Origin of the sequence: Brevibacillus fluminis, assembly GCF_003710825.1 — a bacterium.
GTDB lineage: Bacteria > Bacillota > Bacilli > Brevibacillales > Brevibacillaceae > Brevibacillus_D > Brevibacillus_D fluminis.
Window position 1 is genome coordinate 1 of the sequence record NZ_RHHQ01000011.1, and the last position, 57,671, is coordinate 57,671.

The 57,671-nt window shown below is 46.3% G+C and carries 53 protein-coding genes, 5 tRNA genes, 1 other RNA gene and 1 riboswitch (1 of these 60 running past the window's edge); of the genes, 51 read left to right on the top strand and 8 right to left on the bottom strand.

Annotated elements, in window-relative coordinates; all coding sequences use genetic code 11:
• Nucleotides 1–84 precede the first annotated feature (84 nt).
• The 11 genes from EDM56_RS13580 (at nucleotide 85) to EDM56_RS13630 (ending at nucleotide 7,092) form a co-directional block, all read left to right on the top strand.
• A tRNA-Asp gene (locus EDM56_RS13580) sits at nucleotides 85–161 on the top strand.
• A gap of 25 nt (nucleotides 162–186) precedes the next feature.
• Nucleotides 187–262 (top strand) — tRNA-Phe (locus tag EDM56_RS13585).
• 6 nt (nucleotides 263–268) lie between these two features.
• Nucleotides 269–344: transfer RNA gene (locus EDM56_RS13590), tRNA-Lys, on the top strand.
• Nucleotides 345–352: 8 nt separating this feature from the next.
• Nucleotides 353–428: transfer RNA gene (locus EDM56_RS13595), tRNA-Gly, on the top strand.
• Between the two features lie 112 nt (nucleotides 429–540).
• Complete coding sequence (locus tag EDM56_RS13600; RefSeq protein WP_122918453.1) at nucleotides 541–2,214, top strand: tetratricopeptide repeat protein; 1,674 nt, start codon at nucleotides 541–543, stop codon at nucleotides 2,212–2,214.
• Nucleotides 2,215–2,271: 57 nt separating this feature from the next.
• Nucleotides 2,272–3,231 carry a thioredoxin-disulfide reductase gene (gene trxB / locus EDM56_RS13605; RefSeq protein WP_122918454.1) on the top strand — a complete coding sequence of 320 codons (960 nt, stop codon included), beginning with the start codon at nucleotides 2,272–2,274 and terminating at the stop codon, nucleotides 3,229–3,231.
• 287 nt (nucleotides 3,232–3,518) lie between these two features.
• Nucleotides 3,519–4,409 carry an RNase adapter RapZ gene (gene rapZ / locus EDM56_RS13610; protein ID WP_122918455.1) on the top strand — a complete coding sequence of 297 codons (891 nt, stop codon included), beginning with the start codon at nucleotides 3,519–3,521 and terminating at the stop codon, nucleotides 4,407–4,409.
• Nucleotides 4,410–4,503: 94 nt separating this feature from the next.
• Entirely contained in the window at nucleotides 4,504–5,478 is a 975-nt protein-coding gene (locus tag EDM56_RS13615) for a gluconeogenesis factor YvcK family protein (protein ID WP_246009379.1), read from the top strand.
• A 6-nt stretch (nucleotides 5,479–5,484) separates the two neighbouring features.
• Nucleotides 5,485–6,435 (top strand): DNA-binding protein WhiA, encoded by a 951-nt coding sequence (whiA, locus tag EDM56_RS13620; RefSeq protein WP_122918457.1) that lies wholly within the window; start codon nucleotides 5,485–5,487, stop codon nucleotides 6,433–6,435.
• 53 nt (nucleotides 6,436–6,488) lie between these two features.
• Nucleotides 6,489–6,746: an HPr family phosphocarrier protein gene (locus tag EDM56_RS13625; protein WP_122918458.1), complete on the top strand. Its 258-nt coding sequence runs from the start codon at nucleotides 6,489–6,491 to the stop codon at nucleotides 6,744–6,746.
• 166 nt (nucleotides 6,747–6,912) lie between these two features.
• Nucleotides 6,913–7,092: a hypothetical protein gene (locus EDM56_RS13630; RefSeq protein WP_342772391.1), complete on the top strand. Its 180-nt coding sequence runs from the start codon at nucleotides 6,913–6,915 to the stop codon at nucleotides 7,090–7,092.
• Between the two features lie 186 nt (nucleotides 7,093–7,278).
• Here EDM56_RS13630 and clpP read toward each other — a convergent pair whose 3' ends face one another.
• Nucleotides 7,279–7,881 carry an ATP-dependent Clp endopeptidase proteolytic subunit ClpP gene (clpP, locus tag EDM56_RS13635; RefSeq protein WP_122918460.1) on the bottom strand — a complete coding sequence of 201 codons (603 nt, stop codon included), beginning with the start codon at nucleotides 7,879–7,881 and terminating at the stop codon, nucleotides 7,279–7,281.
• Nucleotides 7,882–8,180: 299 nt separating this feature from the next.
• On the opposite strand from clpP, the gene EDM56_RS13640 reads away from it, so the two are divergent.
• Nucleotides 8,181–8,657, top strand: coding sequence for a copper amine oxidase N-terminal domain-containing protein (locus tag EDM56_RS13640; protein WP_122918461.1), 477 nt, complete (start codon nucleotides 8,181–8,183; stop codon nucleotides 8,655–8,657).
• A 114-nt stretch (nucleotides 8,658–8,771) separates the two neighbouring features.
• Here the strand turns inward: EDM56_RS13640 and EDM56_RS13645 are convergent.
• Nucleotides 8,772–8,846: transfer RNA gene (locus EDM56_RS13645), tRNA-Arg, on the bottom strand.
• A 467-nt stretch (nucleotides 8,847–9,313) separates the two neighbouring features.
• Here EDM56_RS13645 and rpoN point away from each other — a divergent pair.
• From rpoN to EDM56_RS13705, 12 genes are all read left to right on the top strand, one after another.
• Nucleotides 9,314–10,696 carry an RNA polymerase factor sigma-54 gene (gene rpoN, locus EDM56_RS13650; protein WP_122918462.1) on the top strand — a complete coding sequence of 461 codons (1,383 nt, stop codon included), beginning with the start codon at nucleotides 9,314–9,316 and terminating at the stop codon, nucleotides 10,694–10,696.
• A 6-nt stretch (nucleotides 10,697–10,702) separates the two neighbouring features.
• Nucleotides 10,703–10,981, top strand: a complete 279-nt coding sequence (locus tag EDM56_RS13655; protein WP_122918463.1) for a glutaredoxin family protein — start codon at nucleotides 10,703–10,705, stop codon at nucleotides 10,979–10,981.
• Between the two features lie 116 nt (nucleotides 10,982–11,097).
• Nucleotides 11,098–11,667, top strand: a complete 570-nt coding sequence (locus tag EDM56_RS13660) for an FAD-dependent oxidoreductase (protein WP_122918464.1) — start codon at nucleotides 11,098–11,100, stop codon at nucleotides 11,665–11,667.
• A gap of 162 nt (nucleotides 11,668–11,829) precedes the next feature.
• The gene (locus tag EDM56_RS13665; RefSeq protein WP_122918465.1) at nucleotides 11,830–12,459 is read left to right on the top strand and encodes a nitroreductase family protein; all 630 of its coding nucleotides are present in this window, start codon (nucleotides 11,830–11,832) and stop codon (nucleotides 12,457–12,459) included.
• Between the two features lie 202 nt (nucleotides 12,460–12,661).
• Nucleotides 12,662–13,687 carry a sugar-binding transcriptional regulator gene (locus tag EDM56_RS13670; protein WP_122918466.1) on the top strand — a complete coding sequence of 342 codons (1,026 nt, stop codon included), beginning with the start codon at nucleotides 12,662–12,664 and terminating at the stop codon, nucleotides 13,685–13,687.
• Nucleotides 13,688–13,719: 32 nt separating this feature from the next.
• Entirely contained in the window at nucleotides 13,720–15,090 is a 1,371-nt protein-coding gene (locus EDM56_RS13675) for a Na+/H+ antiporter NhaC family protein (RefSeq protein ID WP_122918467.1), read from the top strand.
• A 23-nt stretch (nucleotides 15,091–15,113) separates the two neighbouring features.
• Nucleotides 15,114–16,121: a type I glyceraldehyde-3-phosphate dehydrogenase gene (gene gap / locus EDM56_RS13680; RefSeq protein ID WP_246009380.1), complete on the top strand. Its 1,008-nt coding sequence runs from the start codon at nucleotides 15,114–15,116 to the stop codon at nucleotides 16,119–16,121.
• Between the two features lie 109 nt (nucleotides 16,122–16,230).
• Nucleotides 16,231–17,412 (top strand): phosphoglycerate kinase, encoded by a 1,182-nt coding sequence (locus tag EDM56_RS13685; protein ID WP_122918469.1) that lies wholly within the window; start codon nucleotides 16,231–16,233, stop codon nucleotides 17,410–17,412.
• A gap of 15 nt (nucleotides 17,413–17,427) precedes the next feature.
• Nucleotides 17,428–18,192 (top strand): triose-phosphate isomerase, encoded by a 765-nt coding sequence (tpiA, locus tag EDM56_RS13690; protein ID WP_122918470.1) that lies wholly within the window; start codon nucleotides 17,428–17,430, stop codon nucleotides 18,190–18,192.
• A 6-nt stretch (nucleotides 18,193–18,198) separates the two neighbouring features.
• Entirely contained in the window at nucleotides 18,199–19,743 is a 1,545-nt protein-coding gene (gene gpmI, locus EDM56_RS13695; RefSeq protein ID WP_122918471.1) for a 2,3-bisphosphoglycerate-independent phosphoglycerate mutase, read from the top strand.
• A 22-nt stretch (nucleotides 19,744–19,765) separates the two neighbouring features.
• Nucleotides 19,766–21,052 carry a phosphopyruvate hydratase gene (gene eno / locus EDM56_RS13700; protein ID WP_122918472.1) on the top strand — a complete coding sequence of 429 codons (1,287 nt, stop codon included), beginning with the start codon at nucleotides 19,766–19,768 and terminating at the stop codon, nucleotides 21,050–21,052.
• 237 nt (nucleotides 21,053–21,289) lie between these two features.
• Nucleotides 21,290–21,670, top strand: coding sequence for a VOC family protein (locus EDM56_RS13705; RefSeq protein ID WP_122918473.1), 381 nt, complete (start codon nucleotides 21,290–21,292; stop codon nucleotides 21,668–21,670).
• 54 nt (nucleotides 21,671–21,724) lie between these two features.
• Here the strand turns inward: EDM56_RS13705 and EDM56_RS13710 are convergent, their stop codons facing one another.
• The 3 genes from EDM56_RS13710 to EDM56_RS13720 are packed head-to-tail and all read right to left on the bottom strand — an operon-like array spanning nucleotide 21,725 to nucleotide 24,640.
• A complete protein-coding gene (locus tag EDM56_RS13710) occupies nucleotides 21,725–22,561 on the bottom strand; it encodes an ABC transporter ATP-binding protein (protein WP_122918474.1) in 837 nt (278 codons plus the stop codon).
• A gap of 37 nt (nucleotides 22,562–22,598) precedes the next feature.
• Entirely contained in the window at nucleotides 22,599–23,633 is a 1,035-nt protein-coding gene (locus EDM56_RS13715) for a FecCD family ABC transporter permease (RefSeq protein ID WP_183192428.1), read from the bottom strand.
• Nucleotides 23,630–24,640, bottom strand: a complete 1,011-nt coding sequence (locus EDM56_RS13720) for a FecCD family ABC transporter permease (RefSeq protein WP_122918475.1) — start codon at nucleotides 24,638–24,640, stop codon at nucleotides 23,630–23,632. Before EDM56_RS13720 ends, EDM56_RS13715 begins: the two co-directional genes overlap by 4 nt.
• A gap of 194 nt (nucleotides 24,641–24,834) precedes the next feature.
• Between EDM56_RS13720 and EDM56_RS13725 the strand changes: the two genes are divergently transcribed.
• Nucleotides 24,835–25,839 carry an ABC transporter substrate-binding protein gene (locus EDM56_RS13725; protein ID WP_122918476.1) on the top strand — a complete coding sequence of 335 codons (1,005 nt, stop codon included), beginning with the start codon at nucleotides 24,835–24,837 and terminating at the stop codon, nucleotides 25,837–25,839.
• A 177-nt stretch (nucleotides 25,840–26,016) separates the two neighbouring features.
• Here EDM56_RS13725 and EDM56_RS13730 read toward each other — a convergent pair whose 3' ends face one another.
• A complete protein-coding gene (locus EDM56_RS13730) occupies nucleotides 26,017–26,415 on the bottom strand; it encodes a YqzM family protein (protein WP_122918477.1) in 399 nt (132 codons plus the stop codon).
• Nucleotides 26,416–26,616: 201 nt separating this feature from the next.
• Here EDM56_RS13730 and secG point away from each other — a divergent pair, with 201 nt between their 5' ends.
• The 4 genes from secG to ssrA all read left to right on the top strand — a co-directional run bounded on the left by secG (nucleotide 26,617) and on the right by ssrA (nucleotide 30,746).
• Nucleotides 26,617–26,856 (top strand): preprotein translocase subunit SecG, encoded by a 240-nt coding sequence (gene secG, locus EDM56_RS13735; protein ID WP_122918478.1) that lies wholly within the window; start codon nucleotides 26,617–26,619, stop codon nucleotides 26,854–26,856.
• Between the two features lie 209 nt (nucleotides 26,857–27,065).
• A complete protein-coding gene (gene rnr, locus EDM56_RS13740; RefSeq protein WP_122918479.1) occupies nucleotides 27,066–29,528 on the top strand; it encodes a ribonuclease R in 2,463 nt (820 codons plus the stop codon).
• Nucleotides 29,529–29,665: 137 nt separating this feature from the next.
• Nucleotides 29,666–30,133, top strand: coding sequence for an SsrA-binding protein SmpB (gene smpB, locus EDM56_RS13745; RefSeq protein WP_122918480.1), 468 nt, complete (start codon nucleotides 29,666–29,668; stop codon nucleotides 30,131–30,133).
• 258 nt (nucleotides 30,134–30,391) lie between these two features.
• Nucleotides 30,392–30,746, top strand: a transfer-messenger RNA (tmRNA) gene (gene ssrA, locus EDM56_RS13750).
• Between the two features lie 406 nt (nucleotides 30,747–31,152).
• Here the strand turns inward: ssrA and EDM56_RS13755 are convergent.
• Nucleotides 31,153–31,575 carry a permease prefix domain 1-containing protein gene (locus tag EDM56_RS13755; protein ID WP_122918481.1) on the bottom strand — a complete coding sequence of 141 codons (423 nt, stop codon included), beginning with the start codon at nucleotides 31,573–31,575 and terminating at the stop codon, nucleotides 31,153–31,155.
• 347 nt (nucleotides 31,576–31,922) lie between these two features.
• Here EDM56_RS13755 and EDM56_RS13760 point away from each other — a divergent pair, with 347 nt between their 5' ends.
• From EDM56_RS13760 to mmuM, 20 genes are all read left to right on the top strand, one after another.
• A complete protein-coding gene (locus tag EDM56_RS13760; protein ID WP_122918482.1) occupies nucleotides 31,923–32,783 on the top strand; it encodes a 3-hydroxyacyl-CoA dehydrogenase NAD-binding domain-containing protein in 861 nt (286 codons plus the stop codon).
• A 119-nt stretch (nucleotides 32,784–32,902) separates the two neighbouring features.
• Nucleotides 32,903–34,021, top strand: coding sequence for an acyl-CoA dehydrogenase family protein (locus EDM56_RS13765; RefSeq protein ID WP_425456311.1), 1,119 nt, complete (start codon nucleotides 32,903–32,905; stop codon nucleotides 34,019–34,021).
• 25 nt (nucleotides 34,022–34,046) lie between these two features.
• Nucleotides 34,047–34,847, top strand: coding sequence for an enoyl-CoA hydratase-related protein (locus EDM56_RS13770; RefSeq protein WP_122918484.1), 801 nt, complete (start codon nucleotides 34,047–34,049; stop codon nucleotides 34,845–34,847).
• A gap of 28 nt (nucleotides 34,848–34,875) precedes the next feature.
• Entirely contained in the window at nucleotides 34,876–36,237 is a 1,362-nt protein-coding gene (locus EDM56_RS13775; protein ID WP_122918485.1) for a phenylacetate--CoA ligase family protein, read from the top strand.
• Nucleotides 36,238–36,270: 33 nt separating this feature from the next.
• Nucleotides 36,271–36,690 (top strand): MaoC/PaaZ C-terminal domain-containing protein, encoded by a 420-nt coding sequence (locus tag EDM56_RS13780; protein WP_122918486.1) that lies wholly within the window; start codon nucleotides 36,271–36,273, stop codon nucleotides 36,688–36,690.
• Nucleotides 36,691–36,704: 14 nt separating this feature from the next.
• Nucleotides 36,705–38,096 carry a sigma-54 interaction domain-containing protein gene (locus tag EDM56_RS13785; RefSeq protein WP_122918487.1) on the top strand — a complete coding sequence of 464 codons (1,392 nt, stop codon included), beginning with the start codon at nucleotides 36,705–36,707 and terminating at the stop codon, nucleotides 38,094–38,096.
• 21 nt (nucleotides 38,097–38,117) lie between these two features.
• On the top strand, nucleotides 38,118–39,482 hold the full coding sequence (locus EDM56_RS13790) for an aspartate aminotransferase family protein (protein WP_122918488.1): 1,365 nt from the start codon (nucleotides 38,118–38,120) through the stop codon (nucleotides 39,480–39,482).
• A gap of 51 nt (nucleotides 39,483–39,533) precedes the next feature.
• On the top strand, nucleotides 39,534–40,298 hold the full coding sequence (locus tag EDM56_RS13795; RefSeq protein WP_122918489.1) for an electron transfer flavoprotein subunit beta/FixA family protein: 765 nt from the start codon (nucleotides 39,534–39,536) through the stop codon (nucleotides 40,296–40,298).
• A gap of 23 nt (nucleotides 40,299–40,321) precedes the next feature.
• Nucleotides 40,322–41,305, top strand: a complete 984-nt coding sequence (locus tag EDM56_RS13800; RefSeq protein WP_122918490.1) for an electron transfer flavoprotein subunit alpha/FixB family protein — start codon at nucleotides 40,322–40,324, stop codon at nucleotides 41,303–41,305.
• Between the two features lie 102 nt (nucleotides 41,306–41,407).
• Nucleotides 41,408–42,592, top strand: coding sequence for a thiolase family protein (locus EDM56_RS13805; RefSeq protein ID WP_122918491.1), 1,185 nt, complete (start codon nucleotides 41,408–41,410; stop codon nucleotides 42,590–42,592).
• Between the two features lie 61 nt (nucleotides 42,593–42,653).
• Nucleotides 42,654–44,732: a (Fe-S)-binding protein gene (locus EDM56_RS13810; RefSeq protein WP_122918492.1), complete on the top strand. Its 2,079-nt coding sequence runs from the start codon at nucleotides 42,654–42,656 to the stop codon at nucleotides 44,730–44,732.
• Nucleotides 44,733–44,812: 80 nt separating this feature from the next.
• Nucleotides 44,813–45,598 (top strand): enoyl-CoA hydratase-related protein, encoded by a 786-nt coding sequence (locus tag EDM56_RS13815; RefSeq protein ID WP_122918493.1) that lies wholly within the window; start codon nucleotides 44,813–44,815, stop codon nucleotides 45,596–45,598.
• A 319-nt stretch (nucleotides 45,599–45,917) separates the two neighbouring features.
• Nucleotides 45,918–47,234, top strand: coding sequence for an ArgE/DapE family deacylase (locus tag EDM56_RS13820; RefSeq protein ID WP_122918494.1), 1,317 nt, complete (start codon nucleotides 45,918–45,920; stop codon nucleotides 47,232–47,234).
• Nucleotides 47,235–47,325: 91 nt separating this feature from the next.
• Nucleotides 47,326–48,711: an amino acid permease gene (locus tag EDM56_RS13825; RefSeq protein ID WP_122918495.1), complete on the top strand. Its 1,386-nt coding sequence runs from the start codon at nucleotides 47,326–47,328 to the stop codon at nucleotides 48,709–48,711.
• A gap of 10 nt (nucleotides 48,712–48,721) precedes the next feature.
• Complete coding sequence (locus EDM56_RS13830) at nucleotides 48,722–48,922, top strand: DUF3311 domain-containing protein (protein WP_122918496.1); 201 nt, start codon at nucleotides 48,722–48,724, stop codon at nucleotides 48,920–48,922.
• Entirely contained in the window at nucleotides 48,919–50,385 is a 1,467-nt protein-coding gene (locus EDM56_RS13835) for a sodium:solute symporter family protein (protein ID WP_122918497.1), read from the top strand. The genes EDM56_RS13830 and EDM56_RS13835 overlap by 4 nt, the downstream gene beginning before the upstream one ends.
• A 624-nt stretch (nucleotides 50,386–51,009) precedes the next feature.
• Entirely contained in the window at nucleotides 51,010–51,315 is a 306-nt protein-coding gene (locus tag EDM56_RS13840) for a helix-turn-helix domain-containing protein (RefSeq protein ID WP_122918498.1), read from the top strand.
• A gap of 775 nt (nucleotides 51,316–52,090) precedes the next feature.
• Nucleotides 52,091–52,720: a DEAD/DEAH box helicase family protein gene (locus tag EDM56_RS13845; RefSeq protein ID WP_122918499.1), complete on the top strand. Its 630-nt coding sequence runs from the start codon at nucleotides 52,091–52,093 to the stop codon at nucleotides 52,718–52,720.
• 329 nt (nucleotides 52,721–53,049) lie between these two features.
• Nucleotides 53,050–53,155, top strand: a riboswitch (SAM riboswitch).
• A gap of 89 nt (nucleotides 53,156–53,244) precedes the next feature.
• A complete protein-coding gene (gene mmuP, locus EDM56_RS13855; protein ID WP_122918500.1) occupies nucleotides 53,245–54,654 on the top strand; it encodes an S-methylmethionine permease in 1,410 nt (469 codons plus the stop codon).
• Complete coding sequence (gene mmuM / locus EDM56_RS13860; RefSeq protein ID WP_122918501.1) at nucleotides 54,629–55,591, top strand: homocysteine S-methyltransferase; 963 nt, start codon at nucleotides 54,629–54,631, stop codon at nucleotides 55,589–55,591. The genes mmuP and mmuM overlap by 26 nt, the downstream gene beginning before the upstream one ends.
• Nucleotides 55,592–55,949: 358 nt before the next feature.
• On the opposite strand, the gene EDM56_RS13865 is transcribed toward mmuM, so the two are convergent.
• Nucleotides 55,950–56,396: a hypothetical protein gene (locus EDM56_RS13865; RefSeq protein ID WP_148040388.1), complete on the bottom strand. Its 447-nt coding sequence runs from the start codon at nucleotides 56,394–56,396 to the stop codon at nucleotides 55,950–55,952.
• Nucleotides 56,397–56,610: 214 nt separating this feature from the next.
• Between EDM56_RS13865 and EDM56_RS13870 the strand changes: the two genes are divergently transcribed.
• Nucleotides 56,611–57,132 carry a TetR/AcrR family transcriptional regulator gene (locus EDM56_RS13870; RefSeq protein WP_122918503.1) on the top strand — a complete coding sequence of 174 codons (522 nt, stop codon included), beginning with the start codon at nucleotides 56,611–56,613 and terminating at the stop codon, nucleotides 57,130–57,132.
• Between the two features lie 145 nt (nucleotides 57,133–57,277).
• Nucleotides 57,278–57,671 carry the 5' end (the start) of an SDR family NAD(P)-dependent oxidoreductase gene (locus tag EDM56_RS13875; RefSeq protein WP_246009381.1) on the top strand. The gene runs 569 nt beyond the window's last position, so only the first 394 of its 963 coding nucleotides appear in the window; it begins with the start codon at nucleotides 57,278–57,280; its stop codon lies off the right edge, out of view.

A 57,671-nucleotide genomic window follows, 5' to 3' on the forward strand; every position in this document is an offset into this window, starting at 1 on the left:
TCGGTCGAGGGCTTATCCACAATTAATCCACAATTACTTGCGTATTCAGTTTTCAGGGAACAAAAATCTACATGAACTATCTATGGAGCTGTGGTGAAGTTGGAGTTCACGCCGGTCTGTCACACCGGAGGTCGCGGGTTCGAGTCCCGTCAGCTCCGCCATTTATGGCGAATTGTTTTTACGTAAGGCTCGGTAGCTCAGTCGGTAGAGCAGAGGACTGAAAATCCTCGTGTCGGCGGTTCGATTCCGTCCCGAGCCACCATAGCGTGAGCCATTAGCTCAGTTGGTAGAGCATCTGACTTTTAATCAGAGGGTCGAAGGTTCGAGTCCTTCATGGCTCACCATGTTTTTTGCGGACGTAGCTCAATTGGTAGAGCGTCGCCTTGCCAAGGCGAAGGTCGAGGGTTCGAGACCCTTCGTCCGCTCCATAACATATTCAATAAGCAATTGTATCGATAACAAGTACATGTTCACACCACTTGCTTCATGGCAAGTGGTGTTTCCATGTTTCAATACGTATTTTTTAGTAATGGAGGGTGTATGAACAGCAGAAGCAAGAAAGAGACGAAAAAAGCAGCGGTTCTGCCGTACATGTGTGAAGCCGGTTTTTTTGTCGATAGAGGCATGCGTTTTTTGCACCGAAGCGACTATGATCGGGCACTCCGATGTTTTCGACGTGCAGTAGAATTGGAGCCGTCCAACCCCGAAAACTTGTGCCATTTAGCTGGTGTGTTGGCTGAGACAGGGCAATTTGAGTCGTCAAACGAGCTGTTGTTTCAAGTGGTAAACGAGATTGCGCCAGAAAAATCGGAAGTCTTGTTTTACCTCGCCAATAACTTTGCCAATATGGAGCAATATGAAAAAGCAGAGGAAATGGCGCTCCGCTACCTGCAGGAATCCGATCAGGTGGAGTATCAGGAAGAAGCGCACGATCTCTTAGAATACATTTATTTTGAAATGGGTGTATCTCCGCGCCGCTATTTTGGCACACCGCTGGAATCGTTGTATATTAAGCATGATGCTGCCCGTAAAAGCCTAGAGGAAGGTAAGTTCTTTGAGGCGATCCGGACATTGGAGGAAATCGTGGAAGAGAAGCCTGATTTCATCCCTGCCTGCAACAACCTGGCGCTGGCTTACTATTATACAGGAAGCATCGACAAAGCGATGAGCATGATTGATCAGACGTTGGAGTACGAGCCGGGGAATCTGCACGCGCTTTGCAATCTGGCGATTTTGCTGGCGCACTGCAACCGGATGACCGAGTTATTCCCGCTATTGGATGATCTGAAGAAAGTGGTTCCGTTCCATCCCGAATATGCTTATAAGCTGGCGACAACAATGGGCGTGCTTGGACAGCACGAAGAGGCGTATCATCTGTTTGTCCGCTTGTTCCGCCGTTCGTTTCCACAGGAAGCGAGCGCATTGCACTTCGCCGCTATTTCAGCTTATTCGACCAATCGGATCCAGCAGGCAATTCGCTGGTGGCAAAAAGCCAAGCAAATGGATCCGACTGCCGGCATCGCGGATTATTACCTGCAGCTCGCCCAAGAGCGATTGCTCGGCAAGCACGACGAGGAAAAAGGACGCAAGCCGATCCCGTACTATTACCACCAGCCGATGGAACCTTTGCCGGAAGAAATGAAGTGGAATTCCGTAGAAGAGGTGAAGGACGATTCGATGATTCGTTCCTCTCTCCTGTGGGCACTCCAGTACGGCAAGGAAGAAGTGCAGGAAATGGTGATTCAAACGCTCGGCATGATCGGCGACGAGGAAGCCCGCTCGACATTGGAAAGCTTCAGCGAAACGACGAACAATGCCAAATTGAAGCAAAAAGCACGCATCGCGTTAAAACAACTCAAAGCCAAGCATGCATCTGACAATGCGGCGAATGAAACCAAGGCAGACTTGCCCGCACAAGCGGACATCTCGAACGATGAGGTGAGCGCGAGCATCAAAGCGAGCTTTTCCGCGGATGTAGACAAGCCTTTGCGCGAATGGGCGCTCATGCGTTGGGCGGAATATCTTGAAAAAACAGCACATCCACTGCATGTGCGCAAGCCGGTTGCGTGGGCAGCGGCGCTGGAATACTTGTATCAAAAAAGCAATGGCCAAAAAGTAACGCAGGCAGCAGTAGCCCAAAAATTCGATACTTCAACGGCAACTTTGGCAAAGTGCGTAAAAGAACTTTCTATGCTTGATTTAAATCTATTCTAACTTTATAATAAGTATAAATAAGAGATAATCCAGGCAATGCGATAGGAGGTTTTTTGCATGAGTGAGCAAAAAGTATACGACGTAATTATCGTGGGTGCCGGCCCTGCAGGGATGACGGCTGCTGTATATACTTCCCGGGCGAACATGTCCACATTGATGATCGAACGGGGGATTCCGGGCGGTCAAATGGCGAACACGGAAGAGATCGAGAACTATCCAGGCTTTGCTTCCATCTTGGGACCGGACCTGTCAACCAAAATGTTCGAGCATGCGCAGAGCTTCGGTGCTGAGTATGCTTATGGCGATATTAAAGAAGTGCGTGACGGCCACCCTTACAAAACAGTGGTTGCTGGCGACAAGGAATACCTGGGCAAATCCGTGATCATTGCGTCCGGTGCGGAACACCGCCTGCTGGGTGCACCTGGGGAAAAAGAACTGTCCGGCCGCGGCGTTTCCTACTGCGCAGTATGTGACGGTGCTTTCTTCCGCAACAAAGAGCTCGTCGTTGTAGGTGGCGGAGACTCCGCTGTTGAGGAAGCGGTCTTCTTGACTCGCTTTGCTACAAAAGTGACGATCATCCACCGCCGCGACTCGTTCCGCGCACAAGCAATTCTCCAAAAACGTGCGATGGAAAATGAGAAAATCGAGGTCATCTGGAATTCCGTGGTGAAAGAGATCCGCGGTGAAAACGTGGTGAGTAGCGTACTGATCCAAGACACCGTGACAGGAGAAGAGCGCGAATATCCGACAAACGGAGCATTCATCTATGTGGGTATGGACCCGCTGTCTTCCAGCGTCGCAGGTTTGGGTATCACCAATGAGGCTGGCTATATCCTGACCGATGAAAAAATGAAAACGGTAGTGCCAGGCATCTTTGCTGCCGGAGACGTACGCGATAAAATGCTGCGTCAGGTAGTAACTGCAACGGGAGACGGTTCCATTGCTGCACAATCGGCTCAGCATTACGTAGAAAACTTGAATGAACAGCTAAAAGAACAGAATGTCACAATCTCTTAACCTTTTTGTAACATAGCTGAAACAATACTACGATATGATGACTATGATGAATTGACCCCCTTATCTTATACGTTGGATGCGTGGCTGGATTAGCAGCCACGTCTTTTTTTTGCCCGATCGGGAAATAAGGGGTCACATATTGCATAAGTGGAACTAAGGCTTCTTTTCCTTGAGGTACGACATGCTTGTGACGCTGCTCGACCAAGTTTTTCATTCATAAATCAGAGTATACGTTTCGACCGATCAATGTGGTATTCTTATGACAGGCTCAACAGGAGGCGAGATTGGTGACTGAACAAGGAAAAGAGAGAGCGATTAACCTACTGATTATTACCGGAATGTCGGGAGCAGGAAAAACGGTTGCCGTTCAAAGCCTCGAGGATCTTGGCTTTTTTTGTGTCGACAATCTGCCGTCCATTCTGATCCCTAAGTTTGCAGAGTTAATCAAGCAAACCAAGCAGAGCGGTGGAGGGATTGAGCGCGTAGCTTTGGTTATTGACCTGAGGAGCCGCGAGTTTTTCGAGAGTCTGTCTGATGCAATTCAAACGCTGAATGAAATGGATGGAATATCCTATCATATACTGTATTTAGAAGCGAATGACCAGACGCTTGTTTCCCGCTATAAAGAAACGCGCCGTCGTCATCCGCTTTCCCCGAACGGCTCACCTTTGGAAGGGATAACAGCAGAGCGCCGAATGCTGCAGGAGATGAAGGGGCTGGCACATCAAATCATCGATACCAGCCAATTGAAACCGGCACAGCTGCGCGAAACGATCGTCAACCAATACAGCCTGCAAGGCTCGCCATTGTCCATTAACGTGCTTTCTTTCGGATTCAAGTATGGGATTCCGATCGATGCGGACTTGGTGTTTGACGTGCGTTTCCTGCCCAACCCCCATTATGTGGACCACCTCCGCCCGAAAACCGGGTGTGACGCAGAAGTCTCCGAGTACGTATTAAAATGGAGTGAGACAAAGGAATTTTTGGTAAAATTGCTTGATTTGCTCAGCTTCACTTTGCCTTATTATCAGCGCGAGGGAAAAAGCCAGCTCGTGATCGGTATCGGCTGCACAGGCGGAAAGCACCGCTCGGTCGCGATCGCGGAGCATATCGGAGAAGTGTTTGGCAAAGAGTACACAGTACGAGTGACACATAGGGACAAGGACAAAAACAAATAAGCAAATGGTGGCCGCTCAAGGTCACATCGACCATTCTGAAAAGCGTGCAGACGTTTTTCATTAAAAAAGAAGGTGACATATGTCCGCAGGGAGAATGAGAACACACGAGCCGGAGCTGCAGCGTGTTGTTGTAATTGGCGGGGGGACGGGTCTCTCTGTTATTTTGCGGGGATTGAAGCAAGAGCACCTGCATATTACAGCGATTGTCACGGTAGCCGATGATGGCGGTAGCTCCGGAAGATTGAGGGAAGAGATGGATATGCTGCCTCCGGGCGATATCCGCAACGTCCTGACTGCACTGGCCGATACGGAGCCATTGATGGAGAGGCTGATGCAGCACCGTTTCACGACGGGGACCGGATTAGCTGGGCATAATTTGGGAAATCTATTGATTGCCGCCATGAATGAGATCACGGGAGATTTCGTAACCGCTGTCAAAAAACTGAGCCGCGTACTCGCTGTGCGTGGCGATGTGCTGCCGGCTTCCAACCAATCGATTTTGCTCAAAGCCGAGATGGAGGATGGGTCGATCGTTGTCGGCGAATCACAAATCCCTTTGGCGGGTAAACCGATTAAGCGAGTCTTTCTCGATCCGGCAGATGCAGTGCCCCTCAATGACGCATTGACCGCAATCAGCGAGGCCGATATCATTGTTCTCGGTCCTGGCAGTTTATATACGAGCATTGTGCCCAATTTGTTGGTTCACGGGCTTTTTGAGGAGATCCAACGAGCAAGTGCGCAGAAGCTGTACATCTGCAACGTGATGACACAGCCAGGGGAAACCGACGGGTACACAGCTGCGGATCACGTGGAAGCCATGTACCGGCATGTCAGCGTCCCATTTCTGGACACGATCATGGTTAATTCAGCAGAGATTCCTCCACATATTCAAGAAAAGTATGCCGAAAAAGGAGCGACACCGGTTGATAGCGACATCGAGCGATTGAAGCAGATGGGTCTGTCGATCATTGCAGAACCGATGGTGACATTCGGCGACGGTTATTTGCGCCATGATGCCACGTCGGTAAGCAAGCAGGTGGTTGCCTTGATGAACCGAAGAAAGGAGTGATCCCTTATGTCTTTCGCCGCACACACCAAAAAGGAACTGACGATGCTGACAAACGATACCTGCTGCAACCGTTCTGAATTGGCTGCGTTGATTCGAATGAACGGGAGCATCCAATTTGGGGCAGGCCGCTTTGTCCTCGACGTCACGACCGAAAATGCGGCGATAGCTCGGCGAATTTATAGTCTGATTAAACAAGTGTTTCAGGCTCACGCAGAGCTTCTCGTGCGAAAGAAAATGCGCTTGAAAAAGAACAATGTCTACATCGTGCGCATTCCACATCGTGCGAAAGAAATTCTGCAGGATTTGCGGATCATGGATGACACGCTCAATTTTTACCCGGGCATTTCCCCTGATTTAATCAAAAAGTCCTGCTGCCGTGCCGCCTATTTACGTGGAGCATTTTTGGCTGGCGGATCGGTCAACCATCCGGAGGCTTCCAGCTACCACTTGGAGATCTTCTCGGCTTATCAAGATTTTTGTGAGGCGTTGACTAGTTTGGCCAACAGGTACCGGCTTAATGCAAAATGCATCGAGCGTAAAAAAGGCTATGTGATGTATATTAAAGAAGGGGAGCGCATTACGGAGTTTCTGAGCTTGATCGGTGCCCATCAGGCACTGCTCTATTTCGAGGACGTACGGATCGTAAAAGACATGCGCAACTCGGTCAACCGGTTACACAACTGCGAAATCGCAAATATTAACAAGACGGTGAATGCAGCTACCCGACAGATGGAAAATATCCAGATGATCCAGCGTGAGATCGGCTTGGAGAATTTGCCGGTTCGGCTGCGGGAAGTAGCGGAATTGCGACTGCTTCATCCGGACATCAACCTGAAGGAGCTCGGTGAAATGATTCCGAGCGGCCCGGTGAGCAAGTCCGGAATCAACCACAGACTTAGGAAAATTAACGAAATCGCCGATAAATTAAAAGAAAAACAAAATATATCTTTAGGTTAACATGATATACTTTTATAATATACTAAAGGACTAGGAATTAGGGAGGTATTGGCATGGTTCAGCAGCAGGTTTTAGTAAAATTAAAAACTGGCCTGCAAGCGCGCCCGGCTGCTTTCTTTGTGCAAGAAGCCAACCGCTTTGCATCGGAAGTTTTTGTAGAAAAAGAAAATAAAAAAGTAAACGCGAAAAGCATCATGGGCATCATGAGCTTGGCCATCAGTTCGGGTACGGAGATTACGATTTCGGCAGAGGGCCCAGATGCTTCCCAAGCGGTAACCAATCTCGCAACATTGGTAAGCAAAGAGGAATAGGATAAACGAACAAAACCATCGCCTGTTGATATGGTCAGCATGAGATGGTTTTTTTGTTGTGCAACCGCGGCTCTGCCAAAAAGCAGGGGTAGCCAAGTTTTGGAGAACAGGATGTTTTTGTCGAAATGGGGTATCCCTAATGGAGTAAACCAAAGGAGGGATGTTTGTGAACGGGAACGACAAGCACGAGAAAAACGATTCGCTGAATGAAGGGCGAGACAGCTGTTTCATGGACATTGATCGCATGGTGAACGAAGGACTAGGCGGCGGAGTAGTCTGTGACCAAAATGGGCTGATTGAAGAGACGACCACCGATACAATGAGACAAGCATGTTTTAATGATTAACTGCGCAGTGCAGGCGGTGCGAATGTAAAGCGGGGGAATTGTCTTCGGTTTTCTCCAGGATGCGATCGCCTGATCAATACGTAACGTGTATAACTTGTGAATAACCTCAATAAAAGGAGAGTTATCCACAGAAAAAGGGAGCGGGTTTTCGAGATGAAAACCGCTCCCTTTTTGCTGTATCAATAGTTACTTGGCGGGTGTAGGCGTCGAGGTGATAACCTCGTCGATTAATCCGTATTCTTTTGCTTCTTTTGCAGACAGGAAGTTGTCGCGGTCCGTATCGCGTTGGATGCGTTCCAGCGGCTGGCCTGTGCGCTCGGAAAGAATTTGGTTCAAGTGTTCACGCATTTTGATGATGCGTTTAGCTGCGATTTCGATGTCGCTCGCTTGACCTTGTGCACCACCCAGCGGCTGGTGAATCATGACCTCGCTGTTTGGAAGGGCAAAGCGCTTCCCTTTTGCACCGGAAGCCAGCAAGAATGCGCCCATGGATGCAGCCATGCCGATGCAGATTGTGGATACATCCGGCTTGATGTGGTGCATCGTATCGAAGATGGCCATCCCTGCCGTAATGGAGCCGCCTGGGCTGTTGATATAAAGACTGATGTCTTTTTCAGGGTCTTCCGCTTGAAGGAACAGCAATTGGGCAACGATACTGTTCGCGACCACGTCGTTGATCGGTGTGCCCAAGAAGATGATCCGATCTTTCAGAAGGCGAGAGTAAATATCATAAGCGCGCTCACCGCGATTCGTTTGTTCAATGACGGTTGGAATCAAATTCATATGCATGTTTATTCCTCCTCTCTATCATACTCAATATCATACACAATTGGTCAATGAAGGTCAAACGCGAAGATTGTCGTTTACACTTCAGTAATTCCCAAAAAGCATGCTTCTAAACCTTGTCCCCAAAATCGAGAGTTATCCACAGAGTTATGCACAAATCCACTAACAGGAACACACGTTTCGTGGATAACTTTAAAAATAGTAAAAAAGAAAGGCATTTTTTGTTAAAAAGAAGGAGTTTATTACCATATTGTAGAAAGGGAACGGTTATTTTCACAAATTCATAAAAGGGTGTGTACAAAATGTTGAAAAAGGTATCAGGTCTTATGCTTGCGACAACTTTGGTTATGGGCAGTGCGGCTGGGGCAGCCTTCGCTGCGCCGAAAGCTACGGTTGCACCGGTGAAGACCGCTACCCAAACCTATACTCTAAAGGTTGATGGCAAAGAGATCGTGTTCAAAGTAGCGCCTGCAGTCGAAGATAAAACCATCTTGGTGCCTGCAAGCGAGCTGCTTGAAGCGATGGGCGGTACCGCTGCATGGGATAGCATGACGAAATCGGTCCTGCTCGCCAAAGATAAAACGTCCGTACGCCTGTATGCAGATAGCTCCACAGGCTACAAAGCGGGCAAAAAGATCAAAGCTCCAGCGAAATCTAAAGCCGTCACAGGCGCTATTTTGGTGCCAATGACATTTGTGGTTCAAGAGCTGGGCGGTAAAATCACTTGGGATGGCAAAACATCCACCTTCACGGTGACAATGCCGCAAGTGAAAAAGTAAGCGGCTCAAACGCCAAAAAAAGCCCCCACTGAAGTAAGCGGTGGGGGCTTTTCATTTTGTGAATGAATGCAAATAAAAAAAGACCAGTAACAACTAGTCCTTAGTACGCTTTTATGGTACGCCCGAAGGGAATCGAACCCCCGCACGTGGTTCCGGAGACCACTGCTCTATCCACTGAGCTACGGGCGTATAATAAGGGTTTAATGAAGTTTAACCCAAGGCAACTCCACCTAAATTATTATAGTTGATTAGAGGGGATTTTGCAAGCGTTACCGAATGGGAACGTTTATGTTTTGCAGGTTATTACAACGGAAAATTTCCATGAAGTTAAATAATTTGTTGATTTTTACAGTTAAATGCCGTACGATGAGGATTTTTTGCATTTATCTAGCGAATCATGACGATATTTGCTAGAATCTAGTATGATTTCCTGCGATTCGTAGTAACCATTTCTGCTCAAAGTGATTACAATAGTATATATGAAGTTGTGAATGCGCTTATAGAATCAGTATATTTGAAGTAGTGAAAAAATAAAAATAACACAAATTCTTTTTGGCAGGAAAATTGCATAATCATGTCGAATAAAGATGTAAAGAGAGATGCGACGAAATAAGCCGCTGCTAGTGTAGTCAGATGTAAAGGGGGCAGCAAAGAAAATGAACATGGGATTTGGGCTTTACCAAGAACAGACGCTTAAACTGGTCATGACACCTGAGTTGAGGCAAGCGATTACCATTCTTCAATATTCAGCAGTTGATTTGCTTGGGTATCTGCAAGAGCAGGCGACGGAAAACCCAGTGATCGAACTGCAGGAAGTCAGTGCAACGTACGACTTTCCGAAAAAAGAAGAGGAAAAGCCGATTGCACAGGTCGATTGGAAGGAAATTGTAGGAAACCGCGCGACAGGCGAATATTCAGCAAGTAAAAATGAAAGCACTTTCAACCCGCTCGATCATGTGCACGGTCCGGACTCAACCTTGTTCGAGCATTTGGAGACACAATTAGGCTATGTCAAAGGCTTATCGCCTACACAGCGAAAGCTCGGCATGTATTTGATCGGAAATTTGGACGAAAAAGGCTATTTGGAAATCAGCTTGGAGGAAATCAGCGATAAGCTTGCCGTGTCGGTCGAAGAAGTGGAGGATGTGCTGACTGTCATCCAGCACTTTGATCCGGTCGGCGTCGGGGCGCGCAACCTCGAGGAATGCTTACTCCTTCAGCTACAGCATAATGGCATGGATGATGAGCCAATCGTGAACCTGGTGCAGCATCACCTGCTTGATTTGGCAAATAACCGTTACCAGCGCATCGCCGATTCGTTGAAGGTGACGATCAGCGAGGTTCAGCAGATGGCTGATTTGGTGCGCACCTTGAATCCGCGCCCAGGAGCGGCATTCTATCATGGCGAAACGAAATTCGTCATTCCCGATGTGACCGTAGAAAAAGTCGGGAAGGATTACGTCGTGCTCGTCAATGACGCATCCGCACCAAGGCTGACGATCAACAGCTTTTATGAGAAGCTGCTAAAACGGGAAAATACGCAGGATGAAGCGCAAAAATTCATTCATGAGAAGCTGAATGCCGCATTGTGGCTGGCGAAAAGCTTGGAGCAGCGCAGGCTGACGCTGATGCGCGTCACACAGGCCATCGTCGATTTGCAGCGCGACTTTTTCGAGCACGGGGTACACTACTTGAAGCCGATGACGCAAAAGGAAATTGCCGAGCGAGTCAGCTTACATGAATCCACGATCAGCCGCGCCACGAACGGCAAATATGTGCAGACGCCGCGCGGTGTGTTCGAACTAAAATATTTCTTTACGTCTGCTTTATCGACAGCAAGCGGTGACGCGGCTTCCTCTGAAAGTGTGAAACGGCGGATCAAGCTGCTGATCGAGCAGGAGGATCGCAAACAGCCGCATTCCGACCAGAAGCTGGCGGAAATGCTGCTGAAAGAAGGGATCGAGATTTCGCGCCGCACCGTTGCCAAATACCGTGAGGAAATGATGATCGCTTCCTCGGCTAAAAGAAAGAGGTTTTAAAACCAGATGGGCGATACAGCAATGGACATTACCCTGTACGGTCGTGCCGGCTGCCATCTTTGCGATGATTTGGAGAGGAGCATCCGGCGGATCGGCAGGGAGATCCCGCTCACGCTGCACGTAGTCGACATACACTCTGATCCGGCATTGCTGGAAGCGTACATGTTTACGATTCCGGTTGTGGCGATCAATGGTGAACAAGTTTTTGCATCCATTGATTCTGTCCTGACGGAATGGGAGCTGCGGGAAGAATTGGAGAAGCGTGTGAATGGGACCCGGTCGTAACCGGGTTTTTATTTTTTAAGTCTTAATAAACATATGTATTGAATTAGTGTATTATTAGAGCTATAATAAAAATGGTCAAATGTGGAAAATATTATGCGAAAAGGAGCTGAATGAACATGTACGATATCGCAATCATCGGAGCAGGTCCAGCAGGAGCAAGCGCAGCATTGTTTGCCGCAAAAGCAGGAAAAAAGACGCTGCTCGTGGACAATGACAAGAGCATGACAAAGCGGGCATGGATTGAAAATCATTATGGCGTGGCAGAAATCACAGGTCCAGATATGGTTGACATCGGGAAAAAGCAGGCGACCAAATTCGGAGCGGAATTGGTTACAGCAACCGTGACGAACGTGGTGAAAAAAGAGCAAGGCTTTACGGTGGAAACGGAAGAGCAAGGCTCCTTTGAAGCAGCGCATGTGATTTTGGCGACAGGGGCATTGACCGCATTGGCAGAAGCGATTGGCGTTGCCACTACGGAAGGGAAAGAGCCGCGGATCAAAACCGTGTTCCAGACGGATGCGAGCGGAAAGACCACAATTCCAGGCATCTGGGCTGCGGGTACTTGCGCAGGTGTCAGCGTGCATTCGATCATTACAGCTGGCGATGGTGCCAAAGTAGCGATCAACGTAATTAGCGAGATCAATGGCGAGCGTTATGTCGACCATGATGTGTTGAAAACCAACTAATCGAAAATAGAGGAAGGCAGCCGTTCATCCTATAAACGGTTGCCTTTTTTTGTGTGTTTACTGCAGTATTGTAGTAGAAGGGAAATTTTTCATATCACCTATTTACTTACAAAAGGTTAGTTGATATGATGATTTGGTTATTACATAAAAGGAGCGAGTTCAATGAGCGATTTTACTAACCTTGTCAAAGCTAGACGTTCGGCAACGAAATTTTTTGAAGGTACAGAAATCGCTGACAGCGAGTTGGAAGAGATTTTTCAATTGGCGAAATTCGCACCATCGACTTTTAATTTGCAGCACACGCATTACCTTGTAGTCAAAGATCAGGAACGCAAGGAGCTCGTCTATGAAGCAGCGAATCGTCAATACAAAGTGAAAACCGCATCGGCGGCCATCGTGGTATTGGGCGATCTGGAAGCATATAAGCAGGTGGACAAGCTGAACGAAGGCTTTCTGCATCTGGGCATTATGAACAAACAAGAATATGATCAAACTGTGGAGTTCGTGAATGGCTTCTATGAGCGGCAAGGGGATGTGTTCAAGCGGGAAGAGGCGATTCGCAATGCCAGCCTCTCTGCCATGCTCCTGATGCTGATTGCCAAGGAAAAAGGCTGGGATACTTGTCCGATGAACGGGTTCGATCCGCAAAAGCTGTCCCAATCGCTAAACATACCATCTCGTTATGTACCTGTCCTGCTGATTACCATCGGCAAAGAAGATACTTCTAGCCAGCGCCCGCGCGGATATCGTAAGCCGACAGGTGAGTTCGTTCATTATAACACCATTAGTTAATCCACATAGGCTTGGCAATCGCAATCCTGCTCTTATGCTTCGGGCGAAGAGCAGGTTGCCTTGCAGAACGCAGATGAATATGCTAAAGTAAAAGAGAAAAAAAGAGCTGTACAGTTCGCTTATTTTTTTGGTTTAAGCGGGACGCAAAAAGTATATAGCGGGACATTTAAAGTCCCTTAATTAAAGGTAAAGGATGGGAATGATGCGGGAAATTATTGAGTTGCACACCAAGTTGGTTCCCGATTTGGTTGAAGTGTTGCGCAAGCGTTACCTGCTATTAAAGTCGATTTCCCACATGCAGCCGATCGGTCGGCGCGCTCTTGCTGAAGAAATGCAGACGACAGAGCGTATTTTGCGGGCCGAATTGGATGTTTTAAGAGAAGCGGGCGTGATTTTCGCCACTGCCGTCGGCATGAGCTGTACCGAGGAAGGAAACCGCCTGTTAGAACAGCTTGAACCAATGGCTGGCGAATTATTCGGCCTCACCGATCTGGCGGAGCGCTTGAAGCAAAAGCTGAAGATCCCCGAGGTCATCGTCATTAATGGCGATTCTGACCTGTCGGAATGGGTGAAGCAGGAGCTTGGGCGAATCGGTGCGAGAGTGCTCAGACAGCAGGTGAAGGAAGGCGACGTGGTCGCAGTCACAGGCGGTACAACCATTGCCAACGTCGCGTCACACCTTCAGCCGTCACCACAGTTTCGCTCGGTACAATTTGTGCCGGCACGCGGGGGATTGGGCGAGAATGCCGAGATTCAAGCCAACACGCTCGTATCGGTCATGGCGGCGAAAAGCGGTGGGCAGTACCGGATGCTACATGCGCCCGATCGGGTAAGCCCGGAAGCCCTCCAAACCTTGCTGGCGGACCAGCAGGTGGCGGAAGTGCTAGAGCTGCTGCGTTCGGCCCGGGTCATCATTCACGGCATCGGTGACGCCCTGACGATGGCCAAACGCCGAAAGTACGATGAAGGCGGGTTGGGTGAATTAGCCCAAGCAGGAGCCGTCGGAGAAGCATTTGGGTATTACTTTAATGAAGCTGGCGAGATCGTGGAACGGGTTTCCACGCTTGGGCTTCAGCTTGAGGATGTGCGTTCGGCCGAAATGGTGATATCCGTTGCGGGCGGTGCGAGCAAGGCGAAAGCGATTCTTTCCTTTGCCCAACAGTCGTGTCAAAATGTACTTATCACTGACGAGGGGGCTGCTCGGGCGATTTTATCGACAGTCCAATAGTCGGGAGTAAACCGTGAAGGGATACGTACACGATGACATTCCGAGGCTATTTGCCCGTACTTTCGCTGATTGCCGGCATCATTATCTGTCTGTTGTTCAATCTTTCCCTCGCTTTTGGTCTTTTGGCTGCGGTGCTAGTCACCCTCTGGTCCGTGCGTGGCCTCGGATTTAGCTATCGGGAGCAGTTTGCTTTCGGTTGGGGCGGATTCACGCAGACCAAACCAGTACTGATGATTCTCGGCTTAGTTGGACTCATGATCCCGATTTTGATGATGGCTGGCACCATCCCGGCAATCATTTATTACGGATTGTCCATCGTTAATGTGCACTACTTGTTGATTCTCTCGTTTTTGCTGACAGCCGGGGTTTCGTATTTGCTCGGCACATCGGTGGGCACGCTCAGCACGATTGGCCTTTCCCTGTTGGGAATCGCCCATGCGGTACAGCTACCGCTGCCGATGATTGCAGGTGCGTTGATCTCCGGCGCGATGGTGGGGGAGCGCTTTTCACCTTTGTCGAGCAGCCGGCTGCTGGTGCTAAGCAGCATCGGCGGCGACGAGCAGGTTACGCGCTTTGCCAAGGCGACGGGACTTTTGGCGATGGGGATTACCGCTGTTTTGTTCCTCGCGCTTGATTTGACGCGCGACAGCGTATCAGCAGCGGGTGTGATTGGGTCTTTTCAGCAGCTGATGGAGCAATACTTCCAAATTTCGCTGCTGAAGCTGATACCGCTTTTGGTACTAGTCGGATCGTTCGCTTTTCGGGTCAAAGCGGTGCCAGCCCTCTTTTACGGACTGGTAAGCGGTGTGGTCTTGCTGCTGTTCTCCCATCCGCCGCAAATCGGCGAATTTTTCCGCTCGATGCTGTATGGATTCGATCTGAATTCACAGACTAAGCTGGATGAAATGGTACACGGCGGCGGGATGATCGCGATTTTGAAGGTGCTGGTCGTCATCAGCTTGGCTGGGTTCATGAACGGTATCTTGAACAAAGCCAACTTGCTTTCGCCCATCATCAACCGTTTGATGGGAGAGACCGGCAATCCTGTCGTGCTGGTGATCAAAAGCGTGCTGCTTTCGCTCTTGGTGATCATCATCAGCTGCAATCAGACGATTCCAATTCTGGTTTTAGGCGCGACGCTGCCGGAACGATTCCAGCGCCTCGCAGGCGGCAAGCAGCTGCTCGGCCGCACGATGCTGGATGCTACGCTTGTGATGCCTCCGCTGGTTCCGTGGAACGGGCTGGCGATGGTGATCAGCGTTACGCTGGGCGTACCTACGCTTCAATCGCTGCCGTATTCATTGTTCTTGCTGTTTTTGCCGCTCATTACGATATTGTTTACTCGGTTTGCCCAGCCTAAGCGGATGGAAGCATCGCAAAGGCAGGTGAACCATGCTGGATAGATAACGATACTCAGGAGGAATGAATGATGTTGAAAATTGGGATTAATGGTTTTGGACGTATTGGTCGTAACGTTTTCCGCGCAGCGCTGAAACATGACAATATCGAGATCGTAGCGATCAATGACCTGACTGATGCGAAAACGCTGGCTCACTTGCTGAAATATGACTCCGTGCATGGTGTGCTCGATCTCCCTGTAGAAGCGGGAGAAGGCACATTGATCGTAAATGGCAAAGAGATCAAAGTATTGGCTGAGCGCGAACCAGCTAAGCTGCCTTGGGGCGAATATGGTGTAGAAATCGTAATCGAATCGACCGGCCGTTTCACAAAACGCGAAGATGCAGCAAAACACCTGGAAGGCGGAGCGAAAAAAGTTATCATTTCCGCACCTGCTACTAACGAGGATATCACCATCGTTATGGGTGTAAATGAAGACAAATATGATCCAGCGCAGCATACCGTCATCTCCAACGCTTCCTGCACAACCAACTGTCTGGCTCCATTCGCGAAAGTGTTGAACGACAAGTTCGGTATTGTCCGCGGTCTGATGACAACGGTTCACTCTTACACCAATGACCAGCAAATCCTTGACTTGCCGCACAAAGACTTGCGTCGCGCACGCGCAGCGGCAACCAACATCATTCCTACCTCCACAGGTGCGGCGAAAGCAGTTGCATTGGTACTGCCAGAGCTGAAAGGCAAATTGAACGGCTTCTCGATGCGCGTGCCTACGCCAAACGTATCCGTTGTCGACCTGGTGGCTGAATTGAAAACAGATGTAACCGTAGAAGAGCTGAACAGCGTGCTGAAAGAAGCGGCAGAAGGTCCGCTGAAAGGCATCCTGGCTTACTCCGAAGAGCCGCTTGTATCGAGCGACTACAACGGCAACCCAGCTTCTTCGACAATCGATGCGCTCTCTACGATGGTGCTCGAGGGCAATATGGTGAAGGTCGTTTCTTGGTATGACAACGAGTGGGGTTATTCCAACCGTGTCATCGATCTGTGTCAGTATGTTGCACAGCGTGGCTTGTAAAACGTACAATAGAAATGTTGTGGAAAAGGGAGAGCAGTTAAATCAGCATCTCCCTTTTCCCTATGAACAAAAGTCTATGATACGTTTGTGTCATAAGGAGGTTTTGTACGTGAACAAAAAGTCGATCCGTGATATCGAGTTGGCTGGTGCGCGCGTTTTTTGCCGTGTAGATTTCAACGTTCCGATGGCAGAGGGGACCATTACCGATGATACCCGTATCCGTGCGGCACTTCCGACCATTTCCCACCTGATCGAATCAGGGGCGAAGGTGATTTTGGCAAGCCATTTCGGTCGTCCAAAAGGTGCTGTCGTTGAGGACATGCGTTTGACCGCAGTAGGCGAGCATTTGGCTAAGCTGCTGGGCAAACCGGTGAAAAAGCTGGATGAATCGACAGGAGAAGCGGTTGAGCAGGCGGTAGCTGCCATGCAAAACGGCGATGTGTTGCTGCTCGAAAACGTCCGTTTCCACGCAGGAGAAGAGAAGAACGATCCGGAACTGGCGAAACAGTTTGCCAAGTTGGCCGATTTCTTTGTCAATGATGCTTTCGGGGCGGCGCACCGCGCACATGCCTCCACAGCTGGAATCGCGCAATACATACCGGCTGTTGCCGGATTTTTGATGGAAAAGGAAATTCAATTCCTTGGCGGCGCACTGTCCAAACCAGAGCGTCCGTTTACCGCAATTGTCGGCGGTGCCAAGGTAAAAGATAAAATCGCCGTGATCGAGAATTTGCTGACGAAGGTAGATACATTGATCATCGGTGGCGGAATGGCCAATACCTTTATTAAGGCGCAGGGATACAGCGTCGGCGCTTCTCTGTGTGAAGAAGACAAGCTGGATCTGGCTCGCACCCTGATGAAGCAGGCGGCAGATCGCGGTGTATCACTTTTGATGCCGGTTGATGTGGTCGTCGCAGACAAATTCGCGGCAGACGCAGCTACGAAAACCGTATCTATCGATGAAATTCCTGAAGGCTGGATGGCACTCGACATCGGACCGAAATCGGCTGAGGAGTTCCGCAAGGCGGTGGAGTCGTCCAAAACCGTCATTTGGAATGGGCCGATGGGCGTATTCGAAATGGACGCTTTTGCAAAAGGAACGATGGCGGTCGCAGAAGCGATGGCAGCTTGCACAGGCACGACCATCATCGGTGGCGGTGACTCCGTGGCAGCTGTTGAAAAGGCTGGCGTAGTTGAAAAAATGACGCACATTTCCACGGGCGGCGGCGCTTCGCTGGAATTCATGGAAGGCAAGGAGCTGCCTGGCGTAACCGTGTTACAAGACAAATAAAGGGTGGGTGCGAACGTGAGAACACCGATTATCGCAGGAAACTGGAAGATGTTTAAAACCATTGCGGAGGCAACCGATTTCGCCAAGCAATTGACAGCGACGAAAGCGATTGAGGGCGTCGAGCAGGTGATCTGCGCCCCATTTACCACCCTGTCGGCTTTGGCTGGCATTCTCCAAGGAACGCCTTATGCGCTCGGCGCGCAAAACGTGCATTTTGCTGACCAAGGAGCATTCACCGGGGAGATCAGTCCGTTGATGCTAAAGGAAATCGGCGTAAAATACGTGATTATTGGTCATTCGGAGCGTCGCCAATATTTCAACGAAACCGACGAGACGGTGAACAAAAAAGTGATCGCTGCGCTTAGCCATGGCTTGCTGCCGATCGTTTGCGTGGGTGAGTCGCTTGCCGAGTTTGAAAGCGGCAGCACCGAGCAGGTTGTGCGTACGCAAACGGAAGCGGCATTGAACGGTTTGACCAGCGATCAGGTGAAACAGGTCGTCATCGCATACGAACCGATCTGGGCGATCGGCACAGGCAAGTCTTCGACGGCGGAAGACGCGAACAAAACCATCGGTTACATTCGTGGCTGCGTTGAGCGAGCATTCGGAGCGGAAGCGGCAGCTGCGATTCGCATCCAATACGGCGGAAGCGTGAAGCCAGACAATATTGAAGGATACTTGCGTCAGTCGGATATCGACGGCGCATTGGTTGGAGGAGCCAGCCTCACCGTTGACGGGTTTGTGCAATTGGTGGCAGGTGCCTCAGCAGCGAGGGGGTAAACAGACGTGACACAACGACCAAAACCAGTAGCATTGCTTATCATTGACGGCTTTGCCCTGCGTGGGGAAACGTACGGGAACGCCGTTGCACAGGCGAAGAAGCCTAACTTTGAACGATTCTGGTCTCAGTTCCCGCACGCGACGCTGGAAGCGAGCGGATTGGCGGTAGGTTTGCCGGAAGGGCAAATGGGGAACTCAGAGGTGGGCCACTTGAATATCGGCGCAGGACGCGTCGTTTATCAAGATTTGACACGGATTACTAAGGATATCAAAGAAGGCGGCTTTTTTGAAAATGACACGCTGCGCGATGCGATCGTGCATGCCAAGACGAACAACAAGAAGCTGCACCTGTTCGGGTTGCTTTCCGATGGCGGCGTTCACAGCCATATCCGCCACCTGTTCGCTTTGCTGGAGATGGCGAAAAAGAATGATTTTGCCGATGTGAACATCCATGCCTTCCTCGATGGACGTGACGTAGCGCCGGACAGCGCTGTCGGTTATATTGAGGAGCTGCAGGCTAAGATCGATGAGCTGGGCGTAGGGAAAATTGCAACGGTGCAAGGCCGTTATTATGCAATGGACCGCGACAAGCGCTGGGAACGGGTCGAAAAGGCGTACCGCGCGATGGTTTATGGCGACGCGCCGCACTATCAGGATCCGATCAAAGCGGTGAAGGAGTCCTACGAGAAATCGATCATGGATGAATTCGTCATGCCGACGGTGATCGTCGATGAGGCGGACCAGCCGATCGGCAAAATCGAAAGCGGCGACTCAATCATTTTCTTCAACTTCCGTCCGGACCGTGCGATCCAAATCTCGCAGGCGTTCACGAATGAAGACTTCCGCGGATTTGACCGCGGTGCAGATCACCCGCGCAACCTGCACTATGTTTGCTTGACCCATTTCAGCGAGACGGTGGATGGTTATGTGGCGTACAAGCCAGCCAATCTGGACAATACGCTTGGCGAGGTATTGGCGCAAAACGGCCTGACACAGCTGCGGATTGCCGAAACCGAAAAATATCCGCATGTCACTTTCTTCTTCAGTGGCGGACGTGAAGCGGAATTCCCAGGGGAGAAACGGATCCTGATCCCGTCCCCGAAAGTTGCGACGTACGATCTCCAGCCGGAGATGAGCGCGCCTGAACTGACAGATGCGGTGGTTGCGGAGATCGAAGCTGAGAATTTCGACGCGATCATCCTCAATTTCGCCAACTGCGACATGGTGGGGCACTCCGGCATGATGGAGCCTACTATTAAAGCGGTAGAAACCGTCGATGCGTGCTTGGGCCGCGTCGTCGATGCGATTTTGGCCAAAGGCGGCGTCGCGATCATCACGGCAGACCATGGGAATGCCGATCTGATGCTGGACCCGACAGGCCGTCCGATCACTTCACACAGCACATATCCAGTTCCGGTGATCGTCACGAAGGAAGGAGTCACGCTTCGTGAAGACGGGATTCTTGCCGACTTGTCCCCGACAATGGTAGAGTTATTAGGTGTGCCACAACCAAAAGAGATGACAGGTCATTCTCTTTTGGATAAAGACTAAACAGGATAGGGGCTGGGTTGAGATGACAATGATTACTGATGTGTATGCACGTGAGGTTATGGACTCCCGCGGTAACCCGACGGTAGAAGTGGAAGTCTATTTGGAAGACGGTTCTTTGGGCCGCGCTGCGGTTCCATCCGGCGCATCTACAGGTGCGTATGAAGCGGTTGAGCTGCGTGATGGCGACAAAAACCGTTACCTCGGCAAAGGCGTACTGCAAGCTGTAAAAAACGTAAATGACATCATCGCCGAAGAAATCATCGGCATGGACGTATTTGACCAAGTCGGCATCGATATGACGATGCTGCAACTGGATGGCACGCCAAACAAAGCGAAGCTGGGCGCAAACGCGATCCTCGGCGTATCGATGGCAGTAGCACGCGCAGCAGCAACATCGCTGGGTATTCCGCTTTACAACTACCTGGGCGGTTTCAATGCGAAAACATTGCCAGTGCCAATGATGAACATCTTGAATGGCGGTAAGCATGCGGATAACACCGTAGACATCCAGGAATTCATGGTGATGCCTGTAGGTGCTGAAACGTTTGCAGAAGCACTGCGTACAGGTGCGGAAATTTTCCACTCCCTGAAAAAAGTGTTGAGCAGCAAAGGCTTGAACACAGCGGTAGGCGATGAGGGCGGTTTTGCTCCAAACCTGAAATCCAATGAAGAAGCGATCACCACGATTTTGGAAGCAATCAAAGCTGCTGGCTACGAAGCAGGCAAAGACGTATTCCTCGCGCTCGACGTAGCAGCTACTGAAATGTATAAAGACGGAAGCTATCATTTCGAAGGCGAAGGCGTTGTGAAATCAACGGAAGAAATGATCGCGTTCTACGAAGATTTGGTAAGCAAATACCCAATCATTTCGATTGAAGACGGCTTGTCCGAGGACGATTGGGATGGATGGAAAGCGCTGACTGACCGTTTGGGCAGCAAAGTGCAGCTCGTCGGTGATGACCTGTTCGTAACCAACACCGCGCGTCTGGCTCGCGGTATCGAGAACAGCACTGGTAACTCCATCCTCGTCAAAGTAAACCAAATCGGTACGCTGACAGAAACATTCGATGCGATCGAAATGGCGAAACGCGCTGGTTACACAGCTGTGATCTCCCACCGTTCCGGTGAAACCGAAGACTCCACAATCGCTGACATCGCGGTTGCAACCAACGCGGGTCAAATCAAAACAGGTGCGCCTTCCCGTACCGACCGTGTGGCGAAATACAACCAATTGCTCCGCATTGAGGACGAATTGGGCGATACTGCAGATTACGGCGGCCGTGCTGCTTTCTACAACCTGAAGAAGTAAGGAAATGAAAAAAAGTGCTCTCTCGATTTGGTCGGGGGAGCACTTTTTTGTGGTTTTGGAGAAAAGAGGATAGCTGTCAAAATAGCGCAATAGAGAAGAAACGATAGAGGATATAGCATGCTAGAATAGAAAGAGAAAACAAGGAAAACAGTGTATTGGGTATCGAATACCTTGTGTATGGAAAAGAATAGAAGCAGCGCGTTTGGTAGTTACTTTTAAATGGGAGTGGAAAGTGTGATGATTCATAAAGTTGGTCAAATTATGTTGTATGTAAACAACCAAGATGAGGCAGTAAAGTTTTGGACTGAAAAAGTAGGCTTTCATGTCGTTTCAGAAGAAAACAACGGTCAGGGCATGAGATGGATTGAAATTGCCCCGAAAAATGGTGCAGAGACAAGCATCGTTTTACACAATAAAGAATTCGTGGCGAAAATGTCACCAGGATTAAATCTTGGCGCACCATCGTTATTGTTTTTTACGGAAAATCTCGATGACATGTATCGTGACTTATCAAGCAAACAGGTTAAAGTCGGTGAAATCGTCCAGATGCCGACTGGTAGAGTCTTTAACTTTGCCGATGCTGAAGACAATTACTTTGCTATCTTAGAAAAAAAATAATAGCAAAAAGCCCTTTCCGCGGAAGTGATCCGCCCAGAAAGGGCTTTGTTTTTTTTATGATCTTCCGCTGGCCGCCAATTCGAGTACCTGTGCTTGCTGTGGGCGCCGCCCTTTACCGTAGGGGATGCACATCGGCGATCCGTAAAGCGGGTCATGGGTGATCTGGCATTCCATATGGAAGACGTCGCGCACGAGCTGCTCGGTGATGATTTCCTCGGGCCTGCCTTGCGCATAAATCGTCCGGTCGTTGACGGCGACGATATGATGGGCGTAGCGGCATGCCAGATTGAGATCATGCAGCACCATTACGATGGTGCGCTGTTCTTTTTCATTCAGTTCAAACAAAAGATCGAGAATCTCAATTTGCTGCGCGAGGTCGAGATAGGTCGTCGGTTCATCCAGCAGGATCGTTTCCGTGCCTTGGGCGAGTGTCATGGCGATCCAGGCGCGCTGACGCTGGCCGCCGGAGAGCGAATCGACAGGACGCTCCGCCAAATCGGTAAGATTAGTTGCATGCAGCGCCTCCATGACCATTCGTTCATCTTCCTCTGACCATTGGGACAGCCAGCTTTGATACGGATAGCGCCCTTGCTTGACCAGCTGGAGAATCGTGAGTCCTTCCGGAGCGACAGGTCCTTGAGGCAGGATGGCGAGCCGCTTGGCAACCGCTTTGGTTTGCCATTGGTCAATGGCTTTCCCATCCAGCAGAATCGAGCCCGACTTTGGCTTCAGCAAGCGGGCGAGCGAGCGGAGCAGCGTCGATTTCCCGCAGCCGTTTTTTCCGATGAATACGCTGATCTGACCTTGCGGGATATGCAGGTCGAGATTTTCGATGATTGGCTTCTCGCCATAGGTTAGCGTAAGTTGCTTCGTTTCCAAAGAAGTTGCCATCAGGGGACCTCCCTTTACATATGTTGTCCGTGTGTGGTCAGCTGTTTTTGTAGAGCAAGTAAATAAAGAACGGTGCCCCGATGGCAGACGTGATCGCGCCAACCGGCACATCGATGGGGGAAAAGGCAACGCGTCCGATCAGATCGGCGCTGGTGACGATAAAGGCACCAACAACTGCCGAAACAGGGAGCATCGTTTCAAAAGACGGCCCCACCAATTGCTTGGCGATGTGCGGCGCGAGCAGGGCGACGAATCCGATTGCGCCGCCGATCCCGACGGCTGCTCCGCTCAAGCCGACACACATGAGAATCAGAACGAATTGCTGGCGCTGGACAGCACTGCCGATTCCTGCCGCAATGCTTTCGCCCATTTGTAGGGCGTTCATGTTGCGGGCAAACACCATGCTGAGGCCTAGCAGAACCACGGTCCATGGCAGCAGCATGATGACGTCCGTCCACTGTGTGCCATATAAGCTTCCGGTCAGCCACGTCATCGCTTTGGCTGTCAAATAAATGGGCGCTTTGACGATCAGCGTGGTCGTAAGGGCAGCCATGATCGCTTTGATCCCGATTCCGATCAAGACCAGGCGCATCGGGGTGACCCCGTTTTTCCACGCCAATCCGTACAAGATCGCCGAGACGACAGCAGAGCCCAGAAACGCCGCGAACGGCAGGAACTGGATGCTCATCGTTTCAAATAAAGTGAGAAAGGCAACCGCGGCAACCGAGGCACCGCCGGTAATGCCGAGAATGTCCGGGGAGGCGAGCGGGTTGCGCGCCACGCCTTGCATAATCGCCCCTGCCGCGCCCAATGAGAGACCGACTAAAAGGGCGCAGATAATGCGCGGGAGACGGAACGTCTGAATGACTAGCACTTGATCTTCCGTGCCTGAGCCGAGCAAAACTTTTAGCACCTCAATAGGGGAGTAATTGGTCTCTCCCATTCCTGTGCTGACGACAGCGACTGCAATTGTAGCCACGATGAGCGCAATGGCAGCAATCACGCCGCGCTTTGGCAGCAATTGCGAGGTCGGGCCGATTCGCATGGCCCAAAAACGATTGAATCCACTCATCCTTTCGCCAGCCCCTTTCTTGCCACGTAGACAAAGCCAGGAGCACCAATGAGGGCGGTCATGACGCCAATCGGCATTTCGTTCGGGAATGCCACGAACCGGGCGGCGATATCAGCGGCAAGCAGCAAGATCGCGCCGAGCATGCCGCTGTATAGCACGACCCAACGGGTGTCGATGCCGACGAAAAACCGCGACAGGTGCGGCGTTACGAGACCGACAAATCCAATTGGGCCAGCTACTGCGACGGAACAGCCACTTAGCATGACCACGATCAGACCGCTCACAATTTTGACCCAAAGCGTGCGCTGCCCCAGCCCTTTTGCCACATCCTCGCCCATCATGAGCGTGTGCAGCGGTTTGGCGACCAGAAGTGCTGCAATCCAAGCAGCCGCCATATAAGGCAGTACATTCGTCAAATACACTAGCTTGCGGCCGGCAACAGAACCGGAAATCCAAAACAGTATCTGATCAAGCGTCTGTTCGTTAATGGTCAAAATGCCGTGTGTGATAGAAGAAAACAGCGCCGTAATCGCTGCCCCCGACAAAGCCAGCTTCACTGGAGTGATGCCTTCGCGCCCGGCTGAACCAAGCAGGTATGCCAGCACACCGCTTATAGCAGCCCCAGCAAAAGCGAGCCAGGTGAACTGGGAAAGCGATTGAACAGAAAAATAGGTGACGGCGAGCACGATCGCAAGCGCTGCGCCGGAGTTAAGTCCAAAAATTTCAACATCCGCCAAAGGGTTCCGGGTTAAAGCCTGCAGCAATGCACCCGCCATTCCCAGGCAAAGGCCGACTGCAGCCGCAATCAGAGCGCGCGGGACACGGACCTCTTTAATGACGATATGCTCGTTGGAGCCGTCAAAATGGGTGTACGCATCGACTGCTGTATGCCAGCTTGTGTCGATGACGCCAAAAATGACGCTTGCATACATCAGGCACAAGATAAGGACTGCTCCCAATCCCAGACCCAGCCATTTCATGAAGTGATTAGAGAGAAGAGCATTCATTATGTAAAATCCTTCTTCCTTTATAGCCGATAATCTACTGTATTAGTGTAGGGTTGGGCGAATGGTTTGTCAATGATTTTGAGACTCATTATCATTTAAGTATTGACGTACTTAACAAATGCATGTACGATGATATCGATGCAACTGATTGTAATTCTCATTCTCATTACCATCTTAAGGGGGAACTTATACATATGCTTTCGTTTAGCAAAAAGAAATCAACCGTTCTGGCATTGATGACCGCGGTTATGGTGATGCTGGCAGGCTGCGGAACCGGCAATCAAGCTGCAGCGCCTGACAAAAATGCCTCTCAAACAACCGAACAAACCCAAGGAAGCGCGGCACCATCCAGTGAAGAATCGTACACGATCAAACACGCGATGGGCGAAACCACCATCAAGGGAACACCGAAACGAGTTGTTGTTTTGGCAACACAAGGGGTTGAAACCGTACTCGCTTTAGGTGTGAAGCCGGTAGGCGCAGTGTCTTCTTTCACCGGTAACGATTTTTATCCGCATGTAAAAGGCGAGCTGGAAGGCGTTAAAGTCGTAGGGACAGAATCCCAACCGAACCTGGAAGCCATTGCTGCCTTGAAGCCTGACTTAATCCTAGGCCTGAAATTCCGCCAAGAGAAAATTTACTCGCAGCTTTCCGCGATCGCACCGACAGTATTTGCTGAGCAACCACGCGGTGACTGGAAAGAAAACTTCACCCTGTTTGCAGAAGCAATGAACAAAAAAGCAGAAGGCGAAAAAGTAATTGCCGATTGGGATAAACGCGTTGCCGATTTCAAAGAAAAAGCAGGCGACAAGTTAAAAACGAAAGTGTCTCTCGTTCGCTTTATGCCAGGTAAAACCCGCATTTACTACAAAGATACGTTCGCAGGCGTTATTTTGGAGCAGCTCGGCTTCGCTCGTCCGGATGCGCAAAACAAACCTGACTTTGCCGACGATGTAACGAAAGAACGCATTCCAGATATGGACGGCGACATCATGTTCTACTACGTGTATGAGACAGGCGATAACAAAGCAAGCGAGCTGGAAAAAGAATGGACGAATGACCCGCTTTGGAAAAACCTGAATGTCGTGAAAAACAACAAAGTATTCAAAGTCGACGATGTGACATGGAACACGTCCGGTGGCGTGAAATCCGCCAACTTGATGCTGGATGATCTCGAGAAGTTCTTTTTGACAAAATAATGCAGTACTGGGACGGAAGTGAAATGCTTCCGTCTTTTTTATATTGCTGAAAAAGTTCAATCCTGTTACTATTTTGGAACAGCAACATATGATCGGTTAAAGGGCTGCGCGAATTAGAAAAAGCCCCGAGAGCAATTGTGCTCTAGGGGCCTGTCCGTGCCGATTCATCAAGGCTTCTTATTTTTTCGCTGCAAGCCATTCAGCAACGGCTTTGATTTCATCCGCTTTTTTCAGCATTCCAGGAGGCATGCCGCCGCGACCGTTCTTGATGATGTTTTCGATTTCTTTTGCATCATGCTTGCTACCAACCTTGGTCAAGTTCGGTCCCGCGATACCTTCGAGGTTTTGCCCATGACAAGCGGCGCAAGTTGATTTAAATACAGCCTCCGCGTCAACTTTGGATGGTGCGGTTGCTCCACCAGTAGCTTGTTCTTCGTGCTTCGGAGGGAAATAAATAGATCCTACAAGAGCGATAATGAACACGAGAAACAAGATACCAAACGAAGTAGAAAAGGCCCTTGCGGAGTCGACAATGTCGTTTTGATTCATATCTTTCTTGAAGTTAGAACCAGCCATGAAACAAAGACCTCCTAGTCAATTGTAGAGATACTACATGCAATTTTACGGCAAAATGTTGACGGTTGCAAGGCGAGTGAAAAACAGACAAAGAAAGTACACATTTCCAGTTGCAATTGCTGTGCTTCTTGAAGACTGGGACGAATTATGTTACATTGATATCAGTATGTGCTCGTATCATAAGTATGAGGTGAACAAATAATGGCTTTGGCTGCGAAAATTCTGCTTGTTATTGCCGCTATCGGCTTAATTGCTGTTGTTCTTTTACAATCCGGAAAAAGTGCTGGCTTGGCCGGTTCCATCGGCGGCGGTGCCGAAATGATGATGGGGAAACAAAAAGCACGCGGTATCGATGCAGTGCTTGGCAAGTTGACCGTTGTGTTTGCCGTTGTGTTTATGGTATCCACTATTTTGCTTGGTTATTTCTTGAAGGCTTCCTAAAAATAACCGATTCGTGAACGAAAAGAAGACAGCGAGGGCGTCCCTTGCTGTCTTTTTTTATACGTTGGGGCTGGAAACAAATTCCGACCAAAATACGTGCAGCTATGGCAAAGCCCATGTAGGTGTTTTCTTATGTTGCGGATTGCACATGAGCTGTTTTGCCCATACTATCAAGTAAGGAGAATGTTTTTAGACAGAGGAGAGGTTTAATGAAAGAACAAGAAATATTGACGTTCATGCGTGAAGAGGCGTACCATCCGATGACGGTGCAGGAGCTGGAGCAAGCGTTCCAGATTTCGGGTGCAGCCGGGTTCAAGGAATTGATCAAAGCGCTGAACATGCTGGAGGACCGCGGGGAAATCATTCGCACCCGGGCCAATCGCTACGGCGTGCCGGAAAAGATGAACCTGATTCGCGGACGTTTGCAAAATCACCCTAAAGGTTTCGGATTTGTTATCCCGGAAACGCCGGGAGAAGCGGATATTTATGTGCATGCCAACGACATGAACGGTGCCATGCATAACGATATCGTCCTTGCACGGATCGAGCGCCAAAGCAGCGGCGGTCAGCGTCTGGAAGGACAAATCGTCCGGATTGTCGAGCGGGGCGCGACCGAGCTGGTCGGTACGTTTTCCGATGAAGAACACTATGCCTTCGTTATTCCTGACGACAAGCGGATCGGCAAAGATATTTTCATCCCCAAATCGGCGTACCACGGCGCTGCAGACGGCCACAAGGTTGTCGTTAAAATCGTTAATTATCCGGAAGGAAGGGCCAATCCTGAGGGAGAGGTTATTGAGATTCTCGGCCACAAAAACGACCCGGGCATCGATATCTTATCGATTATCCGTAAGTACGGGCTGGCTGAAGTGTTTCCGGGCGACGTCATGGCGGAAGCGGAAGCCGCACCTGGCGAAATCAGCGAAAGCGAGCTAAAAGGCCGCCGCGACTTGCGCGACCGAATGATGGTTACCATCGATGGTGCAGATGCGAAAGACTTGGATGACGCGGTTTCGTTGGAAAAGCTGCCGAACGGTAACTATTTGCTGGGCGTGCACATCGCTGACGTTAGCTACTACGTCAAGGAAAATTCGGCACTGGATCATGAAGCGTACAGACGGGGGACCAGCGTGTATTTGGTCGACCGCGTGATTCCGATGCTGCCGCACCGTTTATCCAACGGGATTTGCAGCTTGAATCCGAAGGTGGATCGATTGACGGTTTCCTGCGACATGGAGATGGATCCGCAGGGCAACACAGTGAAGTATGACGTTTTCCTCAGTGTCATTCGCACAAATGAACGGATGACGTATGGCGATGTACGCAGCATTCTCGTCGACAAAGACGAGGCGCTGATCGAAAAATACGCCGAGCTTGTGCCGATGTTCCAGCTTATGGAGGAGCTGTGCCTCAAGCTGCGCAACAAGCGGATGAGCCGAGGCGCGATCGATTTTGACTTCCGCGAAGCTAAAATTTATGTCGATGCGGAAGGGAAGCCGAGCGAGATCGGATTCCGCACTCGCTCCATTGCGGAGCAAATCATCGAGGAATTTATGCTGGCTGCGAACGAAACCGTTGCCGAGCATTTCCACTGGATGAAAAAGCCGTTCATCTATCGCGTCCACGAAGATCCAAAGGAAGAAAAGCTGATTGCTTTCATGGAATTCATCACGACCTTTGGCTATTCCGTTCGCGGCAAAGGCAACACCGTTCATCCGCGTGCACTCCAGCAGGTGTTGGAGGAAGTAAAAGGAACGCCGGAAGAAGTGATCATTAGCACCGTGCTGCTGCGTTCGATGAAGCAGGCACGCTATGATGCGGAAAGCCTCGGACACTTCGGCTTGGCAACCGACTTTTACACGCACTTCACTTCACCGATCCGCCGCTACCCTGACCTGATCGTCCATCGCCTGATTCGCGAATGGGTGGAACACGGCGTAATGAGCGGCAAACGCGAAGAGCAATGGGCGGAGCGCATGCCAGAAATCGCGGACCACACCTCCCGTCGCGAACGCGTCGCAGTGGATGCCGAGCGGGAAACGGACGATCTGAAAAAAGCGGAATTCATGCTGGAGCACATCGGCGAAGAATTCGAAGGTGTTATTTCAGGGGTCACCTCGTTCGGGTTGTTCATTGAGCTGCCGAACACGATCGAAGGTCTGGTCCACGTCAGCTTTTTGACCGACGACTATTACCATTATCACGAAAAAGCATATGCTCTCGTCGGCGAACGTACCGGCAAGCAGTACCGCATCGGGGACGTGGTGGAAGTGCGCGTCGCGAATGTAAATGTGGAAGAGCGCGCCATCGATTTTGAAATCGTCGGAATGAAAAAAGCCAATACGTTCCGCCATGAAGGAAAAGGCCGCGGAGCCAAGGTAATCGATGGCGGTGGCGGCAGAGGCGGACGCGGTGGCAAACGGGAAAAAGGCCGTCGCAAAGATATCGAACCCGCTGCAGCGAAGCGCAAACGCGCCAATGAACGTGGAGGCCGCAAGTCGGGCACAGGTGCGCAAGGTGCGGGTGTTGTTTCATTAAAAGGAAATGGGGCCCAAGCGGCAGAGGGCGGCGAATCAGCGCAAAAGCCTAAGCAATTTTGGGAAGACCTCGTGAATGCGAAAAAGAAACGCAAAAACACCGTGGCCAAACCAGCCAAGCGCAAACGCAGGTAATATATAATAAGGAAGGAAAGGGGAGGCGCGAGTCGGACTCCCCTTTCCGGGTTCTTCTGATGTAGGGAGCTATTGCCCGATGGTGCAGTTTGTGCTAAACTAGCATTTACCAATCTAGCAAAACTGAGGTGATCCACATGTCTGGAAAAGGGACCAAAACGTTGGCGCAAAACCGCAAAGCACGCCATGATTATCACATCGAGGACGTCTACGAAACCGGTATCGCTTTGACAGGCACGGAGATCAAGTCGGTGCGTGCTGGGCGCGTGCAGTTGAAGGACAGCTTTGCCCGCGTGGAAAACGGACAAGTGATGCTGCACAATATGCACATCAGCCCGTACGATCAGGGCAATCGCTTTAATCATGAACCGGAGCGGACGCGCAAGCTGTTGATGCATCGCCTGGAAATCCTCAAGCTGATCGGGCTTACCCGCGAGAAAGGCTACTCGCTTGTGCCGCTGAGCATTTATTTAAAAGGCGGCTGGGCCAAGGTGGAGCTGGGTCTGGCGAAAGGGAAGAAGAATTACGACAAGCGCGAGGATCTGAAGAAAAAGGATGCCATGCGCGAAGTCGAACGTGCGCTGCGGGATCGGCAGAAGGGATAAGGCAAGGCAGAAGGAGATGCTTTCCCTGGTTGGCACAATCTCCTGCTGTTGGCGTAAACTCCCGTTGATTCAAGGATGACGGAAGTGCTATAGTTATTACACGAAGCGAAATACTTTTGGATTCGCTTCAAGGAAAGACTGACATCGGTAACGATGTACGCTGTACCACCAACTCGTAGTGAAGCTTTGCCTACACCATGGTGCCGGGCTTGTCTGCTGAAATACGCAGCCATGTGCCGTTGCATACATGATGATCATGGGGGCGTTCTGGATTCGACGGGGATGGTAGAGCATAAGAAGCGAGCCGGGGGGTTGCGGACCTCGTCATCAACGCAAACGCCATTAACTGGCAACAAACAACTTTCTCTCGCTGCTTAATAACCAGTGAGGCGCTACCACTCCATCGCCCATGTGGCGTGACTAGCGCTCAACTTTAGTGGGATACGCCGGAGACCTCCGCCTGGGGTCAAAGGAAGAAGATCAATCAGGCTAGGTTACGGGTCAGCGCGTCGCTCCGCGAATCCGTCGCCGAAATCTAAATGAGTGACTGCGCTCGGAGATGCTTATGTATCGCTGTTTTCGGACGGGGGTTCGAATCCCCCCGCCTCCACCATACATATCAGTGATGTCACCCGTAGAGGTGGCTTTTTTGTTTTTATGGGGCAGGTTCGCTATTCATTGCGGTTTGGGAAGCTCGTTGCATTAATGATTGGTAATGCATTACCACCATTGTTCAGTCAAGTTCAGTCTGATCATATTAAAGACCATTTACTGGAGAACATAAGCGCGAAACACAGTCGATTGGCGAATCATGCCACTCCTTTGAAGAGGTAAAGCAGTATATCCCTACAAATTGTGGATTTAAACTGCCACGACCCGCCTCCACCTCCACCAAGTAAATTATTTACGTTAATCTAGTATGACATAATAAGCTGGCCAAGATGGCTGGCTTATTTTTGTATGTGCGCCCAGCACTCTAGGATGAGATCTCGAATGGTGAAGGCACAGTAGCCATTGGCTTACGACATAGTGATGTGAGGTGGAATAGAGGGAAGTTCTATTTTCATAAAAACGAAGCAGCATTTATGCGGTAGAAAGTAAAGGAAAAGGAAGAAGAGTGTTTTTGGCAAGTAAAAAATGACGACAGCGGTACCAAGGAAAAATAACACAATGTTTATTGCCAGCAAGCGCATGGCTAACTGGAATCGTATCACATGTTTGATTCTGGCAAATTGATTCGTAATCTCACGCGGAGAACCTAACTGGCGAAATGTTTCCAGCATGGCATCGCGCTCTGTAAATCCTTTGGCTTGGAGTTCACGTACAGACTCCGCGATATGAGAGCGCAGCTCCTGCAGAACTTGTTTCTTATTTACACCGTTGGGCAAAAGCTGCATAACGGTGTAAAGGTAAGCTTCATCGTAAAATACATCTATATACACTTCATTATTGACTCGATATTGTAAAAATCAAGAGATCAATATTTGCAATTTTGCTTTACAAATTTGCAAATATTTCTTTGATAATAAAAGTCTCTTTTTGCAAGCTTAATAGGAAGTGCCATTGAATGGTAAGATTTTTTTCTTTACGGGACTGCAGCATCCCATGAGTTTAATCATGGAGATAGCGTATACCCTGAAGTTTACGTGCAATATTAGAATTTATTGGGCTCTGGCTTCGGAATGGAGTCGATGAAACTTCCGACATATTTATTTTGGCATAAACCTTGCTTATATCAAATCGTAACACCTCAAATGTTACTTCGAACAAGCAGAAAGGAGTCAAAAAAATGGATGTAAAGAAGATTGCGGTTATTGGCGCGGGGGTTATGGGAAGGGGGATCGCTCAAACAGCTGCATTAACTGGTTTTGAAGTTATTATGAATGACATTGAGGAAGAGGCTCTCATTCATGCGTATTCTAACATCGAAAAAGATCTAAAGAACAGTGTTGAAAAAGGCTTGCTTACACAATTTGATATGAAACAAGCACTTTCGAATATTAAACTGATGAATCGAATCGATGAAGCAGGACACAGTGTTGACCTGGCTATTGAAGCAGCTGTAGAAATTATGGAAGTTAAACAGGATATTTTCAAACAGTTGGATGAGTTTTGTCCATCTCATGCAATACTGGCCACAAATACTTCAACCATGAGTCCCACTGAAATTGGCGCTGTAACGAAACGTGCTTCACAAACGATCGCAATGCACTTTTTTAATCCGGTTCCAAAGATGAAATTATGTGAAATCATACGTGGTATTGAAACCTCCGATTCAACAGTCTCAATAGCAGTTGAAGTTGCGAATCGAATGGGGAAAGAAACCGTGCAGGTAAACGAATTCCCAGGCTTTGTGCCATCACGAATCAATGCCTTGGTTGGTAACGAAGCATTGAATATGCTGATGGAGGGAGTTGCCAGTGCTGGTGACATTGATAAAGCCATCAAGTTGGGATTGAACTATCCGATGGGACCATTAGAGTTGATGGATGTTGTCGGGCTGGATACGCGTCTGAGAAATTTGGAATATCTCCACAAATATTTAGGTGAAAAGTATCGTCCGTGCCCACTTCTGTACAAATTTGTAGCAGCAGGACGATTAGGTAAAAAAGTAGGACGAGGAATATTCGAATATGGCGAACGAGTTTAGCAATTCATTCGCAATGTTGTTTCGCAATTCTGCGAAAAATGCGTAGCGGATTTCACTTTCTAACATGATCAAAAAAGGGGTGGAATGTTGTGGATTTTGAGTTTCCTGATGATTTGAAAATGTTGAAGCGGTTGGTAAGTGACTTTGTACAGCATGAAGTAGAGCCGTACGCCATGGAAATAGAAGAACAGGATGAAGTCCCCCTGGAAATTATGAATAAATCGAAGGAGATTGGGCTGTTTGGTTTGAGCATTCCTGAAGAATATGGTGGTTTAGGTCTTAACATGGTTGGAAAATGTGCCATTTTTGAAGAGATCGGAAAAACCATTAATGGTTATACAACGGTGATTGGGGCGCATAATGGGATTGGAAGTGTAGGAATTGTAGAGCTTGCAAATGAACATCAAAAAAAACGTTATCTTCCTAAAATGGCCTCTGGAGAATGGATTGGTGCCTTTGCGCTAACGGAGCCGCAAGCGGGTTCTGATGCAACCCTTCAAAAGACAACGGCTGTAAAAAGGGGTGATAAATACGTTATCAATGGTCAAAAAATTTACTGCACAAATGCCCCGATTGCACATGTTTTTACCATAATGGCTATGACAGACCCTACGAAAGGGACGAAAGGAATAACATCTTTTATTGTAGAAAAAGATTTTCCTGGATTTAAGGTTGGCAGTGTGGAAAAGAAGATGGGGTTACATGGTTCGAAGACTGCTCAACTTTACTTTGACGATATGGAAGTGCCAATCGATAATGTCCTGGGAGAAGAAGGGATGGGCTATATCAATGCTTTAAAAATACTAGCCAATGGGCGAGCTGGACTTGCTGCAAGAAATCTTGGATCGTGCCAATATCTTTTAGATTGCTCGATTAAATATGCATCAGAACGTAAACAATTTGGAAAGCCAATCTTGGACCAGCAAATTATTCAACATTATATTGCGGAAATGGCGATGGAAATTGAAGCTCTTCGCTGGCTTACCTTTAGGGTAGCGTGGATGGCGGATCGAGGAATGAATGTGATCAAAGAGGCTGCCATGGTTAAGTTGTTTGGTTCGGAGGTTTATGGTCGTGTGGCAGATAAAGCAGTTCAAATACACGGCGGGGTAGGGTTTATTTCAGAATATCCAATTGAACGCTTTTATCGTGATGCGAGGATCACAAGAATTTATGAAGGCACCTCTGAAATTCAGAAAAATATTATTGCAGCCCAATTAGCAAAGAAAATCATTTAAACATTTTTATAGAGGAGAATCTAGTATGAACTTCCACGACATTATTTATAAAAAAGAAAAGGGTATCGCTACGATTGCCATTAACCGTCCTGAAGTTATGAATGCTTTTAGAGCCGAAACCATTCATGAAATGATTTCAGCTTTTGAAGATGCCTGGATTGACCGTGAAATTGGCGTGGTCGTGGTCACTGGAACCGGTGAAAAAGCGTTTTGTACGGGTGGGGATCAAAAATCAAAAGATATGGGGGGATACAGTGGAACGAGTCGTAGTGATATTGGCCTGGATGTTGAAGACCTTCATATGATCATTCGGAGAATACCCAAGCCTGTTATTGCTGCAGTGAATGGTTATGCCATAGGCGGAGGACATGTCATTCACGTTGTTTGTGATCTTACGATTGCATCTGAAAAAGCGATTTTTGGTCAAGTAGGGCCAAAATTCGGTAGTGTTGATCCAGGTTTTGGAACAGCGTATCTCGCGAGAGTAGTAGGTGAAAAGAAGGCACGTGAAATATGGTATTTATGTAAACAATATACAGCTACCGAAGCCGAAAAAATGGGGCTTGTCAACAAAGTAGTTCCACATGAAAAACTTCTTGAAGAGACATATCAATGGTGTGAGGAAATCTTGGATAAAAGTCCGACAGCCTTAAAAGTGGCGAAATATTCAATTAATGCAGATTCGTCCAATATTGAAGGTATTTCACAGTTAGGTATGAGTGCACTGGCTCTTTATTATGATACGCTAGAATCAAAAGAAGGATATGAGTCCTTCCTTCAAAAGCGCCCTGCCAATTTTCGTAAATTTCGCAAACGAAAAAATTGAATATTTAGTCGTTTAGGAGGCAAGCTGAATGTTTAAAGAATCATCCAGTACGTCATATTGGAACGAAATTGAAGGCAAACCTTGGAGCGAAATTGAGCAGTTAACCAATCGGAAACTACAGCAGCAAGTCCATTATTTATACGAAAACTCTATTTTTTATCAAGGCAAGTTTAAAGAGGCTGGTGTTCGCCCGGAACACATCCTTGAAGCGAAAGATCTGAATAAAATTCCATATACAATAAAAGCGGAAGTGAGAGAAAGCTTACAAAAAGAAATCCTTGGTCTTCACCGTGCAGTACCTCGGGACCGAGTGATTCAAATCCAAGCAACATCGGGAACAACAGGCAAGCCTGCCTACGTAGGAGCAACGAAACACGATGTTCATGTGTGGAGTGAAATGGGAGCTCGTGCCATGTATGCCAATGGTTTTAGGCCTGGTGACTGGGCTGTACATGCCTTTTCGATGTCCAAAGGTTTTGTGGGTGGATTAGTAATGGTTCAGATTTTACAGCATATGGATGTCTGTGAAATCCCGATTGGCGCCGAAGTAGGGGTCGCTAAAATGTTGCAAATGATCCAAGATCTAAGCCCGGATGCCATCGTCGGAACGCCTAATTTCATCATGTATTTAGGTGAACGGTGTGAAGATGTATTAGGGATTCCTGCCCGAGAACTGTCCATCCGAAAAATATCCGTTGGGGGTGAACCCGGAGGTGCTATTCCAGCTTTCAGAACAAAGTTGGAGAATCTTTGGGGAGCCGATGTTAGGGATATGATGGGAGGGGCTGATTTCGGCAGTACGTACTGGGGGGAGTGTGAAGAGAAGGATGGGATGCACTTTTGTGGACAAGGTTATTTACTCCCTCAATTGATCCATCCGGAATCAGGAGAATTTTTACCTATTGAACCAGGAGTCGAGGGGGAACTTGTTTATTCAGCGATAGATCGTCAATGCTCACCTCTTTTGAAGTATAGAAGTAGTGACTTGGTTCGCATTATTGCTACCTCATGCAGTTGTGGACGAACATCTTTTAAGATAAAAAGCCTTGGACGATCAGACGATATGCTAATCGTTCGCGGAATTAATGTATTCCCAAGCGCTGTTAAAGACTGTATTTTGCAATTCCAACCAATGACAACTGGCCAAATGCGAATACTTGTAGACTTTGAAGGACATAGCACTCAAAATCCTCTACACATAAAGGTCGAGTATGCAGAAGGACTTGAATCCAGCTTATTGGATGGATTGAAAAAGGAAATCGAGCTAAAAATGAAAGCTGCTTTGGCCATCAATACAATCGTGAATTTTGTACCCGCTGGAAGTTTGGAGCCGCCTGGTGCTCAGAAAGTCCCGTTAATTGAAAGGATTAACACGAAGGAAATGAAATAGTGAAGTCAACCTTTAGTGACAGGAGTTTTGGGTATGCAAACCATATTAGCTGAATTTTTCATTGGTCAAAGTGATGTCATGCAACGAACTTTTACCCAGGAAGATGTTACCCTGTATATTACCTTAACCGGTGATAACAACCCGGTTTTCACCAATCAAGAGTTGATTGAAAAAACAAAGTTTGGACGGCCATTTGTTCCAGGAATCTTAACAGAAGGTTTAGTTTCTGAGGTGATAACCAAGAAATTACCTGGTACTCCCGCAGCAGTGTTGCAAAAAGAACTTATTTTCCATCACCCTGTTTTTGTCGGGGATTCTGTTACGGCGGAACTACAAATCATTGATATTGACTATAAGAGGAGATGGATAACCGAGAAAATCACTTGCTATAACCAAGATGGTAAGGAAGTAGTAACGGGTCAGGTTCTAATTTTCGTTCTTACAGAAGAATAGATAGGTGAGATAAGGTGAACAACACAAAGAAATTAACCCATGATTTATATGATTTAGGTTATTTCAAAGTGAATAAGCTCGGTGAATTGACTTATGTTAGCCAAGAGTTTTGCAGAGCGTTTAGTGTGAAGGCTGAAAAATTGCTTGGATCATCGGCTTCCTTACTATGCAGTATCGACCCTATAAAAAAAGTAATACAAAATGGAAATCCTGAATATTCGATCGTTCTTGTCATTCAAGAGAAGACATGTATTGCTCATATTTTACCTTTGGAAGAAGAGGGCGCAGAAAAAAGTGCCCTTTGCCAAGTGATCCTCCGTGCGGACGACATTAGTTCTGAATCACTTTTAGCATTTTTGCATTCGAAAAATTACAGAAAGAAAATTCAACCCGCGTATTCTAACAGTTACCGATTTGACCAAATTATCGGATCCAGTCGAGCGATGGCCAAAGTTCTTGAACTTGCTGCAAAGATTGCCAAGAGCAATTCAACGATCCTGCTGACCGGGGAAAGTGGAACGGGAAAGGAATTGTTTGCCCAAGGAATCCATGATATTAGCCAAAGAAGAAATGGCCCATTTGTCCCGATCAACTGTGCAGCGATTCCCCCTGAACTGTTTGAATCTGAATTATTTGGATATGAAGGGGGAGCTTTTAGCGGCGCACGAAGAGAAGGGAAAGCGGGGAAAATTGAACTTGCTCAGCAAGGAACTTTATTCCTGGACGAAATATCGGAACTTCCTTTTCCGATGCAAGGGAAATTGTTACGGGTTTTACAGGAACGTGAAGTCGAGCGAGTTGGTGGTAGTGGAATCAAATCAGTTGACATTCGAGTGATTGCTGCAACCAATCGTGATTTGAAACAGTTAGTCAAAGAAGGTAAATTCAGACAGGATTTATATTACCGAATACACATTTTTGAATTGAAACTACCTCCTTTGAGAGAAAGAAAAGAAGATATTTTACCGATCACCTATGAGTTTATAAGACGCTTTAATGACAAGTTGGGTCTCAATGTGATTTCCATCGATCCCGATTTGCAAGAATGGTTAGTTCAATATCAGTGGCCTGGTAATGTCCGTGAGCTGCAACATTCCGTGGAAAGGGCCATGCATGTGGCAGAAGGCAGCAACTTGACTTCTGAAGCTTTTCATATGTTTACAGACTATAGTGATGCAGGTGAATTAAATGATGAAAAGGATATTCATCGTAAAAGTGAATATCCTGGTTCTGAAAGTAACGAGAATTCAGTTGGCAAGATTCAGAAGGAAGTGCACAGGGCTGAAGCTGAAGCAATACGCAAAGCACTGGAAAAAGCGAATGGAGATAAAATGTTAGCTGCTCAAATATTAGACATTCACATAGCCAGTTTGTATCGTAAATTATCCAAATATAACCTTAAGTGATGAAAGGTGGAGGAGATTTATATGGCGGAAGGACTTCGTACCACACGTACCACGAAAGAACTGTTAGAACTTGATCGGAAGTATATATGGCATCATATTTCTCCATACAATGACAATGCTTATCCCATGGTAATAAAGGAAACAAAGGGTTCCTGTATAACAGATATTCACGGTAATAAATATCTTGATGGTTTGTCAGGTCTTTACTGTGTGAATGTAGGCTATGGAAGGGAAGAACTTGCGCAAGTTGCATACGAACAGTTAAAACAAGTATCTTTTGCTTCCATGATCAATAGCCATGTGCCGGCAATCGAGTTGGCCAATAAACTAAACGAATGGCTTGAAGATGAATATGTTATTTTCTTTGCCAATAGTGGTTCAGATGCGAATGAAACGGCTTTTAAGGTTGCGCGTCAGTATCACGAACAGACAGGAAATCCGAATCGATTCAAGTTTATTTCCAGATATCGAGGATACCATGGAAGTACGATGGGAGCTCTGGCTGCGACGGGGCAGTTCCAACGTAAATATAAATACGAACCCCTTGCTCCAGGATTTATCCATGTTCAACCACCAGATAGTTATCGGAGACCAGAAGGATTGTCTATAGAAGAATTTAATCTCCAATGTGCACGAGATATTGAAACGGTCATTCATCGGGAAGGGAAAGAAACGATCGCCGGGATTATCATGGAACCAGCGATAACTGGTGGAGGAGCGATTATCCCTCATCCCATCTATCTGAAAACTGTACAAGAAATTTGTGGAAAATACGGAATACTCTTAATTTTTGACGAGGTGATTTGTGGGTTTGGGCGTACGGGTAAGCCATTCGGACATATGCATTTTGGTGTAAAGCCCGACATGATCAGCATGGCGAAGGGTCTTACCAGTGGGTACCTTCCGCTCTCTGCAACCGCTGTGAGAAAAGATATATATGAATCCTTTAAAGGATCGAATGAGTATAGCCACCTTCGTCATGTCAGTACATTTGGCGGGAATCCTGCTGCTTGTGCACTAGCGCTAAAGAATTTGGAGATTATCGAAAATGAAAATCTCATTCTGCGTGCACAAATGTTAGGAGAAAGATTAAGAGAAGATCTAAAGTCCATTGAGGGTCATCCCAATGTTGGAGACATCCGCAACCTGGGATTATTTATGGGCATCGAACTGGTTGAGAATAAAGAAACAAAAGAGCCAGCATCTTTGGAAAGAATGGTAAAAGTCGTAAACATGTGCAGATCCAAAGGTCTGATTGTAGGGAAAAATAGTGATACTGTACCTGGCTTAAACAATGTGATCCTTCTTGCACCACCATTATCTATTTCGGATGATGAACTGCAGCATCTAGTAACGATCGTAAAAGACGTTATTTTGGAACAATAGTGTGGCAAAAAATCGTTATGAATCACTGGCAGAATGAGGAGTAATCATATCATGAAAATTTTGGTATTCATTAAACAAACCTTTGATACAGAGGAGAAAATCACGATTGATAACGGGAAAATCAGCGACCAAGGGGTTACGTTCATCCTGAATCCCTATGATGAATATGCGATAGAAGAAGCAGTCGTATTGAAGGAGACCTTCGGGGGAGAGATCACTGTCATCGCCATGGGACATTATACGGAAGAGGCCATCCGTACTGCTCTTGCCATGGGTGCGGATAAAGCGATCGTCATTGATGATGAGACAAGTGAGGGAGATGAATTTACTGTTTCAAAAGTGCTTGCCGCTATTGCCGAAAAAGAGACATATGAACTGATCCTTTGCGGTTGTATGTCGATTGACAACGGATCTGCTCAAATTGGTGCGCGTTTAGCCGAGGAGTTAGGTATTCCTCATATTTTGACCATTACGAAGTTGCTGATCGACGGTAATAAAGTCCTTGTTGAAAAGGACGCCGAAGGGGACACAGAAATAATCGAGAGCCATCTTCCCATTCTATTAACAACCCAGCAAGGGTTAAACGAACCACGCTATCCTTCTCTTCCCGGGCTAATGAAGGCAAAGAAAAAGCCAATCCAGCACGTATCGGTGAATGATTTGGAAATTACATTAGATCAGATGAAAGCCAAGACGATCATTACAGAGCAATATTTGCCTAATAAAAAGAAAGCTGGAAAAATCTTGGGAGGCGAACTCTTGCAACAAGTAAAAGAGTTGACCGCTTTCCTACAGGAAGAAGTAAAAGTGATTTAACAAACGAAAATGAGGTAGAAAAAATGAGCAAAAATGTTTTAGTTTTTGTTGAAGCAAGAGAAGGTGGGGTTCGAAAAGTTTCTTTAGAAGTACTGAATGCTGCAAGGAAGATCGCTCAAGATGGAGTTGTAATCGCAGCTATTTTTAATCCTGAAGTCGATTCAGTTGAACCACTGGCCCATTATGGGGCAGATAAAGTAGTAACAGTTAACCACCCTAATTTGGCTATCTATACAACGGATGCATATGTACAGGCATTTTCTGAAGTAGTAAAGGAATTTAATCCTGATGCTATTCTTATGGGCCATACTTCCGTGGGTAAAGATATGGCACCGAGGGTAGCATCTCGATTAGAGCTAGGACTTGTTTCAGATTGTACAGATCTTGGACTGAGCGAAAATGAAGTGTTTTTTGTACGTCCCATCTATTCGGGAAAAGCATTTCAGAAAAGAAAAGTAATAGATGGTAAAATTTTTGCCACGATTCGTCCTAACAATATCCCCCTTGATTTTGTTAAGACAGGTCGTTCGGCAGAGAGAATAGAATACCAAGCCCAGGTTGATCCACCAAGAACTCATGTAAAGGAGGTTCTTCGAAAAGTCACCGGGAGTATTGACCTTAACGAGGCAAAAATTATTGTCTCAGGAGGTCGAGGTGTCAAAAACGCGGAAGGATTTCGATTATTGGATAAATTCGCTGAGCTGTTTGGAGGAGCTGTTGGTGCATCACGCGGCGCATGTGATGCAGGCATGTGTGACTACGCGTTGCAGATTGGGCAAACAGGGAAGGTCGTTACTCCAGAATTGTACATTGCTTGCGGAATTTCAGGAGCCATTCAGCATTTAGCGGGAATGTCCAATTCAAAAATTATAGTAGCCATAAATAAAGACCCTGAAGCTCCTATCTTTCAAGTAGCAGACTATGGCATTGTGGGGGACTTGTTTGAAGTCATTCCTTTGTTAATGGAGGAGATCAGAGAAAGTAAGCTTAAGGGAGTGGCCAAATAGATACAGGTAAATGATTTGAAGATTTTTGGAGGTTGGTGAATCTGTATCCCGGGATTCATCAACCTTACAGTACTAACATTTGGTTAACGGAGAGTGTCTAAAATGAACAAGGAGATTGTAATTGTAAGTGCTGTTCGAACACCGATTGGTCGTCTTGGAGGCACTTTAAAATCGATAAATTCAAGTACTCTTGCAGCTTTGGTCATGAAGGAGGCAATTCGAAGAGCAACTATTACCCCAGAGCAAGTCGATGAAGTGATATTGGGTGAAGTAAGGCAGTCGTCCATGTCATCAAACGTAGCACGAGTAGCCGCACTCTTAGCGGGAATTCCTGTGAGTACTCCAGCTTTCACAGTAAACCGCTTGTGCGCTTCTGGTATGCAGGCATTGGTTTCAGGTACCCAGCAAATTGAAGGAAACCATGCCCAAATCGTTATCGTTGGCGGTACTGAAAACATGAGCAATGCCCCTATCTATTTGCGTAACTCACGCTATGGAGAAGGAACTCCTCATCTTGTAGACTCAAATCTGGAGAATGGACAACAACCTGTGGAGATCTACGGAACAGACTTGGGGATGGGTATGACAGCTGAAAATGTGGCGGATCAATTCCAAATTAGTCGGGAAGACCAGGATCTATTTGCTTTTAAGAGCCAACAAAAGGCAGATCGTGCAATCCGAGATGGTAATTTCGTAGAAGAAATTGTGCCGGTTGAAATAAAAGAAAAATATCGAACTTATCGCTTTGATAAAGATGAGCATCCCCGTCCTGAAACAACAAAAGATAAGCTCGCTCAACTACGGCCGGCTTTTAAAAAAAATGGATCTGTGACCGCGGGTAATGCGTGTGGTCGGAATGATGGTGCCGCTGCCCTGGTTATTATGTCAGCGGATAAAGCAAAAGAGTTACAACTACAACCCTTGGCAAGAATTGTAGATTGGGCAACTGCTGGTGTTTCACCAGAAATGATGGGCATTGGCCCCGTTCCGGCAGTAAAAAAATTATTGCAGCGCACAAATAAGAACCGTTCTGAAATTGGATTGATTGAACTCAATGAAGCTTTTTCTGCACAAGCTTTGGCTGTCATACGTGAATTAAAGTTGGATGAAAATAGGGTAAATGTGAATGGAGGTGCAATCGCATTAGGGCATCCATTAGGGGCAACTGGGGCTAGAATTATCACAACCCTCATTTACGAAATGGGCAGACGTAAAGAGCGATATGGGATTGCTACCCTTTGCGTAGGTGGCGGTCAGGGGATGGCCGTATTACTGGAACGTTTGTAAATGAAATGAAACAGACAACCTTGGTAAGAAAACAAAAAGGAGTGGAGCAGACCTGTCATTTATGAGTCAGATAAACTTTATTTTGTTTGCATTATTCATGGTTTTCGGGTTGTGGATGTTTTTTCATGTTGTGTACAGCAGATATTTGTTTATACGACTCGGAAGAAAAGAGCAAGGAAGAAAAGATTTTTATGCCAGATTCAAATTAATCTTATCTAATGTCGTATTTCAAAAGAAATTACTGAAAGATCGTAAAAGCGGTGCTATGCATGTTGTCATGTTTTATGGGTTTATCATACTTCAATTTGGGGCTGTAGAGCTAATCCTTAAAGGTCTTATTAAAGGGTACGAACTCCCATTTGGAGATGCTCACAAATATTTTAGTCTCGTTCAAGAATTAACTTCATTTTTCGTATTTCTTGCTGTTAGTTATGCGTTTTATCGGCGATACATAGAAAAATTACGACGACTAAAACGTGGTTTAAAAGCGGGATTCGTCTTAATTTTCCTGTCTTTACTCATGATGTCGGTTCTGTTTAGTTTAGCCTTTGAACAATTATGTTTGTCAAAACCTCCATCTATGTATGCGCCAATTTCTTCTATGATTGTTCTTGCTTTTAGTAATTTAAGCCAACCCATGGCTGCAGGGTTATTTTTTCTGACTTGGTGGAGCCACTTAATCATTTTATTGGCCTTTGCTATTTATGTACCTCAATCAAAGCATGCACATTTGATCTTTGCCCCTTTCAATGTATGGTTTAAAAAGTTGGAACCACCGGGGAAGCTATCTGCCATTGATTTTGAAGATGAAACAAAAGATGAATTTGGAACGGGAAAAATTGAAGATTTTACACAAACGCAACTAATTGATTTATACGCATGTGTAGAGTGTGGTCGCTGTACCAGCATGTGTCCAGCATCAGGAACAGGTAAGCAATTAAACCCTATGGAGTTAATTGTAAAAATGAGAGATCACCTTACAGATAAGGGATCTGCCATTACTTCGCGAACGCCATGGATGCCAAGTTTCATGCCTCCGAAAAGCACTGGTTCAGCCCTTCCAAATGTTCATGATGCAACGGATGAGGTTGCGGCCACGAATGAATATGCTGGAGGGATCACAAAGATAGATCAATTAATTGGTGATGTCATTACGGAACAAGAATTGTGGGCTTGCACAACGTGTCGTAATTGTGAGGACCAATGCCCAGTAATGAACGAGCATGTAGACAAAATCATTGATATGCGTCGGTATTTGGTATTAACCGAGGGAAAGGTTCCTGCTGAAGCTCAACGTGCACTAAATAATATCGAACGCCAAGGTAATCCGTGGGGAATGAATCGCAGGGACCGAGCCATCTGGGTCGAGGGACTGCACGGAGAATATAAAGTTCCGATTGTTCAAGAAACCGATGACTTTGAGTATTTGTTTTGGGTTGGTTCCATGGGTTCTTATGATAATCGCAGTATGAAGATTACACAGTCGTTCATCAAGATTATGAGCAAAGCCGGGGTTAAATTTGCCATACTCGGCACTGAAGAGAAGAATTCAGGTGATACCGCTCGACGGATAGGGAACGAATTTTTATTTCAACAACTGGCACAAGAAAACATCGTATTGTTTCAGTCCTATGGCGTAAAAAAAATCGTGACTTGCGATCCCCATGCATTCAACACCTTCAAACATGAGTATCCTGATTTTGGGCTTCAAGCTGAGATCTATCATCATTCTGAATTGTTGGCAAAGTGGATACAAGATGGAAGAATCAAACCGACCCAGACATTAAATGAACGTATTACTTTCCATGATTCATGCTATTTGGGCCGCTACAATGAAATTTATGATGTTCCGCGAGATGTCCTAAAGGCCATTCCAGGGGTAGAGATTTTGGAAATGAAACGAAGCGGCTGTGATAGCATGTGCTGTGGAGCAGGAGGAGGAATGATGTGGATGGAAGAACATGAGGGGTCACGCATGAATGTCGCTCGTGCGGAACAGGCTCTCGAAGTGAACCCCACGGTAATTGCAAGCGCATGTCCGTATTGTCTTACGATGATAGGCGATGGATTAAAAAGCAAAGAAGCCGAACAAAAGGTTAAGTCTAAAGATATCGCTGAGATTTTAGCGGAAGTCATTTAGAAATACATTTTCTGAGACAACTTGCAGGTGAATTTCCTGGTATTCCTATGTGAAAATATTGTTTAAGGGTGTGGTTTTCATTGTCTAATCAACCGCTCTTGTTCGAGAAGAAAGAGCATGTTGCAGTCATTACGTTAAATCGACCAGATCAACTCAATGCCCTTAATTATGAACTCTTGAATCAATTAGATACCCTGATCAAAGAGATTGATCAAAGTTATAAGGAGATAAGGGTCGTTTTAGTGACGGGAGAAGGGAGAGCTTTTAGTGCAGGCGCTGATTTGAAGGAGAGGCTCACATTAAATGACCAACAAGTTCGCCGAAATGTGAAGAAGATAAGGGATGTTTTTACTGCTTTAGAAAAATTGCGACAGCCAACAATTGCAGCGATTAACGGATATGCTTTTGGAGGAGGGTTCGAGTTAGCGCTCGCCTGTGACTTTCGGTTTGCGATTTCAACAGCGCAGTTTGGACTTCCTGAAGTAAGTTTAGGCATTATTCCTGGTGCAGGAGGTACTCAGCGATTATCAAGAATTGTTGGAGTTTCCAAGGCAAAAGAATGGATCTTAACCGCTCGTAAGATGTCAGCGTGGGAAGGGGTAAGTTCTGGATTTCTTAACGGCTTAGAGCATACTGTTGAAGATTTATATGAACAATGTTTTGATTTTGCCGCTGAAATTACCACTAATGCTCCACTTGCTGTATATCAAGCGAAGTATGCGATCCATTCGGGGTATCATGTCGATCTTCAATCAGGTTTGGATGTTGAAGCAAATGCATACGAAGTGATCATTCCGACAAGAGATAGGAAAGAAGCTCTTGAGGCCTTTAAGAATAAAAGAAAGCCGGTATTTGTAGGTGAATAAATGATTTCACACATCAACGTCCTTTCATAGAGGACGTTTTTTTATTTGGATTCGCAGCATCAATACAATTTTCTTTGCAGATATGATTCGCAAAGATGCGAAAAAAATTACGATTTCATTACTTTTTCGAAGTACTTTCCTTATGCGCGATGCTTTTTGGTTTAAAAGTAGATCTTGAAAAGGTTGAGCATGATAATTGCAATAATAACATGATGAATATCCTTTTGATGATACAAGGAAAGGAGAGTACTTTCTGAGATTGCTATTATGGAAACGCTTCAAATTTAACAAACAAGGAAATGAAAAGGAGGCATATGGAATGAACAAATTTCAGTGTAGTGAGATGGTTAACGAATGGATGCGCAAGAATCAGGAACACATGGTTGGCTTACTAAAAGAAATGGTTGGATTTAAAAGCATAAACCCTAAATTTTTGAATTCAGCGAGTTCGAGTGAAAGCGATCAACTTCAAGAGTTTTTGAAGGATTACTTGCTATCTTTGGGGTTACGTGTTGATAAATGGGATGTCTATGATAATCAGCCGAATGTCGTAGCTACACTAAAAGGAAAAACGAGTGAAAATTCATTAATACTTAATGGACATATCGATGTTGTGCCAGCAGGAGATTTAAGTCAGTGGACGACAGACCCTTGGAAGGCTCAAATTTACGATGGAAAACTATTTGGCAGAGGAACTCTTGATATGAAGGCAGGTGTTGCTAGTAATATTATGGTTTCAAAATTTATGGTTGACCACGGCATTCAATTAAATCACGATTTACAACTCCACATTGTTGTAGATGAAGAAGGTGGCGGCTCAGGAACTCGATCTGCTTTAAATCGTGGATACACGGGTGGTGGAGTAATTGTTACGGAACCAACCGATGCAGTATTGACCCCTGTTGAAGGGGGCTTGTACTGGCTTCGGTTAAGAGTAAAAGGTAATAATGCACACTCAGGATGGCGTTATAGCCACATCTATCCTGGATATCAACGTACAGGAGTAAATGTTATTGAAAAATCGCTGAAGATTCTGCAAGCGATTATGGAGTTGGAAAGAGATTGGGGACTAAATAAATATCATCCTCTCTTACCCCCGGGAATTACAACGATTAATCCGGGCGTTATGTTAGCTGGTGCTGGAAATAAAGATGGGTATCCGGAAACCGTTTCAAATCCTGCCATTGTTCCAGACCACTGTGTAATGGAGTTTGCATTAAAATATTTACCCGATGAAGATCCGGAAGAGATTAAAAAACAGTTTGAAGAATTTATTCGTTGTGTGTGCTATTCAGATAGCTGGTTGAAAGAATGCCCTCCAGAGATCGAATGGGGAGTTCATGGAGTAAGTTTTCCACCTGTTAATACACCGATCGATCATAGACTTGTTGCAGCCGCCGCTACCAGTCAGAAAACGTTTGGGATAGATCCTACCTATAAAGGCTTCACGGCGGTGAGTGACGCAGCCTTTTATGCCAAAAATAATATCCCTTCTATGCTATATGGACCATGTGGGGCTCGCTTACACGGACCAGATGAATACGTTGAATTAGCATCCCTTTACGAAGTAACAAAGGTTTTAATTATGACCACATTGGAATGGAATAATCTAATTCAAGAAGAATCGTGCAAATAAAAGCTTCTATTAAAAATTTCCCCCTGAATGAAGGAAGGAGCTCATTTATTGAAATCAGGCAGGGGGGGTATTCTTTCGAGGAGGGATTACCATGCAACAAAATTACGATTTGAAAAAAGGACTAACGATACGACATATAACCATGATATCCATTGGCGGGGTCATCGGAGCAGGGCTGTTTGTAGGAAGCGGAGCCGTGATTCATTCGGCTGGTCCGGCAGCGATCGTGTCATACATTCTGGCGTCATTGATGGTTGTTCTTGTCATGCGAATGCTGGGAGAAATGGCTTCGATGAATGTCGCTAGCGGATCGTTTTCCACCTATGCACACGAAGCGATTGGCCCTTGGGCGGGATTTTCGATAGGTTGGTTATACTGGTTCTTTTGGGTGATCGTTATTGCCATTGAAGCCATTGCCGGAGCCGGCATTCTTCAATATTGGTTTCCCGATGTGCCAATCTGGATGTTAAGTTTAACGTTAACGATTTTATTGACGCTTACAAATGTTTACTCAGTGAAATTATTTGCTGAATTCGAATACTGGCTTGCTTTGGTTAAAGTGGTAACGATCATTTTATTTTTAGGTTTGGGTGTTGCTATTCTATTCGGATTGATCCCAGGCGTAAAATCACCAGGAATGTCTAATCTGACTGGTGCGGGAGGGTTTATGCCAAACGGAATATCGTCTGTTCTTATGGGAGTTGTGATCACGTTCTTTTCTTTCGTAGGAACAGAAATTGCCGCAATAGCGGCTGGGGAATCTGCACAGCCTCAAAAGGCCATCAGTATTGCTTTGAATAGCGTGGTTTGGCGTCTTCTGGTTTTCTATATTGGCTCCATTGCAGTCGTTGTTTCGCTTCTTCCATGGAATTCGGCCATGCTTCTAAAAAGTCCGTTTGTTTCTGTTTTTGAGATGGTTGGCATACCAGCAGCGTCTCAAATTATGAATTTCATTGTTTTGACAGCCGTTTTATCCTGTTTAAATTCAGGTTTATACACCAGCTCACGAATGTTGTATGCGATGGCCCAAAAAGGAAATGCTCCAAAAGCATTTGCAAAGGTATCCCGCAACGGTGTGCCGGTTCGTGCCGTCTTAGCTGGAACGTTTTTCGCTTATGTTTCTGTAATCTTCAATTTTGTCTCACCGGATAAAGTATTCTTGTTTCTCGTGAATGCATCAGGCGGAATTGCGCTGTTTGTCTATCTTGCAATCGCTTTTTCACATTTGATCATGCGCAAAAAAGCAGAGCGAGAAAATCCGCAGGCATTGAAAGTGAAAATGTGGTGTTTTCCTTATCTAACCTATTTAACAATGATGGGAATTGTAAGCGTTCTGATCGGTATGTTTTTTGATCAATCCATGCGTTCCCAGTTTTATTTGACTACGTTCATTTCTATCTTTGTTGTCGTTTCGTATTTTATAAGAAGACGGAAAATTCGTGTAAATTCAAAGGGAGAGGCTTACAACAATATTTAGGAGGTTAACTATGAGATACATGGGTATACTAGCATTTCTCCCTTTCATCGGGGTATTAGTAGGAACTCCCTTCGCCAATAGGGTCAGCCCATATGTGCTTGGAATGCCGTTTATTTTATTCTGGATTGTTATGTGGGTTGTTCTTACTTCGTTTATCATGGCGATTATTTTTAAATTCGACCCAAAAAATAATGAGGGGGAAATCAAATGAATATAGCCTTAATTCTCATATTGCTAACATTGTTCCTGTCAATCTTCCTAGGTATTCAAGCAAGACGAGGAAAGGATATGAGTCTTGAGCAATGGTCGATTGGTGGGCGCACGTTCGGGACATTGGTTGTCTTCCTACTAATGGCTGGTGAATTATACACGACGTTTACTTTTTTAGGAAGTAGTGGTTGGGCTTATGGCAAAGGAGGGCCAACCTTTTATGTGATCAGTTATGCTGCGTTGTCCTATATCATGTCTTATTGGCTGCTACCTGCCATCTGGAGATATGCTAAGAAACATAATTGTATGTCACAAGCTGATTTCTTCGTAAGCAAATATAAAAGTCCGAAATTAGGCGTAGTGGTTTCACTTGTTGCTGTATTAGCGATAATTCCCTATTTTATCCTACAGTTAAAAGGGTTGGGGATTATTGTATCATTAGCTTCCTATGGTTCCTTATCTCCCACGACAGCCGTTTGGATAGGTGCTATTTCAGTAACATCGTATGTTATGATTTCTGGAATACACGGATCTGCTTGGACTGCGATCGTGAAAGATATTCTTATTTTAGCAGTAGTCGTATTTCTTGGAATCTATTTACCTTTTCTTTATTACGGCGGAATCCAACCTATGTTCGAAGCCATTGATGCTGCGAAACCAGGGTTCCTGATTCTTCCTGAAAAAGGGCTGAGTGAATCCTGGTTTATCTCAACAGTACTATTAACTTCACTTGGTTTTTATATGTGGCCGCATGCATTTGGCTCAATTTTCTCAGCGAAAGAGGAGAGAGTGTTTCGTAAAAATGCAATTGTAATGCCTCTCTATCAGCTCATATTGCTTTTTGCTATATTTGTTGGATTTGCAGCGATTCTTCAGGTGCCTGGATTAAAAGGGGCTGAAGTAGATAAGTCTTTATTGCAACTATCAATTCAAACGTTCGATCCTTGGTTTGTTGGAATAATAGGTTCAGCTGGGCTGTTAGCTGCTCTTGTACCCGCTTCAATGATCCTCATAACTGCCTCTACTTTGTTAGCGAAAAACGTATACCATGTTGTATTTCCTGAAACTTCAGAAAAGGGCGTTGCTTCAGCCGCCAAATTTATTGTGCCTGTGGTTTCGCTTATTTCGGTATATTTTACACTTGCCGGAGGGGATACCATCGTAACGCTGCTTTTAATGGGCTACAGTTTGGTTACTCAGTTATTTCCAGCTCTTCTACTTAGTTTAAAGGAGAATAACTTTGTTACCAAACAAGGGGTATTTGCCGGGATCATTTCTGGAGTAACGGTAGTAGCTTTTGTCACCGTTAATAAAATAACCCTTGGAACTATGTTTCCTTCACTACCACAGGCGATTCAAGATCTCAATATGGGGATTATCGCGCTTTTCATGAACTTCGCAATCATGTTAGCAATAAGTATGGTGACAAAAAAATCAGCGATTTCAACAACAAGCAACCTCTAAAGAGAGGGCTTATACCCTTCCTTGGCATAAATATCGGGGCACCGATTCTTCAAATAATCGAGCGCTCCTTTTGTTTGGTCAATCTCCCAAATGGAGGGGCTATTGTATGTCAGGAAATAATCAATCATTGCATTTGGGCATGTTAGGGGGGATATTCCTAAAGCTATAACATATTAACACAATGTATGGTAGAAGGGGAGGATAGGAGGTTTTCAGTACAATATAGGATACCATCCCCCCCGCCTCCACCATACATAAAAATTTGCACCCCTCGTGGGTGCTTTTTTTTATGTATCAGTGGTGGTGGTCGGTAGATGAGAACCACCATGGGTTCGGTCGTGGAGGAGCGCAGCGACGGAGCGTATGGGAACTTTCCGCTGAAAAGGCGGCGGAGGATAGGCGTCAAGGAAATAGAAGTTCCCATTATCCCCCCGCCTCCACCATACATATCCACAATTTTGATCTTGAAAATATGTGACTTAAACCATATATCTGCCGTATCGGCAAGGTATTGCTTTAATAAACTCTAGGCAAACAATTGCTTTAATAAATTTGCACTTAAAAGAAGTCCTCGTTATGGGGTCTTCTTTGTCTATAGTCAGTTTGTTGAAGAGGGGTTTGTAAATGGATAATATAGGGAAAAGAATAAAACATATCCGCAAAATTAATAATATGATTCAAACTGAATTTGCTGGTTTGATAGGTATAGGCCAAGGAACATTGAGTGAAATCGAGCAGGGAAAATTAAAACCATCTATAGATACTCTGTATGAATTAAGTAAGCACTTTCAAATTGATTTGAACTGGCTTGTAATGGGAGCTTTCGAGTGTATGAATTTAAAAGAATATGAGTATGAGCTGCTTAGAAAGACAAGGGAACTAGATTTAGATTGTCAAAATGAGGTTGCTGAATTTATTGAATTTAAATAAAATCGCATCAAATATAAAAAATAATATCCACATTTCTCGTTCTCTGTGTGGAGAAGGATTTTCAAAGTGTAGGTAGTTGCATACCTGTACCATTGCCGGTATCTGAACTCAAGGATTTGAACGTGGCTGAACTTTGCAATGAAAAGGCGATGAGCCGATAATAGACGACTTGGAAAAACCGGGTATCGTAAAAAGTTTGAGTAAAAGAGTCTCTCCTTTTGGAGAGACTTTTTTACAATAAGCATGAGTTTTAGAGAAAGCCTTAATAGTTACTTAACTACTTTTTACAGGTAGTAAATAACTGAAGTTGGGGACCAATCGTTCACAAAACGCCCCAGTAGCGGTATGGACAAAAAATAAGATGGGGTCAAAATCCTTCAAATATATGTAAATAAGTGATACATTTGAACTATTAAGGTGCTTTATTGCATATAGGAAGGGATGTTACGAATGACTACAATTCGCCTCACTTTACTTCCTACTTTAAGTTCGATAGAACAATAAACCAAAACATGGTTAAACAACTCCTAGTGCCTGGGGAAATCGGAGAATTTTCTTTACTCACGTATAAGCAAGGTAGGTTAAGTGGATACACCTTAGAAAAAACCGTACTGAAACAATTCTTGTAATTAAGAACAATGCAAGAGTACCAGAACAGTTTTCTTATGTACTTAAGATTTCCGAGGACATTTCAGAAAATACACAATTAAAGTGGATAAAGCACCCATCCCTTACAGATGAAGAGAATGAACTTGATCAGGAAAATCAAAAAGTTTTGTGTTCATGGGACAATAACTTTAACTATAAATATGAAATAACAAAGGATGGAGAAGTCATTCAATACGGGCTGAGAGCCCCTCAAATAGGCGCGATCCACGCGGTGATGTCACATTGGGTACTTTCGGAAAAACCGGCCTCGGTGGTAATGCCGACCGGTACAGGTAAAACAGAAACAATGATCAGTCTGCTTGTTGCCAATCAATGTAACAAGTTGTTGGTAGTAGTACCCACCGATCCTCTTAGAACACAGATCTCCGAAAAATTTATCTCTTTTGGCGTCTTAAAAAGGTTCGGTGTTATCGGAGAGACTGCTCTTTTTCCCGTTGTCGGCCTCTTGATGCACAAACCAAAATCACTTGAAGAGGTGGACGCCCTCTTTAATTGTTGTAACGTTGTTGTGACTGCCATGAGCATTGCAGGTGGGATTACAGGTGAACTACAGGAGAGAATTGCAGAACCCTGTTCTCATCTTTTTATAGACGAAGCCCACCATATTGCTGCTCCGACATGGGCCTCTTTCCGTGACAAATTCTCAAGTAAAAACATCATACAATTTACAGCTATCCCTTTTAGAAATGATGGCAAGCACGCTCCTGCAAGCATTCCCCACATGGTTGATACATAAAGGTCACCCCTATAAACATCTCCGAGAATCAGCCCACCAATCAAGCCAATCATCATGCTGACAGTCATCGTGCACATCATGCCTTGCATGTGATCGATTCGCTGCTTTCGTCGCCAAATAAACCAGTAAAAATACCCATAAGCAAGACTGACGTAGATAAGGACTTGATAAATCGCGCTCAAAATACAACCCCCAAGTATCCCCTCATTTGTAACGTATGTTTTCTACAAGAAAAATAGGACAAATTAAGCCATGCGGAAATCGAAGTATTCCTATCGTAGGTGTCTTGACAATCATTTCATGAATTGATAGAGTTGTAAAAAATTAATATCTTATCCAGAGAGGTAGAGGGACTGGCCCTTTGAAACCTCAGCAGCGGGTCTATAAATGACACTGTGCTAATTCCAGCGGGTGATAAAGCCTGATAGATAAGAGCGTAGAGCGAACGTTTTTATTTGTCGGTAACGCACTCTGTATATAGAGTGCGTTTTTGTTTTTCTGGATGGGAAAAAAGGAGAGGAAGAATGGAGAACGGGAGGAAACGGGAACTTCAACGAAAAATGCAAGCACGACATGTCGTCATGCTATCGCTTGGCGGGGTCATTGGAACGGGATTATTTCTAAGCACGGGGTATACCATTCAACAGGCAGGGCCATTTGGAACCATTCTGTCTTACCTTGTTGGAGCTTTCGTCGTCTATCTCGTCATGCTCTGTTTAGGAGAACTATCTGTTCACATGCCAGAAACAGGTGCATTCCATAGCTATGCAGCTAGATACATTGGGCCCGGTACGGGCTATACCGTAGCCTGGCTGTACTGGCTTACCTGGACGGTTGCATTGGGTTCGGAATTTACGGCCGCAGGATTATTAATGCAGCGATGGTTTCCGTCCATCAGTGTCTGGATCTGGAGTGCTGCATTTGCTGCTCTCATCTTTGTGTTAAATGCAGTAACCGTTAAATTTTTCGCGGAATCTGAATTCTGGTTTTCGTCGGTCAAGGTCATAGCGGTTGTTATTTTTGTCTTGTTAGGAGCAGGAGCAATAGTAGGTGTGATTCCCATGACGAATTCACAACCGGCTCCATTTTTCTCGAATGTAATTAGTGCAGGTCTCTTTCCTAACGGTGCTTTAGCCATTCTCATGACGATGCTTGCGGTTAATTTTGCATTCTCAGGAACAGAATTAATCGGTATTGCAGCTGGAGAAACAGTAGATCCCGATAAAACCATACCCAAGGCCATTCGGATAACCTTGTGGAGGCTGATTTTCTTTTTTGTAGGAACCATCGTTGTCTTGTCTGCATTATTGCCAATGTCGGATGCGGGAGTTTTAGAGAGTCCCTTCGTGGCTGTTCTTGAGCGGATTGGAGTCCCCTATGCAGCCGATATCATGAACTTCGTGATCTTAACGGCTATTTTATCTGCCGCCAACTCTGGACTATACGCGTCTTCCAGAATGCTTTGGTCACTTGCTGACAAACAAATGATCTCGCCGATTTTCCTTACATTAACAAAGCGGGGTGTACCTATTTATGCACTTATTTTCAGTATGTTTGGCGGAGGCTTAGCTTTATTCTCCAGCATTATTGCACCTGATACCGTGTATATCGTGCTGGTATCCATTTCGGGCCTGGCAGTGGTTGTCGTTTGGATGAGCATTAGTCTTTCTCAGTATCTGTTTCGCAAACGGTACATCCAAGAAGGCCATTCCGTAAAGGACCTCGTTTATCGGACGCCATTCTATCCGCTGGTACCCATCGCTTCGTTTGTCTTATGTCTGGCTTCGTGCATCGGGATTGCATTTGATCCTACTCAGCGAATTGCCCTCTATTGTGGGATTCCCTTTATCTTGTTTTGCTACGGCAGCTATTATGTAACCAATAAATATAAGAAAAGAGGAGTCAAGTATGTCAACCAAAATCAATCCCATTGAAGCAATTTTACGCGATCATCCCCTTATGATTCTGGATGGAGCGCTTGCCACAGAGCTCGAAAAGCATGGATGTGACCTGAACGATCCGCTATGGTCAGCCCGAGTATTGCTGGAGAACCCGGAAGTGATTTATCAGGTTCACACTGACTATTTTCAAGCGGGAGCGGACTGCGCCATAACAGCGAGCTACCAGGCTACCATTGATGGTTTTATCAAGCATGGATTAAGCGAACAAGAGGCTGTGGAAGTCATTAAGAATACGGTGATGCTTGCGAAAAGGGCAAGAGACGATTTCTGGAAGGAAGAGATGCAAAACGTTAGGCCGAAGCCATTGGTTGCTGCTTCCGTTGGACCTTACGGAGCTTACCTGGCAGATGGCTCCGAGTATGTCGGAAACTATGGTGTGACCGATGAAGCTTTAGCTGATTTTCATCGCCCCAGAATGGCCGCATTGCTTGAGGCAGGGGCTGATTTATTAGCATTTGAAACCATTCCTTCTTTGCAGGAAGCCATAGTACTGGATTCGTTATTGAAAGATTTCCCCCATGCATATGCCTGGCTGTCGTTTTCTTTGAGAAATGAGCAAGCCATTAGTGACGGCACCTTGCTGAGTGAGTGTGCAAAAGTGTTTGAGAACAGTCGGCAGATTGTTGCCATTGGACTCAATTGTGCACCATCATCTGTTGTTACGGAGGCCGTCAAAGTATTGAAGGCCAATACGGAAAAGCCGGTTATTGTCTATCCAAACTCCGGTGAAATCTATGATCCAGAAACGAAAACGTGGCACGGCAACGAAGCATGTAACGGGCTCGACTCTCAATCTGAGGAATGGTACCAAGTGGGAGCACGCTTAATTGGGGGATGCTGCCGAACAACTCCTCGTCAAATTGAACAAGTCTCCCGGAAATGGCGGTCGAACTCCCAAAACCGGATTTGATTCATCCCCCCTCATCTTTGTCAAGCTGAAATCAGAAGACACGAGGGGGATTTTTCTTTTGGCCTTTTTTATCATACAACATCGTTCTGAAAGATTTTTGGGATTTTTTTCGACAAAAAAAAATCGACTGCCGAGGCAGCCGATGCTCAAATTTCCATGTATGAGACAACGTAATTCTTTAGGTGCCGAGAGTTATATTATGGGTTTGTTAGTTGCATTTTCGGCAGATTTATAGTTGAATTTTCACTTTTCGGCAAAGCTTTGATTTAAAAATAATGGATTTTCATTAATATGGGTGTTTATGATGTGTTTTTCTGGCAAAAAATTGATTAAATTAGCGGCAAAATTATCGTTTAAATCACAAAATAACATCTACATGCTCTTTGTAGACGATCACCTTTTCAACATAACTACCGATGAACTTCTTAATTTCAGGGATGTTTTTCTCAGCTACATTAGACTTGAACATGCCAAACAGTTGTCGCAGGATGTCCTCCGTGATGACTGTTTTTTTGTTGTCCATTTCCAGCCCTTGGATGCTGAAAGAGAGTGTGTTTTTCTGTTCCTCCAATTCCGTCATTTTCTCCAGGAAAGAAGCTTGGGTAAAGCCTTGGGAGACAGCCGAAACGATGTAGTCGAGCTGCTTGCTGACGTCGTGCAGTTTTGCTTTTAGACTAATATGATGAAAGTATTTTAGGTAACTGCAAAATTCTCTATGAGGTAAACCAGAGTTTTTTGATTGGCCTTTCTTCTTAGGCGTTTGAGTATGGCCACAGCGATAGTGCCCAGCCACCGTCGCAGTCACCCTACGTTTCACCTCTATGATCTCGGCTATCGTCTTACCATGTCCTTTTAGGGTGAAGAGGATCATCTGGTTTCACCGTAACTCTGTAACAAAAACACAACGAACGAAAGCAGTGTTTTTTCATTGACGTAGAATCTTCATCGTCGAATTGTTTCAAAGTGAATCCTGGTATATAATTGATGAATCACTAACTTGATAAGAGGGAGGCAATCCAATGGCAAAAACCGAGACGACCTCTGTTAATCGTAAAGCGGAGATCATATCTGCGGCAATTGAAGTATTTGCAGAGATTGGTTACTACAGGGCAACGACGGCACAGGTTGCGAAACGGGCCGAAATATCACAGCCGTATATCTTTCGTTTTTTCTCAACAAAAGAAGCCTTGTTGCTTGCTGCGCTGGAGGTATCATGGAAGCGTGTGATCGATTCCTTCCGCAAAGTGGTGGAATCTGCGTCGCCCGAACAGCTGGAGACCGATTTGATCCGGGCCTATGAGGATATTTTGAATTCCTACCAGAATGAAATCCTGCTTCAAATGCAGGCGCAGACGATTCAGGAAGATTCAATCCGGGAAGCGATGCGCAATGGATTCGGGGAAGTCCGTCGTATGGTTTTGGACGCCTTTCACGCAGCTGATATCCCGAATGCTGAAGAACGTACGATGCTTTTTCTGGCGCGGGGGATGCTGTGCAACATTTCGATTGCATTGAATATGCCTGAATTGAAGGAGATCTAAAGGAGAGGAAGTTTTTAAAAGGTTGTGATTGACTAATCGATTACAGCGTGGTACATTGTCATCAAGTTAGTAATTGATCAATCACAAATTCATTTCATGAATGTTAGTGATTGATCAATTGCAAAATTTGAATGAGGTGATTTCATTGAAAAAAGCGATTGTCGTTGGAGCAACTGGCGGTACAGGAGCCGCTATTTTGGAAGAGCTTGCCAAACGTGGGATTCCCGTGATTGCCTTTGGGAGATCTGTTCAGAAGTTGGAACAACTTAAAGTAAGGCTGGGAAACCCGGAGAATGTTACGATTGCAACGGGTGATGCTTTTCGTCCGAATGACATCATCAAGGCGGCGGAAGGTGCGGATGTCCTGTTCCATTGCGCGAACGTGCCTTATCATGAGATGGAGCGCAAGCTGATTCCTCTTGGAGAATCAGTGATGGTGGCGGCTGACCAGCTCGACTTGAAGGTGGTTGCGATCGACGGTATTTATCCTTATGGAAGAAGACAGATGGACCGAGTGACCGAGGATCATCCGAAGCAGC

Excerpts from the sequence above, each read along its gene's own strand:
- EDM56_RS13600 (WP_122918453.1), top strand. The coding sequence starts at position 541 with ATGAACAGCAGAAGCAAGAAAGAGACGAAAAAAGCAGCGGTTCTGCCG.
- trxB (WP_122918454.1), top strand. The coding sequence starts at position 2,272 with ATGAGTGAGCAAAAAGTATACGACGTAATTATCGTGGGTGCCGGCCCT.
- EDM56_RS13615 (WP_246009379.1), top strand. The coding sequence starts at position 4,504 with ATGAGAACACACGAGCCGGAGCTGCAGCGTGTTGTTGTAATTGGCGGG.
- whiA (WP_122918457.1), top strand. The coding sequence starts at position 5,485 with ATGTCTTTCGCCGCACACACCAAAAAGGAACTGACGATGCTGACAAAC.
- EDM56_RS13625 (WP_122918458.1), top strand. The coding sequence starts at position 6,489 with ATGGTTCAGCAGCAGGTTTTAGTAAAATTAAAAACTGGCCTGCAAGCG.
- clpP (WP_122918460.1), bottom strand. The coding sequence starts at position 7,881 with ATGCATATGAATTTGATTCCAACCGTCATTGAACAAACGAATCGCGGT.
- EDM56_RS13640 (WP_122918461.1), top strand. The coding sequence starts at position 8,181 with ATGTTGAAAAAGGTATCAGGTCTTATGCTTGCGACAACTTTGGTTATG.
- rpoN (WP_122918462.1), top strand. The coding sequence starts at position 9,314 with ATGAACATGGGATTTGGGCTTTACCAAGAACAGACGCTTAAACTGGTC.
- EDM56_RS13655 (WP_122918463.1), top strand. The coding sequence starts at position 10,703 with ATGGGCGATACAGCAATGGACATTACCCTGTACGGTCGTGCCGGCTGC.
- EDM56_RS13660 (WP_122918464.1), top strand. The coding sequence starts at position 11,098 with ATGTACGATATCGCAATCATCGGAGCAGGTCCAGCAGGAGCAAGCGCA.
- EDM56_RS13665 (WP_122918465.1), top strand. The coding sequence starts at position 11,830 with ATGAGCGATTTTACTAACCTTGTCAAAGCTAGACGTTCGGCAACGAAA.
- EDM56_RS13670 (WP_122918466.1), top strand. The coding sequence starts at position 12,662 with ATGCGGGAAATTATTGAGTTGCACACCAAGTTGGTTCCCGATTTGGTT.
- EDM56_RS13675 (WP_122918467.1), top strand. The coding sequence starts at position 13,720 with ATGACATTCCGAGGCTATTTGCCCGTACTTTCGCTGATTGCCGGCATC.
- gap (WP_246009380.1), top strand. The coding sequence starts at position 15,114 with ATGATGTTGAAAATTGGGATTAATGGTTTTGGACGTATTGGTCGTAAC.
- eno (WP_122918472.1), top strand. The coding sequence starts at position 19,766 with ATGACAATGATTACTGATGTGTATGCACGTGAGGTTATGGACTCCCGC.
- EDM56_RS13705 (WP_122918473.1), top strand. The coding sequence starts at position 21,290 with ATGATTCATAAAGTTGGTCAAATTATGTTGTATGTAAACAACCAAGAT.
- EDM56_RS13710 (WP_122918474.1), bottom strand. The coding sequence starts at position 22,561 with ATGGCAACTTCTTTGGAAACGAAGCAACTTACGCTAACCTATGGCGAG.
- EDM56_RS13715 (WP_183192428.1), bottom strand. The coding sequence starts at position 23,633 with ATGAGTGGATTCAATCGTTTTTGGGCCATGCGAATCGGCCCGACCTCG.
- EDM56_RS13720 (WP_122918475.1), bottom strand. The coding sequence starts at position 24,640 with ATGAATGCTCTTCTCTCTAATCACTTCATGAAATGGCTGGGTCTGGGA.
- EDM56_RS13725 (WP_122918476.1), top strand. The coding sequence starts at position 24,835 with ATGCTTTCGTTTAGCAAAAAGAAATCAACCGTTCTGGCATTGATGACC.
- EDM56_RS13730 (WP_122918477.1), bottom strand. The coding sequence starts at position 26,415 with ATGGCTGGTTCTAACTTCAAGAAAGATATGAATCAAAACGACATTGTC.
- secG (WP_122918478.1), top strand. The coding sequence starts at position 26,617 with ATGGCTTTGGCTGCGAAAATTCTGCTTGTTATTGCCGCTATCGGCTTA.
- rnr (WP_122918479.1), top strand. The coding sequence starts at position 27,066 with ATGAAAGAACAAGAAATATTGACGTTCATGCGTGAAGAGGCGTACCAT.
- smpB (WP_122918480.1), top strand. The coding sequence starts at position 29,666 with ATGTCTGGAAAAGGGACCAAAACGTTGGCGCAAAACCGCAAAGCACGC.
- EDM56_RS13760 (WP_122918482.1), top strand. The coding sequence starts at position 31,923 with ATGGATGTAAAGAAGATTGCGGTTATTGGCGCGGGGGTTATGGGAAGG.
- EDM56_RS13765 (WP_425456311.1), top strand. The coding sequence starts at position 32,903 with ATGTTGAAGCGGTTGGTAAGTGACTTTGTACAGCATGAAGTAGAGCCG.
- EDM56_RS13770 (WP_122918484.1), top strand. The coding sequence starts at position 34,047 with ATGAACTTCCACGACATTATTTATAAAAAAGAAAAGGGTATCGCTACG.
- EDM56_RS13775 (WP_122918485.1), top strand. The coding sequence starts at position 34,876 with ATGTTTAAAGAATCATCCAGTACGTCATATTGGAACGAAATTGAAGGC.
- EDM56_RS13780 (WP_122918486.1), top strand. The coding sequence starts at position 36,271 with ATGCAAACCATATTAGCTGAATTTTTCATTGGTCAAAGTGATGTCATG.
- EDM56_RS13790 (WP_122918488.1), top strand. The coding sequence starts at position 38,118 with ATGGCGGAAGGACTTCGTACCACACGTACCACGAAAGAACTGTTAGAA.
- EDM56_RS13795 (WP_122918489.1), top strand. The coding sequence starts at position 39,534 with ATGAAAATTTTGGTATTCATTAAACAAACCTTTGATACAGAGGAGAAA.
- EDM56_RS13800 (WP_122918490.1), top strand. The coding sequence starts at position 40,322 with ATGAGCAAAAATGTTTTAGTTTTTGTTGAAGCAAGAGAAGGTGGGGTT.
- EDM56_RS13805 (WP_122918491.1), top strand. The coding sequence starts at position 41,408 with ATGAACAAGGAGATTGTAATTGTAAGTGCTGTTCGAACACCGATTGGT.
- EDM56_RS13810 (WP_122918492.1), top strand. The coding sequence starts at position 42,654 with ATGAGTCAGATAAACTTTATTTTGTTTGCATTATTCATGGTTTTCGGG.
- EDM56_RS13820 (WP_122918494.1), top strand. The coding sequence starts at position 45,918 with ATGAACAAATTTCAGTGTAGTGAGATGGTTAACGAATGGATGCGCAAG.
- EDM56_RS13825 (WP_122918495.1), top strand. The coding sequence starts at position 47,326 with ATGCAACAAAATTACGATTTGAAAAAAGGACTAACGATACGACATATA.
- EDM56_RS13830 (WP_122918496.1), top strand. The coding sequence starts at position 48,722 with ATGAGATACATGGGTATACTAGCATTTCTCCCTTTCATCGGGGTATTA.
- EDM56_RS13835 (WP_122918497.1), top strand. The coding sequence starts at position 48,919 with ATGAATATAGCCTTAATTCTCATATTGCTAACATTGTTCCTGTCAATC.
- EDM56_RS13840 (WP_122918498.1), top strand. The coding sequence starts at position 51,010 with ATGGATAATATAGGGAAAAGAATAAAACATATCCGCAAAATTAATAAT.
- mmuP (WP_122918500.1), top strand. The coding sequence starts at position 53,245 with ATGGAGAACGGGAGGAAACGGGAACTTCAACGAAAAATGCAAGCACGA.
- mmuM (WP_122918501.1), top strand. The coding sequence starts at position 54,629 with ATGTCAACCAAAATCAATCCCATTGAAGCAATTTTACGCGATCATCCC.
- EDM56_RS13870 (WP_122918503.1), top strand. The coding sequence starts at position 56,611 with ATGGCAAAAACCGAGACGACCTCTGTTAATCGTAAAGCGGAGATCATA.